Here is a 56,070-nt window from a genome sequence, read left to right on the forward strand (position 1 = left end):
GATCGACCACACCGACGTGGGCGCGGGCTGGGCGGATGAAAGTTCTGCTGCGACCGAGACGGCGACCCCGTCTATTGATCGCATCTCGATTGCCTTGCACGAGCTGAGCGCGCTGCCAAAGGCGTCGCAGCGCCTTTTGGATGACAGTGCGTTCGATGTCGAGGGATGGCTGGCTGGTCGTATCGCTGACAAATTTGCCCGCGCCGAAGCGGCGGCGTTCATCTCGGGCGATGGTGCGGACAAGCCAAATGGCATTCTGAACCATGCCAAGGTCGACAATGATGTTTGGACCTGGGGCAATCTGGGCTATGTCCCGACCGGCATTGACGGTGGTGTCGATGCGGACGCGATTGTCGATGTGGTTTATGCGCTGGGCGCGCAATACCGCGTCAATGGCACCTTCGTAATGAATTCGAAAACTGCTGGTGTGATCCGCAAGCTAAAGGACAGCGATGGCCGCTTCCTGTGGTCGGACGGTCTGGCTGCGGGTGAGCCTGCGCGCCTGATGGGCTATCCGGTTCTGATTGCCGAGGACATGCCGGATGCGGGCACCGACAGTTTCTCGATTGCCTTTGGTGACTTCCAGGCCGGCTACACTATTGCCGAGCGCCCTGATCTGCGCGTCTTGCGTGATCCGTTCAGCGCCAAGCCGCACGTTCTGTTCTATGCGACCAAGCGTGTCGGCGGCGACGTGAGCGACTTTGCCGCGATCAAGCTGGTGAAATTCGGCACCGCCTAAGCGGTGACGGATCCGGGGGGTCATTGGCCCCTCGGGCGCGGGCGCGGGCCGGGGTGAGATCCCCTGCGTTGTCTAGCTGCTCCCCTCCGTCCGAGCAACGTGGGGCGGTGCGTGCCCGTCATTTTCTTGAGTGAGGCCCCCGGAGGGGTCCGAGATTGCGGAGTGAATGGATGATGTTGATCGAAGAAACCGCCATCGCGGATGCGGCGCTGCCGGTGGATCAGTTTAAAGCGCATCTGCGGCTGGGCACAGGCTTTGCCGAAGGCAGCGTTCAGGACGATGTGCTGAAAGGCTTTCTGCGCGCAGCCGTTGCGGCGATCGAAGCGCGCACAGGCAAGGTTCTGATCGAGCGCGATTTTTCCTGGAGCCTGACCGTCTGGCGAGACCAGTCGGGTGAAGTGTTGCCGGTGGCTCCGGTCACCGAGGTCAAGAGTGTGACGCTGGCAGATGCAGACGATGCAGAGACGGTTGTCACCTCGGATAGATACCGGTTGGAAAAAGACGCGCAGCGTCCCCGGCTACGCTCCGTTGGGGCACTGATGCCGAAGATGACAAAGGGTGGTTCTGTCAGGATCGTCTTTGGCGCTGGGATGGCAATGGATTGGGGCGGGTTGCCCGCCGATCTGGGGCAGGCGGTGCTGTTGTTGGCCGCGCATTACTACGAATACCGCGATGAGACAGCGCTGGGTGCCGGGTGCATGCCGTTTGGTGTCACCAGCCTGATCCAGCGCTATCGCACAGTTCGGTTTGTTGCAGGGGTCGTGCAATGAAAGCGCCGCGGTTGAACAGAAAGCTGGAGTTGGAAGCGCCGGTGCGCGTGGCCAATGGATCAGGCGGATACACCGAAACCTGGGTACCGCTGGGCACGGTATGGGCCGAGGTGACCGCGCGCAGCGGGTCAGAGCGGCAGGTGGCTGGCGTCCCGGTATCGCGGGTCGGCTATCGCATCGTGGTCCGGGGCGCGCCCACAGGCTCCACCATGCGGCCATCGCCGGATCAGCGCTTTGCAGAGGGCGAACGTCGTTTTGTCATCCGCGCTGTCGCCGAGTGTGATCCGCGTGGCCAGTACCTGACCTGTTTCGCAGATGAGGAGGTGGCAGCATGAGCTATGGCGTTTCAGCAGCCCTGCAGGCGGCGGTGTTCAAGCAGATTTCAGAGGATACGCAGGTTAACAATTTGTCGGGTGGCGCGATCTATGACGCGGTGCCGGCCGGAGCAGTACCACAGACTTATGTGACGCTGGGACCGGAAGAGGTTCGTGATGTCTCTGACCGATCGGGTGGAGGTGCGGTGCACCGGTTCACGGTCTCGGTCGTATCCGAAGCCGCAGGGTTCGGGGCCGCCAAGACCCTGGCAGGAGCCGTGTGTGACGCGCTGGAGGGTGCCTTGCCCAGCCTTGATCGCGGGCGTCTGGTGGGCCTGTGGTTCGAGCGCGCATCAGCCCGGCGCACCGGGACCGGTGGAGCGATCCGCCAGATCGACCTGAAATTCCGCGCCCGCGTGGAAGATGACTAACCAATCAACGGAGAGAGCATATGGGTGCCCAGAACGGCAAGGACCTGTTGGTCAAAGTGGATATGAACGGCAGCGGTCTGTTTGAAACGATCGCGGGATTGCGCGCCACGCGTGTCAGCTTCAACGCGGAAAGCGTGGATGTCACCAGCCTGGAAAGTCAGGGAGGTTGGCGCGAACTTCTATCGGGTGCCGGGGTCAAATCGGCTTCCATATCCGGCTCGGGAGTGTTCAAGGACGCCGGGACTGATGAACGCGCGCGGCAATTGTTCTTTGACGGCGAAACACCGGATTTTCAGGTCATCATCCCGGATTTCGGCATTGTTGCCGGGCCGTTTCAGGTCACAGGTGTCGAATATGCGGGCTCGCACAACGGCGAGGCGACTTATGAGATGAGTTTGGCCAGCGCCGGCGCGCTGAGTTTTACGGCGCTGTAAGCCGATGGCCAATCCGTGGACAGGCGAGGTGGCTTTGACCATCGATGGAGAACGGCGGGTGCTGAAGCTGACGCTGGGTGCTTTAGCGGAATTGGAACAAGAGCTGGGTGCCGGTTCGCTGGTGGAACTCGTGCAACGGTTCGAAGGCGGAGCCTATTCCAGTGGTGACGTATTGGCACTGATCGTGGCCGGGTTGCGAGGCGGTGGCGGCGACGTCAACCGCACCGATCTGCTGAGCGCCGAAATTGAGGGTGGCCCGATGGCAGCTGCGCGTGCGGCAGCGGAGTTGTTGGCGCGGGCCTTCATGGTGCCGGATCAGGCATGAGCGGGTTCGACTGGCCCGCCTTGATGCGGGCCGCGCTTGTTGGCCTGCGTCTGACGCCGGATCAGTTCTGGCGACTGACCCCGGCCGAATTGCAACTGATGCTGGGGCAGGGCGCAGGGATCCCGGCGATGAACCGGGCTGGCCTGGATGCGTTGCTGAAGGCCTACCCGGACAAATTACAAGGAGAGCGTGATGACGGATCGTGACGGGTTTGACGACTTGCAGGAACGCGGCGATGCGCTGGGAGACTCGCTGGGTGACGCGGCATCTATGGCGGCTGCTTTTGACGGCCAGATGAAACGGATCAGCGCGGCGTTTGAGGAAACGGGCAAGGATGTCGCGACGCTGGAACGCGGCATGTCCAGCGGGTTGCGCAAAGCCTTCGATGGCGTAGTGCTAGATGGGATGAACCTGTCCGATGCGCTGGACGTTTTGAAGAACTCAATGATCCGCACGGCGTATTCGGCAGCGATCAAGCCGGTGACGGATCACTTTGGCGGGATGCTGGCCGGAACCGTTGGCGGTCTGGTGCAGGGGCTTTTGCCATTTGCCGACGGTGGCAGTTTTTCGCAAGGCCGGGTGATGCCTTTCGCCAATGGCGGCGTTGTCAGCGGCCCAACCACATTTCCCATGCGTGGCGGAACCGGGTTGATGGGGGAAGCCGGACCCGAAGCGATCATGCCTTTGGCGCGCGGGTCAGACGGTAAGCTTGGGGTGCGCACCTCGGGAGGTGGGCGTGCCGTCAATGTCGTGATGAACATCACCACCCCGGACGTTCAGGGGTTCCGTCGCAGTCAAAGCCAGATTGCGGCGCAGATGAGCCGCGCACTGGGGCGCGGCAATCGCAACAGGTAACTTGAGGGAGCAGGCCATGAATTTCCATGAGGTTAGATTTCCCGCCAGCTTGAGCTTTGGTTCGGTTGGCGGCCCCGAGCGGCGCACAGATATCGTGACACTGGCCAACGGGTTTGAAGAACGCAACACGCCCTGGGCCCATTCAAGACGACGCTATGATGCCGGGCTCGGGATGCGCTCGCTTGACGATATCGAAGCGCTGATTTCGTTCTTCGAGGCGCGGCAGGGGCAGATGTTCGGATTTCGGTGGAAGGATTGGTCTGACTTCAAGTCGGGCGCAGCAACGGCTGAGGTAGACAATGCCGATCAGGTCATTGCACGTGGCGACGGCAAGACGACCGAGTTCCAGTTGTTGAAAACTTACAACTCTGGCGGGTTCAAATACGTCCGTCCGATCCTCAAGCCAGTTCTAGGGACCGTCAAACTTGGCCTTGAGCAGGACGAAATGCGCGAAGGCGTGGATTTCGAGGTAGATCTGGCGCGGGGCCAGGTCACGTTTACGAACGCGCCACCGCAAGACGTCGAGATTACGGCAGGGTTCGAATTTGACGTGCCCGTTCGTTTTGACACCGACAAGATCCAGACCAGCGTGGCCAGCTTTCAGGCAGGCGACGTGCCCAACGTTCCGGTGGTCGAGGTGCGGGTCTGATGGGCGGTAATGCACAGGGGTTGCAGGAGCACCTGCAAAGCGGGATGACGACAACCTGTCGATGCTGGGCCATCACGCGCACGGATGGGCAGGTTTACGGCTTTACCGATCATGATATGGAGCTGCGCTTTGACGGGCTGGTCTTCAAGGCGAGCAGTGGTCTGACCGCGGCAGCGATCGAACAGGCGACAGGCCTTTCGATTGACAACTCCGAGGCGATGGGCGCGCTGTCTGATGCGGCAATCAGGGAAGAAGACATCGAAGCCGGGCGGTTTGACGGCGCTCAGGTACGGGCCTGGCTGGTGAACTGGGTGAACCCTGAACAAAGGGTATTACAGTTTCGTGGCTCGATCGGGGAAATGCGGCGCGGTGGCGGGGCGTTTCACGCTGAGTTGCGAGGGTTGACCGATCTGCTGAACCGGCCCTTGGGGCGGATTTACCAAAAGCCATGCACCGCAGTGCTGGGCGACGGCGCTTGCCGATTCAACGTGGCAACGCCCGGTTTTCAGGCAGAAGCGGAGATCGTCAGTCTGTCGTCGGGCAGTTTGCTTCAACTGAAAGGGGCGGACGCGCCGGATATGGCATGGTTCGAACGTGGTCGTTTGGATGTGATTTCCGGCACGGCCTCGGGTCTTTGGGCGTCGGTGAAACAGGATGAGCGTATTCCGGGGGGGCGCAATGTCACCTTATGGACGGGGATCAGTGGCGGGCTGACAGTCGGTGATCGTGTCCGGCTGACCGCCGGGTGCGATAAACGTATGGAGACCTGTCGAAGAAAGTTCAACAACCTCATCAATTTCCAAGGTTTTCCGGACTTACCAGGCGAGGATTGGGTGATGGCTGTTCCTAAGAAAGACAAACCGAATAAAGGGGGCAGCAGACGATGACAGTAGACCGGCAGGACATAGTTGCAGAAGCGCGCCGATGGCTAGGCACGCCGTATGTGCATCAGGCGTCCGTCAGGGGCGCGGGGGCGGATTGTTTGGGATTGCTACGCGGCATCTGGCGCGCGCTGTACGGAGCTGAGCCGGAGTCCGTGCCGAACTACAGCATGGACTGGTCAGAGCCACAGGGGGATGAACGCATGTGGGATGCGGCCCGCCGAAATTTGACATCAAAGCGGCCCTCGGAACTGGCAGTAGGCGACGTTTTGCTGTTCCGCATGCGTGATGGCGGCGTCGCCAAACATGTGGGTGTTGTCAGCGAAACCGGCGCGGTCCCTCGGTTCATTCACGCATATTCCGGGCACGGAGTTGTAGAAAACGCCCTGAGCGACCCTTGGCGTCGCCGGGTTGTCGCCTGTTTCGCATTCCCGCCGGAGGTCAAGTAAATGGCTACGATTGTACTTTCCGCAGCAGGCGCTGCCCTTGGTGGCTCGATCGGTGGCACTGTCGCGGGTCTTTCCACGGCAATCATTGGCCGGGCTGTCGGCGCGACTTTGGGGCGGGTAATCGACCAGCGGTTGATGAGTCAATCTGTGATGGGTGGCGGCAGCGAGGTTGTCGAAACCGGGCGTCTGGATCGTTTCCGCCTGACCGAAACCGGAGAGGGGGCTTCGGTCACTACCGTGTTCGGCCGTATGCGTGTTGGCGGGCAGATCATCTGGGCATCGGACTTTCTGGAAACCCGCAGCACCAGCACGACAACCCAATCCACGCGGGGTGGAAAAGGGTCTCGTCGGCCAAGCTCGGCCACAACAACCACGACCACGCATACCTACAGCTATTCGATCTCGCTGGCGATTGCCGTGGGCGCTGGGCAGATCTCCGACATCTCACGTATCTGGGCCGATGGTGAAGAGCTTGAGCGCGTCGGGCTGAATATGCGCCTGTACAAGGGCACCGACAATCAATTGCCTGACCCGTTGATCGAGGCGGTCGAGGGCACCGGACAGGTCCCTGCGTACCGGGGCACCGCATATGTGGTGATCGAGGACCTACAGCTTGCTGCATTCGGCAACCGGGTCCCGCAGTTTTCCTTTGAGGTTGTCCGACAGGAACAGCCGGGGCTGCCCGACACACTCGGTGCTGTATCCCAGATCGTGCGCGGCGTGGCGATGATCCCGGGTACGGGCGAATATTCTCTGGCCAGCAGGCAGGTGAATTATTCCAAAGGGCAGGGGCAAAGCTGGGCTGCGAACGTGCATTCGGCTTCGGGCGTTTCCGATCTGATCACCTCAACTCACGCGCTGAATGCTGAATTACCCGCCTGCGAAGCGGTGTCGCTTGTCGTGTCGTGGTTTGGCGACGATCTGCGGTGCGGTCAGTGCAAGGTGCAGCCAAAGGTCCTGCACAAAGAGTTTGATGGCGAGAACATGCCGTGGAGCGTATCAGGCGTATCCCGAGCTGCTGCACAGGTTGTTCAGATCGAAAATGATCGACCAGTATATGGGGCGACACCTGCGGATGCGTCGGTGGTCGAGGCGATCCGGCATCTGAACACATCCGGCAAGCGGGTGATGTTCTATCCCTTCATCTTGATGGACCAGTTGCGCGGCAATGGCCTGCCGGATCCGTGGTCTGATGCCACCGATCAACCGCACCTGCCTTGGCGAGGGCGGATCACGCTGAGCCAGGCACCAGGCCGCAACGGATCTCCGGATAAGACAGCCGGGGCTGACGCGCAGGTTGCGCAATTCTTTGGCCAGGCCCGCGCTGGTGACTTTGTCGTCGCCGATGGCACCGTCACCTATACCGGCCCGCAAGAATGGGGTTTGTTCCGCTTCATTTTGCACTATGCGGCGCTCTGCAAGGCAGCTGGCGGTGTGTCGTCGTTCTGCATCGCATCCGAGATGCGCGGCCTGACGCAAATCAGGGGCGCGACCGGGTTTCCTGCGGTGGCGCAGATGCAGATCCTCGCGGCTGAAGTGCGCAAAATCCTGGGGCCGGATACCAAAATCGGCTACGCGGCCGACTGGAGCGAGTATTTCGGTTACAAACCCGTCGATGCTGGCAGCGACCGGTACTTTCATCTGGATCCGCTTTGGGCCGATGACAATATCGACTTCGTTGGTATCGACAACTACATGCCCCTGTCTGACTGGCGGGACGGAGAAGATCACGCCGACGCCAAAGCGGGCGTAGATGCGATCTATGATCTGGACTACCTGCGCGGCAATGTTGAAGGTGGGGAAGGGTACGACTGGTACTACGCCTCGACCGAGGAATCCAAAGCGCAGATCCGGTCAGCGATCGAAGATCAGGCGCATGATGAGGCATGGATCTGGCGATACAAGGATATTCGCAACTGGTGGTCGCAACCGCATCACGAACGGATCGGAGGCGTGCGTCAAGCCAATCGGACCGCATGGGTGCCTCGGTCCAAGCCGATCTGGTTCACGGAACTGGGTTGTGCGGCCATCGACAAAGGCACCAATCAGCCGAACAAGTTTCTGGACCCGAAATCCTCGGAATCCAAGCTGCCGCGCTATTCCAACGGTCTGCGGGATGATTTCATTCAGGTGCAATATCTCAAGGCGATTTTGGGCTATTGGTCCGAGGCAAAAAACAACCCGGTTTCCAATACTTACGGCGGCCGCATGATTGATCTGTCCAATGCCTATCTCTGGGCTTGGGATGCGCGACCATATCCAACCTTCCCGAATCTGCAAAGCCAGTGGAGTGATGGTGAGAACTACGCGCGAGGGCATTGGTTGAACGGGCGGTCGGGGTCGCGCACGCTGGCATCGGTAGTGACCGAGATTTGTCACGGGGCTGGTGTGACCGACATCGACACGTCGCGCCTTTATGGTTTGGTGCGCGGCTATGCTATTGAACAGGTCTCGGACGCGCGATCAGCCTTGCAGCCGCTGATGCTGCGCTATGGTTTCGATGCAATCGAGAGGGATGGCGTATTGCGGTTCCAGATGCGCAATGGGCAACGCGCCATCACACTGAATCAGGAACATCTGGCGCTCAGCTCGGATATTGAGGCCGGTATCGAACATCGCCGCGAAGCTGAGGCTGAAATGACTGGCCGGGTGCGCTTGCGCTTTGTTCAATCGGATGGGGATCATGACATCATCGCGGAAGAGGCCGTTCTGCCCGACACGCGGACCCATTCGGTGTCTGTCAACGAGATGCCCCTGTCCATGACCCGTGCCGAAGGTCGTCAGACGGCGGAACGGTGGCTAAGCGAGGCGCGGGTGTCCCGCGAAACCGTGCGCTTTGCGCTGCCGCCTTCGTTGAGGCACATCGGCGCGGGGGATGTCGTCAGCCTGGGTGAGGGCGGGCAGGGTGCGCGTTTCAGGATCGATCGACTGGAGCAAGCCGAGATGCAATTGGCGGATGCCGTTCGGATCGAACCAGGAATGTACGCGCCGTCTGACCTGCCTGATGACATAGTCTCGACCAAGCCCTTCGTCGCCCCGGTTCCGGTTCTGCCGGTTTTCATGGATCTGCCGCTGATAACCGGCTCAGAGGTGCCGCATGCGCCTTTCCTGGCTGTGTCCGCCGACCCCTGGCCTGGCAGCGCCGCAGTGTATTCGGCCGTGAATGATGAGGATTATACCTTGCAAGAGGTTATCTCGGCACAGGCCGTCATCGGGTTTACTCAATCGCCTTTGCGGCGCGCCGAGGTAGGGGTTTGGGACGACGGTGCGCCGCTGCGCGTCAGGCTGGTCGATGGCTTGCTGGAATCGCGCCCGCGCGACGCTTTGTTGAATGGTGCCAATCTGGCCGCAATAGGGGACGGGACGCCCGGCAACTGGGAACTGTTCCAGTTCGCCAGCGCCGAACTTGTGGGTCAGGGGACCTACGCCCTTTCAGGGCGCCTGCGCGGGCAATTGGGGACGGACAGTGTCATGCCCGACACCTGGCCTGAAGGTTCAACTTTTGTCTTGCTGGATGAAAGAGTTTTCCAAACCGGGTTGCTGCGGTCTGAACGGCGCGTGGCGAAACATTATCGCATTGGGCCGGGAACACGTGCCTACGACGATCCTTCTTTCCTCCACCAGGTTCACGCCTTCGACGGCAACGGACTTCGGCCATATGCTCCGGTGCATGTCAAATCGGCAAAAATCGGAGCGGGTGACGAAATTTCGTGGATCCGTCGAACCCGGCTGGACGGCGATGGCTGGGATGGATTTGACGTGCCGTTGGGGGAAGAGACTGAATCCTATCTGGTGAAAATCAGGATCAACGGGTCAGCAATACGCGAACAGGTTACGTCAGAGCCGCGCTGGACATACCCATCTACGATGAAAGCCGCCGATGGCGTAACCGGCACTTACGAGGTTGATGTGGCACAGATCTCAGCCAGCTACGGGCCGGGTCCCGCCGCACGTCTTCTGGTTGGGTAAGGCACGTATGCGTCCTGTTTTGCACGGCGATGTAAGTGCCGCGGCGCGGGTGTTGCTAAACGCGCCGCCTTCCGACCGGGAACGCCTGTGCACCAGAATGATCAACGAAGCTGAACTGGCCGACATCTATGTCGGCAATACAGGCCGGCTACACCCGCTGTTTGGTAATGGCTCATTGATGACAGTGGCCCGAACCCGGCCATTAGCCAACGAGCCAAGCTTTGACGATTTGCAATATTGCCAGTGTTTTGAGATGGTTCTGCGATGCCTGGTTCAATTCCGCGTTACCCGGATGCGCAGCTGACGCACTTGCTGGCCGCTGGATCAAGGTTCAGACGACCAACCGGAATCTCTTCGCCGCAATCCTCGCAATACCCGAATTCACCATCCTTGACCCGGGTCAGGGCCACTGACAATCGGCGTGTTTCGATATCCCGATTCGCTTGCTGAGCCTTGGCCATGGCCTGATTTTGCAGGGCGCCCATCCGGCTGAGCCGCCCGACTGCCTGTTGGTCCAGTTCAACAACTGCTTGTGCCTCGGTTCCAAGCGCAGAATGTGCGGCCAATTCGTCCAATCGCGCGCGGATACGGGCTTCGAAATCCTCCAACTGGGCTTCATTCATTTTCGTTGCCCTGCAGATCACGGGTTTGCGTTTGGTGATTTTACAACTAAATGGCATTCTAGGCGCAGCAAAGGATGAAAAGCCATGTTCGAAACGCGCAGCCACGTGACCCCCGTCGACCCTGTTTGGGATCGCATCACCGCCGAAGCTCAGTCGGCAGTTGAGATTGAGCCTTTGATGGGTGGGCTGGTTCACGCCTGTATCTTGCACCACCGCAGCCTGGAACGGGCGCTGTCCTACCGGATTGCGGCCAAGCTGTGCTCGAACGAAATGTCGATGATGGTACTGCGCGAGATCGTGGACGAAGCCTATGCCGACGACCCCGCACTGCTCGAAGCTGCGCGCGCGGATTTGATGGCCGTCTACGAACGCGACCCGGCCTGCCACCGCCTGTTGCAACCAATCCTTTACTTCAAAGGGTATCAGGCGATGCAAGCCTATCGCGTGGGGCACTGGTTGTGGCGCAAGGGGCGTTACGATCTGGCGTATTTCTTTCAGATGCGCTCGTCCGAGATTTTCGGGATTGATATCCACCCCGCGGCAAAGATCGGCAAAGGTATCATGATCGACCACGCGCATTCGATCGTGATTGGTGAAACGGCGATCGTTGGCGACAACGTCTCGATGTTGCATTCGGTGACCCTTGGCGGGACCGGCAAGGAAGAAGAACAGCGCCACCCCACGATTGGCGATGGGGTGCTGATCGGGGCAGGTGCCAAAGTTCTGGGCAATATCGTAGTTGGCCACTGCAGTCGTATTGCTGCAGGCTCGGTGGTGCTGCAGGAAGTGCCTGCTTGCAAAACCGTGGCTGGAATACCGGCCAAGATCGTCGGAGAGGCCGGGTGCGATCAACCCTCGATCTCGATGGATCACATGCTGGGCAAAGACCAGTAACTCAAGTCAGTTCAAGCGGTCGTTCTTTTTGATCGACCGCTTGCGCCGCCGTTCTTCACGCCGCTTTTTTCGTTCTTCTTTCCTTTTCGCGCGTTCAGCTTCACTTTTGGCCGTCTCGGCTGGATCAGAACTGAAGGCGGAATGTTCACCCGGATAGGTATTTGGCTTCGCCGCCGCAACCGTCGGCATACCAAACACAAGTGTTGTAACCAGCAAGAAGTTTACCGAATAGGTGGAAGTCATAGGTCGCCTGTGTCCGTGATTTTCATTCAGACAAGGTGGTTGACGGTAGTCGTCGGCGCAACACGCGCGGTGATCACAAGCTCTCACATGACGGTTGTGATCTGGTTGGGTCGCGCCGGTCTGGTATCGGCGCGACCCTGATTTTCCTTAGGCCAGCATGACCATCGGGTTTTCCAGGTTGTCCACAATGGCTTGCAGCAACTGGGCGCCAAGCGCACCGTCAATGACTCGATGATCGACAGACATTGTCACCGACATAACAGTAGCTACTGTCAGTTCACCGTCATCGCCGACAACCGGTTTTTTCAGCCCGGTTCCCACTGCCAAGATGCCTGCATGCGGCGGGTTCACGATGGCGTCGAAATTGTCGATACCGAACATGCCAAGGTTCGAGACCGCGAATGTGCCGCCCTGATATTCATGCGGTGCCAGCTTGCGTTCGCGGGCACGCCCGGCAAGGTCCTTCATCTCGGTCGACAATGCGGACAGCGATTTAGTGTCGGCGTCTTGCAGAACCGGAGTAAACAATCCGCCTTCGATGGCGACTGCGACAGCCACGTCCGAGGGCTTAAGCTGCAGAACCCGATCACCGGCCCAGACGGCGTTACATTCGGGAACCTGTTGCAGCGCGTTGGCGACAGCCTTGATGATGAAGTCGTTGACGCTCAACTTTACGCCGCGGCCTTCCAACTGCTTGTTCAGCTGGCTGCGGAACTTGAGCAACGCGTCCAGCTTGATATCGCGGCGCAGGTAGAAATGCGGGATCGTCTGCTTGGCCTCGGACAGGCGGGCAGCGATGGTCTTGCGCATCCCGTCAAGCTTGATCTCTTCGTAGTCGCGACCTTCGTACATCCGGGCAACAGCATCCGCGGACGGACCGGCCGGAGCTGCGGCGGCTGCCGGTGCAGCAGCGGCGGGTGCGGATGCGGCAGCCGGAGCCGGGGCAGTTGCAGTTGCGCCTTCGACATCTGCTTTCACGATCCGCCCATGTGGGCCAGAACCAGCGATCTGCGCCAGATCCAGACCTTTCTGGGCCGCGATACGGCGGGCCAGAGGAGATGCGAAGATCCGACCGCCATCCGCCTTGGCCGGAGCAGCCGAAGCAGGGGCGGGCGCCTCGGGTGCAGCTGGCGCGGCAGCCTCGTTGCTCGCGGAAGCAGCAGGAGCAGCCGCCGGCGCAGCGGCAATGTCATCCGCGCTTTCGCCGTCTTCCAGCAGCACCGCGATCGCGGTGTTTACTTTGACCCCTTCGGTGCCTTCGGGGATCAGGATCTTGCCGATTGTGCCTTCGTCGACGGCCTCGAATTCCATCGTGGCTTTGTCGGTTTCAATCTCCGCCAGCAGGTCGCCGGACGAGACGGTATCGCCTTCCTTGACCAGCCATTTGGCAAGGGTGCCTTCCTCCATGGTCGGCGACAGGGCGGGCATCAGAATTTCCGTGGGCATCTGTCTGTCGCTCCTTACCGGTAGGTCACTTGTTTGACGGCTGCGATCACTTCTTCGGTTGTGATCAGCGCCAGTTTTTCCAGATTTGCGGCATAAGGCATCGGAACATCCTTGCCGGTGCAGTTGATGACCGGCGCGTCGAGGTAATCGAACGCCTCTTGCATCACCACGGATGAGATGTAGCCGCCGACCGAGCCTTGCGGCCAGCCTTCTTCGACGGTCACCAGACGGTTGGTCTTCATCACCGAGTTGATGATCGCGCCTGTGTCCATTGGCCGGATAGTGCGCAGGTCGATCACCTCGGCACTGATACCGTCCTCGGCCAGCTTGTCGGCGGCCTCAAGCGCATATTGCATGCCGATGCCAAAGCTAACGATGGTCACGTCCGAACCTTCGCGCCAGATACGTGCCTTGCCCAGCGGGACGGTCAGATCATCCACCTGCGGCATGTCAAAAGAACGGCCGTAAAGGATTTCGTTTTCCAAGAACACAACCGGGTTCGGATCGCGGATCGCTGATTTCAACAGTCCTTTGGCGTCAGCCGCCGAATAAGGCATTACCACTTTCAGGCCAGGCACTTGCATATACCACGCAGCGTAATCCTGGCTGTGCTGCGCACCGACGCGAGCAGCGGCACCGTTGGGGCCACGGAATACGATGGGGCAACCCATCTGACCACCGGACATGTACAGCGTCTTGGCCGCCGAGTTGATGATCTGGTCAATCGCCTGCATGGCGAAGTTGAAGGTCATGAACTCGACAATCGGTTTCAGTCCGGCCATGGCGGATCCGACAGCGATGCCGGCAAACCCGTGTTCGGTAATCGGGGTGTCGATCACGCGCTTGCTGCCGAATTCGTCCAGCATGCCCTGGCTGATTTTGTAGGCGCCCTGATACTCGGCGACTTCTTCGCCCATCAGGTAAACGTCTTCGTCACCACGCATTTCTTCGGCCATCGCGTCGCGCAAAGCTTCACGCACGGTCTGCTGGACCATTGGTGCATCCGCCGGCCAGTCCGGGGAAAGATCCACCTTGGGTGCCGCAGGTGCGGTTGCAGCGGGGGCGGGGGCTTCTGCTGCCAGGGGGGCAGCCTCAGCCACCGCCGCGCCTGCGGGCGCAGCCGCTAGGATGGCCGAGGCGTCTTCGCCTTCTTCAACCAGCACTGCGATAGGGGTGTTCACTTTAACCCCCTCGGTGCCTTCGGCGATCAGGATCTTGCCGACGATGCCTTCATCGACGGCTTCGAACTCCATCGTCGCCTTGTCGGTTTCGATCTCGGCCATAATATCGCCGCTGGATACGGTGTCGCCTTCCTTGATCAGCCACTTGGCCAATGTGCCCTCTTCCATTGTGGGCGAAAGGGCGGGCATGAGAATTTCGGTTGCCATGTCTTAATCGTCCTCTCAGGCGTAAATGTCGGTCCAGAGCTCTTCGACGGAAGGCTCGGGGCTTTCTTTCGAGAATTCGGCGGCTTGATTGACGATCTCTTTGATCTCTTTGTCGATCGCCTTCAGATCATCCTCGGTCGCGTGTTTGCCGGTCAGCAGCAGTTCGCGCACATGTTCGATCGGGTCGCTTTGTTCGCGGACTTTCTGAACCTCTTCGCGGGTGCGGTACTTGGCCGGGTCGGACATCGAGTGGCCGCGGTAGCGGTAGGTTTTGATCTCAAGAATATAGGGGCCTTTGCCCGCACGGCAGTGCGCGACAGCCTTTTCCCCAGCGGCTTTGACAGCCAGTACATCCATGCCGTTGACGATCTCACCTGGGATGCCGAACGCTTCGCCGCGGTGGTAGATATCTTTGGTCGAGGTCGAGCGCGCCTGCGCCGTACCCATGGCGTATTGGTTGTTCTCGATCACGAACACCACCGGCAGATCCCAAAGGGCGGCCATGTTGAAGGTCTCATAGACCTGGCCCTGGTTCGCAGCGCCGTCACCGAAATAGGTGAAGGTCACGCGACCATTGCCCTTGTACTTGTCCGCAAAGGCCAGTCCCGCACCCAGCGGAACCTGTGCGCCAACGATGCCGTGACCACCATAGAAATGCTTCTCTTTCGAGAACATGTGCATCGAGCCGCCCTTACCTTTGGACAGACCACCGATGCGCCCGGTCAGCTCGGCCATCACGCCGCCTGGATCCATGCCGCAGGCCAACATATGGCCGTGGTCGCGGTATGAGGTAATACGCTTGTCACCTTCTTCGGTCGCAGCCTCAAGGCCGACAACAACGGCCTCTTGGCCGATGTAGAGGTGGCAGAAACCGCCAATCAGACCCATGCCATAGAGCTGACCGGCCTTTTCCTCGAATCGGCGGATCAGCAGCATTTCACGGTAGTATTCGGTAAGTTCTTCCGCAGAAACATTTGGTTTCTTTGTGGTTTTTCGCGCAGCCATTGTGGCGATCTCCCCCTCTCGGCAAGATAGTTTAGCGTTAAACTATCTCATAAAGCATTTGTTGCTTTCTGGCGAGGGGAAATGTGACGCAGCGTCCGGCAAGGCAGAATTCAGCGCGTGATCATGCGGTTAACCCGTGGGGTGGCATCCATTGGTGGGGGGGTCAGCGAATGACGATCTCATCCGAGCGGATCATGCCCAGAACGGACCGCGCCTGCTGATCCAGAAGATCCAGATCCAGGTAATTGTCTGACAGGCGGCGCGTCAGGTTTTCCATTTCCGTGATTTCGGCGTCAAGTTTGGCCAGGTCGCGCGACAGGGCGTCCCGTTCCGCTGCAATCTCGACCCGTCGGAACAGGCCATAGTCGCCCTGCACGGCGGCGAAGGTGAAATAAACACTCAGCGTGAAAGCCACCATGAAGAATACAACTGAGCCCAAACCGGGCCGATGGGAACGGGACACTCTGTTTACCGCCGTATGAAGTCTGCCTCAAAAACGTGCCCTTTTCGGACATCTGCCTGCACTATGTCACAGGTGATTCGGCTTGTGAATCCCTCGATTCGCAATTTTTGATGATCAGCAGAAAAAATATGTTCGCCTGATGAATTTGGCTGGGAAAAAAGCGGTTATCGCCAGGCTTCCAGCGCCTGGTTGCGTTGCAGGGTTTGTTCTTCCATGCAGGCCCAATAGAACATGGGGGCCGCGCTACCGTCGCTGTCCAGCTCGGGGTCACAGGTCACGTCACGGCGTTTCAGCCAAGCGCGTTGCTCGGTCAGCAGGGCTTGGCCATCACCGCGCGCGTCCGATGCGGGTTTGATCTCTGACCAAAGGCGGTTCAGCTCTTGATCTGCAATTTCCCATTTTTCTTTGGCGCAGAAATTGGCGTCAACCTGTGTTTGGCCATCGCAATGGGATTGCGCATATGTCGTGATGGGCAGCAGAGTGGTGGCAAGGACGGCAATAGCTTTCATGGCACATCTCCCGGTTTGACAGAGAGAGTACCATGAATGCCGATTGCCAGACAGACAGGGGTTACTGATCCAGTGCCGCGACGCCGGGAAGAATTTTGCCTTCCATCCATTCCAGGAACGCGCCACCGGCAGTCGAGATGTAAGAGAAATCCTTTGCGGCACCGGACGCATTCAGCGCAGCGACCGTGTCACCACCGCCTGCGACCGACACAAGCTGTCCGGACCGTGTCAGTTCGGCCGCCTTCAAGGCCGCTGCGTTGGTCGCGGCATCAAAGGGTTCAATCTCGAACGCGCCCAGCGGACCGTTCCAGATGAGCGTTTGGCTCTTCTCAAAAATCGCGGTGATTTCAGCAACAGTCTCGGGACCGGCGTCAAGGATCATGCCGTCTGCAGGGCATTGATCGGCTGGCAGGACCTGATTGGGGGCGTGGGCCTCGAACTTTTCAGCGACGACGACATCGCGAGGTAGGACGATCTGGCAGCCGGTCGTTTCGGCCTTGGCCAGGATCTCGGCCGCCGTGTCTTTCATCGCGGTTTCCGCCAGCGATTTGCCGACATTCACGCCTTGTGCGACAAGGAAGGTGTTCGCCATGCCCCCGCCGATGATCAGGTAATCCACCTTTTCGATCAGGTTGCCCAACAGGTCCAACTTGGTCGAAACCTTGGCACCGCCGACAACCGCAGTAACCGGGCGTTTAGGCGCGCCTAGCGCGGCTTCCAACGCGCTCAGCTCTTGCTGCATCAGGCGGCCCGCGCAGGCGGGCAACAACCGGGCCAGTGCTTCAGTCGAGCTGTGTGCGCGGTGTGCGGCCGAGAAGGCATCATTACAATAGACGTCGCCCATCTTTGCCATGCCGGCCGCCAGTTCCGGGCTGTTTTTGGTTTCCGCCGCGTGAAAGCGCGTGTTTTCCAGCAATAACACTTCGCCAGCGCTGAGGTTTGCTGCCGCTGTTTCCGCCTCGATCCCCACGCAGTCATCGCCAAACCGAACCTTGGTGCCAAAGGCTGCCTCCAATGTCGGAACAAGCTGCTTCAGCGACAGGTTTTGGCGACGTTCGCCGCCCGGACGCCCGAAATGCGCCAGCAGGATGGGCTTGCCGCCAGCGGCCAAGATGTCCTTCACGGTCGGCACGATGCGCTCGATACGGGTGGCGTCGGTCACCACGCCGTCGACTACCGGCACGTTGATATCCACGCGCACCAACACGCGTTTGCCGTTCAGGTCCATGTCGTCCAGTGTTTTCCAGCCCATCGCGCAATCCTCGACAAATATGAAAGTGACTTAGGCGGTTCTTTTCCTGCATTTTGCCGTCAGGTCAATGCGTCACTTGGCATTCCCGCGCCCTGCGCATAGGTATTTGCGCAAGATAAAACGACAGGAGGGCCTAATGGCCGAGATCAAGGATCCCGAAAACACAATCATCGTCGAACTCAAAGACGGCAATGTCGTCATCGAGCTGTTGCCGGATGTAGCGCCCCAGCACAGCGCTCGCATGAAAGAACTGGCGCGCAGTGGTGAGTATGACAACGTGGCCTTTCACCGTGTGATCGATGGTTTCATGGCGCAGACCGGCGATGTTCAGCACGGCGACATGGAAGACGGGTTCAACCTGCGTATGGCGGGTACCGGCGGGTCGTCTCTGCCCAACGTTCCGGCGGAATTCTCGAAGCTGCCGCATGACCGCGGCACGCTGGGCGCAGCCCGTTCGCAGAACCCGGATTCGGCCAACTCGCAGTTCTTCATCAACTTCAAGGACAACCACTTCCTGAACGGTCAGTACACCGTTTACGGTCGCGTCATCGACGGGATGGAGCATGTGGACGCCATCGTTCGTGGCGAGCCGCCGATGAGTCCTGACCGCATGATCAGCGTCAAGGTGGCAGCCGATGTATAAACTGGCCGCTGCTTTTGCCTTGTTGGCCAGCCCGGCGCTGGCCACGGGCCTTGAGGTCGAGATCAAAGGTGAGGGGGCCAATGGCACCGTCACTATCGACCTGTTCGATGATCTGGCCCCGAAACATGTCGAGCAAATCGCTGCCCTGGCCAATGAAGGGAAATACGATGGCGTGGTGTTTCACCGCGTGATCGACGGCTTCATGGCTCAGACCGGCGATGTTGAGCATGGCCGTCTGGGCGGCGACTTGCGTCGCGCTGGCACCGGTGGATCTGACCGTGCGGACCTTCCGGCCGAGTTTTCGGATTTCGAATTCGACCGGGGTGTTGTCGGCATGGCGCGGGCGCAAAACCCCAACAGTGCCAACTCGCAATTCTTCATCATGTTCGAGCCGGGCCCGTTCCTGAACGGCCAGTACACGGTTGTTGGTCAGGTGACCGGCGGCATGGACGTGGTAGATGCGATCAAACGCGGTGAGGGACAGAATGGCGCGGTGATCGGCCAGCCGGACGTGATGAAAAAAGTCACCGTTACCGAATGATCTTTGAACCCGGCGCTTACTCCAGCGCCGGGTTTCTCGTCATTGATCGATGAAGTTTCGGATCGCTTGCGTGTAAGTATCCGGATCCTGAAATGACGCAAAGTGACTGACGTCTTTCAAAATCAATAGTTCAGCGTCCGGGATCGCCTCGGCAATCGCCTGTGAGTGTTCGGTCAGAATTGCTTCGTCATGTTCGCTCTGCACGACCAGAGTGGGCACGGTTACGGATTGCAGCCCCTCAAGCCCTCCGGGCTTTTCCGTCGCCCACATGGCTGCGACACCGCCCAGAAACGCTTCGAACCCGTCCGGAGTGGGGGACATGGCGGCATAGTCCCCGGCCATCATCCCGACGTAAGTTCCAAAGACTTCGTTGGTTTCGACTGAAGGGTCAATCCCATCCAAAGTAACGTTGCCCGCATGGGCGAAATGGCTGGCAAGACGATCCGGCGCCGTGGTCGAGATCGTGTAGCCAATGTTGGCACCGTCAGACCATCCGACCAGATTTACTTGCTCAACATTCAGATGATCCAGCAGCGCCAGATAGTCCTGCGCCAACAGTTCGTAGCTGTAGGTGCTGCCGTCATTGGTTGAACGGCCGTGCCCCCGCGTATCCGCCACAATCACGCTGTGGTCACTGGCCAGATCAGCCACTTGCGCTGCCCAGATATCGCCATGCGCCAGACCGCCATGGATTAGCAGCACGGGCGTGCCCTCTGCCGATCCATAGGTGGCGTAATACATATCTATGCCATTCACGCTGGCGGTACCACTGGACGCGGCCTTGGGCATGGCAGGCGTTTCGGGGATTGTCAGCCAAGCATCCTGTGCCAGTCCCGCTGTCGCGGTCAACGTCATCGCAGTGACCATCAGTGTTCGAAGCATGTCTACCTCCCTGGTTTCGCGTCGTCTCGTCAGGGATGATAGCTTAGGAAGAGGAAAGCGGGGGAAATAATCCCCCGCTTGGCCTTTAGTCGTCTGTTGTCATCGCCTTCCAGATCAATGCGCCGATTGCGCCACCGATCAGGGGTGCAACCCAGAACAGCCAGAGCTGCCCAAGGGCAGGCGCGTCCGCGAACAAAGCAACCCCTGTGGACCGGGCCGGGTTGACCGATGTGTTGGTCACCGGGATCGAGATCAGGTGGATCAATGTCAAACCAAGCCCGATGGCGATGGGGCCGAACCCGGCAGGAGCGCCGCTGGAAGTGGCCCCCAGGATGATGATGATGAAGAACGCAGTCATGACGATCTCGATCACCAGAGCGGACATCATTGAATAGCCCTCGGGTGATGCCTCACCATAGCCGTTCGAGGCAAACCCACCCACGCCGTCAAAGCCGGGCGCGCCGCTGACGATTAGATACAAGACAGCAGCCGCAGCAATTGCGCCGATGACCTGGGCGATCCAATAAGGGATAAGGTCCTTCGCCGGAAACCGTCCCCCGATCATCAGCCCAAGGCTGACTGCAGGATTGAAATGGCCGCCCGAGATATGCCCGACGGCATAGGCCATCGTCAGAACGGTGAGGCCGAAGGCAAAGGAAACGCCCAGCCAACCGATGCCCACATCGGCGACCCCGGCGGCCAGAACGGCGCTGCCGCAACCGCCCAGAACCAACCAGAACGTACCGAAGAACTCGGCCATGAGTTTTGATGACATGAAAAATCCTCCTGAAAACACTAATTTAAGACTAATTCGAAAATGATGTTTTGTGAAATGTTTGGATAAGGGGAAATTTCACTGGCAGTGGTCAGGAGTGAGGCGGTGGGAGCCTAAGCACGCCTAACCCCAGGCAACCGGGTCCAGTTGGAACAGTTTGGCAAGTTGGTCATAGACCTCAGGGGCCTCAGATTTCAGGTCGCGGGGCTTTTCAAAGAACACCTCGACGGAAACGGCAAAGAATTCTTCATGGCCGGTTGCGCCATAGGCGTCGATTACCGTGCGCCGCCCGCTTTCGACGGCGCGGACAAGGGTGTCATAGGCAGTCAGAAAGACACGCTCCCACTCGGCAAAGCTTTGCCCGTCGCTCAGGATCGGAACGCCGTTGGTGCCACCGGACAGATCGTCTATCTGGTGGGCAAACTCATGCAGTACGACATTCTGCCCGTCATGGTCGTTCAGTGCGCCCAGCTTGCTGTGGGTCCAAGACAGGATAACCGGTCCACGGTCCCAGCTTTCCCCGGTGCGCACGATCTCTTTCTCGCTGACGACGTATCCTTCCTGTCGGCGCTGCCGAGACTTAAAAGCGTTCGGGTAGATCAGGATCGTGGTCAGGTGATCGTACCAGAGGTCGCTGTTTACAATAAGAAGACAGGCCTGCGCGGCGATGGCCAGTTCCATCTCTTCGGTCACGTCCAGCCCGTCGCAACCGAAGAAACGAACCTGATCCAGAAACAGATTCACCTTGCCGTCCAGTTTGACACGCAGGTCTAGGGGCAGGCGGCGGATCAACGGCACTTGCTGCTCGATGAGGATGCGTTGGTGGTCTGTCAGGGGTGTGGACAATAACTGTTGGCGCGCCCGGGACTTGGACCAGTAGCGATACAGTAGGAAACCGGCAATAAGCGCCAAGGCTGTGAAAAAGAACAACATAAAGGTCACTATAAGGACGCGCCGGGCGGTTGGAACCGGAAAACCCAATCGTCCCCGTCAAATGAAAAACGCCGCGGGTTTCCCCGCGGCGTTCGAAACTTGGAAAGTGGTCCGCGTTACTGCTTGACTTCGGCCGCCGGGTTGGCACCCGCCTTGCCGCCGCGGCCCGGGTTCAGAGGGTCGTCCTGACGCTGAACCGAACCTTCGAAATGCGCGCCGCTTTCGATCGCGATGGTCTTGTGGATGATGTCGCCTTCGACACGTGCGGACGAGGTCAGGCGTACCTTCAAACCACGGACACGGCCCACGATGCGGCCGTTGATCACGACGTCATCGGCGGTGACTTCGCCTTTGATGGTGGCAGTCTCACCGATTGTCAGCAGATGCGCACGGATGTCGCCTTCGACAGTGCCTTCGACCTGGATATCGCCCGAGGTCTTCAGGTTGCCCGTGATGTGCAGGTCCGAAGACAGAACCGATGCCGGTGGCTTGGGCTTGGGCGCGGTGCTGGCCTTGTTTTCTGCCGGTGCAGGGGCCGCCGGTGTCGCCGGTGCAGCGGGTTTTGCCGCCTCGGGTGCAGTGGACGAGGGCTCGTTGATTTTGCTCTTAGAAAACATTTCTCGCAGCCTTGATGTAAGTCATTGGGTTAACAGGTTTTCCGTTCACGCGAACTTCATAGTGCAGGTGCGTGCCGGTCGACCGTCCGGTGCTACCCATATCAGCAATATGATCCCCGCGCGAGACCCTTTGACCAACCTTCACGCGTATCTTCGTGTTATGGGCATAAAGTGTCTCAATTCCGAACGCGTGCTTGATTTTTACCAGCCGTCCAAACCCGGACTGCCAGCCGGCATGGGTGACCACACCGTCGGCGGTGGCAAAAATGTCGGTGCCATGGGCACCTGCGAAATCAGCGCCGTTATGCATGCGGCGACCACCTGTCTTGGGGTCTCGACGCGTCCCGTAACCGCTCGTGAATCGCACGACGGAATTGACGGGGCTTGCAAACGGCGCTTTCTCTGCAGCAATTCGGTACAGGTTCAACTGATCCATCTGTTGCAACAGAGTATTTGCGCGGATCTCGTCGGGGGTCAGTTCCTCACCGCGCGTGCTGAAAGAAATAGGGGTTTGGGGGCCGCCCATGCCGCTATAGCCGCGGCGGACTTCTTCGATGATGCGGTCGGTGGGCATGCCGGCCTGGCGGAACATCTTGTCCAGTGGTTCGACCGAGATCACCATTGCCTCTTCCAACTGGCGGAAGATCTCGTCGCTGCGTTCCTGCATCAGCCGGATTTCCAGCTCAAGATCGTCACGCTGTTCCAGCGCGTCCTTGGCATTGGCGGCAATCTGGTCGCGTTCCTCGGCGGTACGGGACAGTGCCTCGGTCATAAAGTTCATCTGTTCAGGGTTGGCAACGGCGGCCATGTACATGTCGCCTTCGCCCGCTTCCTGTTGAAGCGTGACCAGTTCTGTACGTGCTTCTTCGCGCTGTTTCATGGTAGCGCGCAGCGTGGTCTGGATAACCTCGATCCCGGTCTCAAGCTCGCGGCGGCGGTTTTCCGACGCCAGCAGTTCCGACTGCATGGCCGAAATCTGCTCGAGCGCTGCGTTGAACCGGTCCTGAGCCGCCAAAGCCTCCTGCGCTCGGACGTCCCGTTCCGTGGACATGATGTTCAGTCGTTCCTGATAGGTCGCCTGATCACGCTTTGCCTGTTCCCGGAAGTTTCCCGACCCGATGCTGTCCATCAACAGTATCGCAGTCGCGACAGCTGTCCATCCCACGAACAAGGCGACACCAGCAACGGCTATGACCTGCGTTTCCGAGCTTAGCCGAATAAACCGCGTATCATTGTCGGATTTCAGAAAGACACGGCGTTCGGGAAAATGCCGCTCGAACAATGAATGTAATTTGATTGCCAGACGTGTTCTCACGCGTCCTACCTCTCCATCCCCAAAGATCGGGACCGGTCGTGAGTGATAGCCGTCCCTTGGGCGAAGTGCATAGAGCGAGAGGGAGCTTTGGGCAAGTTTGTTAACTTATCGACCTTGCGTTACCGGTTTTTGCCGCCGATTCTAGGCGAGAAATTGCCGATAACGTCAACTTGTGCCCGTTATTGCGCCTGTCCCGGCAATGGCAAATCCTCCGTCAGAGGCCAATAGAAATCCGGCGGCAGCCCGGCCTCGGCCCGTTTTTCTTCGTTAAACGGGGGCTTCAGGACGCCATGGAAATACTGGCGCACCAATTGGTGAAATACATCCTTGGGATCTGCGTTTTCACGCCCACACAGGAAATGGAACCATTTTGAACCATAAGCCACGTGGGCCACTTCTTCAGCATAGATGACCTCGAGCGCGGCAATTGCCTGCTCGGCTTTGGCCTTGCGGAATATGTCGATCATGCCGGGTGTCACGTCCAACCCACGCGCCTCGAGCACCATGGGGACAACCGCCAGTCGCCCCATCAAATCTTCGGCAGTGTCTTCGGCCGCGCGCCACATTCCCGCATGCGCGGGCAGAGCGCCATAGTGGCTGCCCTTGCTTTCCAGACAATCGCAGACCAATTCGAAATGCCGCGATTCTTCTTCGGCGCATTTGACCCAGTCATCGTAGAACCCGATGGGCATCGGCACGTGGCCAAACCGCGCGATGATGTCCCAGTGTAGGTCGACGGCGTTCAGCTCGATATGCGCAACTGCGTGAAGCAGGGCGATACGCCCGGCCTCGGTTCCGGGCTTGCGCTTTGGAACCTCACGCGGCGATAGCAGCTCGGGCTTTTCCGGGCGGGCAGGGTTTAGCGGCGGAGTTGCGGTTCGCACCTCAATCTCAGGCGCGTCGCCCTTGCGCGATGCGAACCAGGCGGCGGCATAGCGCTTGGACAGGGCAGTCTTTTCCCGACCATTCGCTGTTGTCAGGACTTCAGTCGCCATCTGAGTCAGTGTTTTGGACACCGCGTTGTCTCCGTTGGTTGAGATGGACGGCTCATAGACCGGATGACGACCGTGGTCGAGAGGATTACAGGCTGCGCACAGCCTCTAGCACCTCGTCCACATGGCCGGGGACTTTGACTTTGCGCCAGACCTTGGCGATCTTGCCCTCGCCATCGATCAGAAAGGTCGAGCGTTGAATTCCCATGGATTTCTTGCCGTACATGTTCTTTTCAACCCAGACGCCATAGTCCTCGCAGACCGAAGACCCTTCATCCGACAAAAGCGGAGTCGTCAGGCTGTGTTTGGCAACAAACTTGTCGTGCTTGGCAACACTATCCCGCGAGATGCCAAAAACTTGAGCCCCCGCATCACCAAAGGCCTGAAGTTGTTCCGAGAAACCGATGGATTCCTTGGTGCAGCCCGGCGTATCATCGCGGGGGTAGAAAAACAGAACGACGGCACCGCCGCGCAGGTCCGATAGGGTCACTTCGCCGCCGCCGTCGCGGGGTAATGTGAAATCAGGGGCGATGTCTGTTACGTCGGGCATTGGAAACTCCGCTAAAGGATTTTAAGTGCTGCCCGGCATAATAGGGCGACGCGAGCGGGTTGAAAGACTTGGATAAAAAATTGGCTCAGCACGAAGACGCAAGTGGCGACCGGCCCGAGACGCCTGTCCGCCGCCGGTCACGCCGTCGTATCGCCGCGCGCTGGAGCATCGGAACCTTGTTTTTAATGTGCCTGCTGGTCGGAGCGGGCTGGTTCTTTTTGATCGGAAAACAGCTGCACGCGCCGGAATGGGTCACACAGAAAGTAGAAGCGCGTCTGGAACGCAGCCTTGGCGGTCTTAAATTCACCTTTGGGGACGCCAGCTTTATCGTAAACGAAAAGTGGCGCCCGCGTATCCGATTGACGGATGTGACCATCAGCGATGCGGCGGGGCGTCAGATCGTTCAGATTTCGGATTTGCGGACACGCCTGTCGATGCGTGAATTGCTGCGCGGCAAGATCAGACCGCGGCGGATCACTATGCTGGGTGCGCAGATTGCTTTGACCCGTGGTGAGGACGGTGCGCTGTCGCTGACAGTGGGGTCGGGCAGTGCCCCGGTGCAAAAGGCCCCGACGCTGGCACAGCTTATCGAGGAATCGGATGATGTGTTCCTGTCCCCGTTTCTGTCAGGTTTGCGGGCGGTCGATCTGGAATCGTTGACGCTGGACTATCAGGATCTGCGGCTGGGGCGGGCCTGGGTGTTTGACGGCGGGCATATCTCGATCATCCGGGACGGGAATGAAATGCGGCTGGCGACCGGGTTTTCGGTTCTGACCGGGCGCGACTACGCCAGCACGATCGAGGCGAACTATACCAGCGTGCTTGGTACCCCTCAGGCGAGTTTTGGGGTTTCGATCACCGATTTACCCTCGGAAGACATTGCCACCCAAAGCGTTGCACTGGCGTGGTTGCAGGTGCTCAATGCTCCGATTTCCGGCGCGTTACGGGGCAGTGTAGATGGGCAGGCCGCGCTGGGGCCGCTTTTTGCGACGTTGAATCTGGGCGAGGGTGTCCTGCAGCCCAGACCTGAGACGCGCCCGATCGGGTTCGAATCCGCGCGCGCCTATTTCACCTATGACCCCGCGCGTCATGTTCTGGAATTCAACGAGGCCTCGGTCGTGTCCGACGTGGGGGCCGTGCAGGCCGAAGGCAAAGCCTATTTGAACGGGGTCGAAAACGGTGTTCTTGAAAGCCTGACGTCACAGCTGACCCTGAACAGTATCGATATCTACCCCGGTGGTCTGTTCCCGGAATCGCTGGAAACGGCGCGGGCGGATGTGGATTTTCAACTCAAGCTTGCGCCGTTCGAGCTGCAGCTGGGGCAGTTGACGATCACGGATGCCCTGCACGAATTGCACGCAACGGGCAGGTTGATCGGCCAGCCCGACGGTTGGGATGCCGCGTTTGATGCGCAACTGGACAAGATGGGGTCTGAGAACCTGTTGCGATACTGGCCCGAAAGACTGGCGCCGAACCCGCGGAAATGGGTGTCGGAAAACCTGTTCGAAGGTCAGTTTTCAGATGTGGAGTTTTCACTACGCTTGCATCCGGGCAGTAAGCCGGACCTCTATTTGGGCCTTGGGTTCGATGAGGCCAAGATCAGGTTTGCCAAGACCTTGCCGCTGATCCAGGACGGGCGGGGCCGGCTTAGCCTGCTGAAAGATCGCTTTACCGTCACGGCTGAAAAAGGGGTTGTCATCGCCGATCAGGGTGGCGCGGTGGATGCCTCGGGAACCTCGTTCATCATCCCGGATACAACTGCCAAGGGCGGAACGCCTGCGATTGCTCGGATCGAGGCGCGCGGCAGCGTCGAGGCCGCCTTGTCGCTGCTGGACCGACCACCACTAAGCCTGATGTCTAAAGCCAACTTGCCGGTCGATCTGGCGGCTGGTGACGTAAGCTTGTCAGGCACTTTGTCATTGCCGCTGAAAAAGGGGCTGAAGTTTCACGACACAGAATTCCACTACACCGGTGAAATCGACAATGTGCAAAGCGACAAACTTGTGCCTGACTATTCCGTCAGCGCTGATCTTTTGAACCTGTCCGGCAATCAGACCGAGGTGAAGATCGACGGCTACGGCTTATTCGGCCAAGTGCCGATGCAGGTCGCGTGGCGTCAGCCCATTGGCGGGGATGGGCCGCAACGCAGCGAACTGACGGGCCAGATCGAACTGTCGCCTTTGTTGATGAGCGAACTGAAGGTGCCGCTGCCGCCGGGCATGCTGACTGGAAAAGGCACAGCGGATATCACCGTTGGAATCGGCGCGGATGAACCCGTCACACTCTCTGCGACCTCGGACCTCGCCGGGGTCGGAATGGCAATTCCTGAACTTGGCTGGCGCAAAGGGACGGGGGCGACCGGAAAGATGACACTGGACGCCACGCTGGGTGAAAAGCCCAAAGTGGATGATCTGACGCTTGATGTCGCGGGGCTGCGCACTAAAGCCTCGATCTTCTTCCGGGACGGGGGTGCCTTTGACCGGATACGGTTCAGTTCGTTTGATCTGGGCAACTGGCTGGCGGTGCCGGCCGAACTGATCAACACCGGCGGACCTGTCCCCAATATCGTCGTTCAGGGCGGTGTCATGAATCTGGGTCGCGCAACCTTCGGCGAGGGCGGTGGCGGAGGAGGGTCAGGCCCCGGTCCAAGGATCGATGTTCTGTTGGACCGCCTGCAGGTGACCGAAGACATTGCACTGACCGGGTTCCGGGGCGCGTTTCAAACCACAGGCGGGGTGAACGGCACCTTTACGGCCAATGTTAACGGCGGCACGGCGGTCAGCGGTCAGATGAGCCCGCGCGACAGCGGTAGCGCCGTGAACATAAAGTCGAAGGACGCAGGGGCCGTCCTGCGGTCAGCTGGTGTTATCACCCAGGCGCGTGGCGGCAGTTTGGATCTGCAACTGGAACCGGTCAGCGCGCCGGGGAATTATGATGTGATCCTCAAAATACTAAACACACGCATTACCGATGCACCGGCAATGGCCGCACTGTTAGACGCGATCAGTCTTGTTGGACTTTTGGACGAGATGACCGGGCAGGGGATTTTTTTCTCGACTATCGATAGCCGCATGCGGATCACTCCGACCGAAATCAAAGTCCTCAGTGGAAGCGCCGTTGGCCCGTCCATCGGCTTGTCCTTTGACGGCACGATCGACACGGTTGCGGGCATGCTAAACCTGCGTGGCGCAATTTCTCCGATCTATCTGGTGAACGCGATCGGAAGTGTGTTTACGAAAAAAGGCGAGGGGGTCATCGGGTTCAACTACAGCCTGACCGGGCCGCTTACGAAGCCAAAAGTTTCCGTAAACCCGCTGTCTGGCCTTGCGCCACTGTTCCTACGAAATTTACTGCGCGCACCGGCCCCGACTGTATCAGATGGCCCCAATGCGCTGCCGAGAAAGCCGGATGAACCCAAAAAGACCTTTGGTTCTCCGCCCCGGGACAATTGACCCGGATGGGCTGTTGCTGATTCCGATGCGGAATTGTATGGCGCGGCTATGAAACTCAGCGATTTTGACTTCCATCTGCCCGAAGACCGGATTGCCACACGTCCCGCCAGCCCGCGCTCATCCGCGCGCCTGTTGGTGGCCGAAGGTGACGTGATCTCGGATGCGCATGTTTTTGATCTAACCGACTGGTTGCAGCCGGGTGACAGATTGGTGCTAAACGACACGCGCGTCATCCCCGCGCGCCTGAACGGGCGGCGCCATCGCGACAGTGCGCAAGGACCGGTGTCTGCTGCAATCGAGGCGACTTTGCTGGACCCGCAGGCTGATGGCACATGGGCGGCCCTGATCAAACCGCTGAAGAAAGTGAAGCTGGGTGAAGACATTCAATTCTCGGATCAACTGAGCGCCACGCTGGAGCGGGTTGAGGACGGGCAAGCCTATCTGCGGTTCAATCTGTCGGGCGATGATTTTGATGCTGCGCTGGAACAGGCCGGGGCAATGCCTCTGCCGCCCTACATCGCCGCCAAGCGGCCTGCGGATGAGCAGGACAAGACGGATTACCAGACAATCTGGGCCCGCAATTCCGGTGCAGTTGCCGCCCCGACGGCGTCGCTGCACTTTGATGAGGCGTTGATGCAGGCGCTGGGCGCGCGCGGTGTCGCAGTCACCCATGTCACGCTGCATGTGGGCGCGGGAACGTTTCTGCCGGTCAAGGTTGAGGACGTGACGACCCATAAGATGCACGCTGAGTGGGGCAGTGTCAGCACCGCCGCCGCGCAAGAGATCCGCGAGACCAAGGCCGCAGGGGGCAGGGTCATCCCGGTAGGCACAACGGCGTTACGACTGATCGAAAGCGCCAGCCGGTCGGGCCAGATCGAACCATGGGAAGGCGAAACGGACATCTTCATCTATCCCGGTTTCGAATTTCATGTGACCGACGCCTTGATGACCAATTTCCACCTGCCGAAATCCACCTTGTTGATGCTGGTGTCGGCCCTGATGGGGCAGGAGCGAATGCGGAAGGTGTACGCGCATGCGATTGAACAGAAATACCGGTTCTTCTCTTACGGGGATGCGTCGCTTTTGATCCCGTAAGGGACGTGTTGTCGGGATCGAATCTTTTCAATGTCGTAGACAAGCATGACCAAAGCCGTTTTTGATTGCAAAACGGTGTCACAGTCTTGGTCGGAATTTTTCGGAGGCCCCAATGATTCAGGTCCTTTCCAGCGCATGGGCGCTATTGCTTGGTATGGGCCTGTTGATGGTCGGAAACGGCCTTCAGGGGACAATCCTGGGTGTCCGGGGCGAGATCGAGGGGTTTTCGACCCTTCAGATGTCATTCGTCATGTCGGCCTATTTCGTTGGTTTCCTGGGTGGATCACGCCTTGCACCCGAAATGATCCGACGTGTCGGACATGTGCGGGTCTTCGCGGCACTGGCATCGTTCATTTCTGCCGTGATGATCATGTATCCGTTGATGACCGACCCGGTTATCTGGATTCTGGGCCGTGTCGTGATCGGGTTCTGTTTTTCCGGAGTGTACGTCACTGCGGAAAGCTGGCTCAACAATGCAGCCAGCAACGAGAACCGTGGGCAGGCGCTGTCTCTTTACATGATCTTCCAGATGACAGGCATCATCAGCGCACAAGGTTTGGTTCTTTTGGGCGATCCGGCCGGGTTCGATACCTTTGTAATCGCCTCCATTCTGGTTTCGGTCTCTTTTGCGCCAATTCTCTTGTCGATCTCACCGACACCTGCGTTTGACACAACCAAACCGATGACTTTGCGCGAATTGTTCGGATATTCGCCCTTGGGCTGTGTTGGCATGTTTCTTCTGGGCGGCGTTTTCTCTGCACAGTTCGGGATGGCGTCGGTATACGGTGCCCGCGCGGGTCTGACGCTGGTCGAGATTTCGACTTTTATTGCCGCATTCTATATCGGTGCTCTGGTCTTGCAGTATCCATTGGGATGGATGTCCGACCGCATGGATCGCCGTTTCCTGATCATGCTTGTTGCAGGGGTCGGCAGCTGCGCGGCAGTTGTGGGCTTGGTATTCGGTGTGACGTTTCCAATCCTGCTGGGCGCGGCCTTTGTGATCGGCGGTATGTCGAACCCTCTGTATTCACTGCTGATTGCGCACGCGAATGACTTTCTGGAACACGAAGACATGGCCGCAGCGTCAGGGGGTCTTTTGTTCATCAACGGCATGGGGGCCATTGCGGGCCCGTTGATCACCGGTTGGCTCATGGGGGATGCGGTCTTTGGTCCTCCGGGCTTTTTCCTTTTCATCGCAATACTGCTGGTCGTTATGGCGGGCTATGCGCTTTACCGTATGACCCAGCGCGCGGCGATCCCGGTCGACGAAACGGGCACCATGTCGCCGCTCTATCCAACGGCGTCTCCGGTTGTGATGGAATTGGCGCAAGAGGTGGCCATCGAGGCCGCAGAAGCCGAGCAGGAAACGCAAGATGTTGCCTAGAACACGAATTTATGTCGCAAGTGTTGCAATAATTTACTGTTACAATTCTGTAAAACACACTTAAATGAATTTAAGTCCCTTGGGGGGGAAACACGACGGAGTTAAGGGCATGGCAAGTCCTGAAGATGTATTGAGTTTTTGGTTAGATGAGGTTGGTCCCAAGGGTTGGTATCTGCAGGATGACGCATTGGATGCAGAAATCCGCGAAAGGTTCCTGACCACATGGGAGGCTGCGAGTGAAGGCAAGTTCTCTCTTTGGCTGACCTATCCCAGCGGTGCATTGGCGTACATCATCCTGATGGATCAGTTTCCACGCAACATGTTCCGAGGAAGCGCTGAGGCCTTCGCCTCAGACCGCGCGGCGTTGTCAGCAGCGAAATGTGCGGTGGACAAAGGGTGGGATATGAAGATCGACGAACCGGCCCGCCAGTTCTTTTATCTTCCATTGATGCATTCGGAAAACCTGTGTGACCAGGAACGCTGTGTGCGCCTGATGTGTCAAAACATGACCGATGGCGACGACGGCAACCTGTTGCACGCAAGGGCGCATCGCGAAGTGATCCGCAAGTTCGGTCGGTTCCCATACCGCAACGACGCTCTCTCGCGCCCAATGACCGAGCACGAGGCCGCCTATGTCGACATGGGCGGATACGGCGCGACCGTGCGCGAGTTGCAGACAGCCGGCTAGGACGCCGGCTCGCAGCCTCGGATTGCAATGATCCGGTCGGCGACAATGTCGGCCGAATTTTCAATTGCAGTGTTAATTAACTGGTCCGGGGCTTCGGTCAACTCGGCTATTCTCGCCTGCGCAGCTTGCAGGTTATTCTCTAAATCATTCAGCTTTTCCAAAGCTTCAGACAATTTTTGGGCGGTGGCACTATCGGCTGCTGTTCCGCTAAGCTGAAGGGATGACAGGTCGCTGCGCAATGCCGTCAGTTCACCGCGTATCCCTTGAACGTCTTCCTTCAGGGGCGCTACGATCTGGACCTTCTCGGCAAACTTGACGGTAATGTCGTCGACTGTAGAAGCCAGCTTCCACCCCAGAAACAGGCATAGTGCAATCAGGATAAGCGTTGCATTTAACAGTGCAAGCAACAGATCTTTAAGCGTTTTGGCCATGGTAAGCCTTTCGAATGACTTGGGTTTCACGAAGTCCGGACAGGCCCGGTGCGTATCTTCTAGCCATAGGTTCACGCGCGGTATAGGCTGAAAACAGCGCATACCGCGCCGGTTTACCCTGCGTCCGTTTTGTCGCGGGAGCAATATGTTGATGCGTTCTTAAAATTAGTTTAATGGTAAACTAATTTCTGAATCGACCTGCGCCGAGAGGGAAACATGGCAGCACAATCTTTTGATCTGATCGTAATTGGCGCCGGTCCCGGTGGCTATGTGGCCGCTATCCGTGCCGCGCAACTGGGCCTGAAAACCGCCGTGGTCGAACGCGAGCATTTGGGCGGTATCTGCCTGAACTGGGGCTGTATCCCGACCAAGGCGCTGCTGCGAACGTCCGAAGTGTTCCATCTGATGGAGCGGGCCAAGGATTTTGGCCTGAGCGCAGACAAGATTGGTTTTGATCTGGATGCGGTCGTCAAGCGTTCGCGCGGCGTTGCGGCGCAGCTGTCGGGTGGCATTGGCCATCTGTTGAAAAAGAACAAAGTGACCGTTTTCATGGGTGCGGCCACGATCCCTGCTAAAGGCAAGGTCACCGTTAAAACCGACAAGGGCACCGAGGAACTGACCGCCAAGAACATCGTTCTGGCCACCGGTGCACGGGCGCGCGAACTGCCCGGATTGGAAGCGGATGGCGATCTGGTCTGGACCTACAAGCACGCGCTCCAGCCGCCGCGGATGCCAAAAAAATTGTTGGTGATCGGGTCCGGCGCAATTGGGATCGAATTCGCCAGCTTCTATAATACCTTGGGCGCAGACACGACCGTGGTCGAGGTTATGGACCGGGTCCTGCCGGTCGAGGACGCAGAAATCAGCGCGTTGGCTAAGAAGGCCTTTACGAAACAAGGCATGACCGTCATGGAAAAGGCGATGGTCAAGCAACTGGACCGCGCCAAGGGTAAGGTCACCGCGCATATTGAGGTTAAGGGCAAGGTCGAAATGCACGACTTCGACACCGTGATCTCGGCCGTGGGGATTGTTGGGAACGTTGAAAACCTTGGGCTCGAGGCCTTGGGCGTTAAGATTGACCGCACCCATGTCGTCACGGATGAATTCTGCCGCACAGGTGTTGATGGCCTTTATGCCATCGGTGATATCGCAGGCGCGCCCTGGCTGGCGCACAAAGCCAGCCATGAAGGTGTCATGGTTGCAGAATTGATTGCCGGTAAACACGCTCATGCAGTGAAACCCGAAAGCATCGCCGGCTGCACCTACTGTCAGCCTCAGGTCGCATCGGTGGGGTACACCGAAGCCAAGGCGAAAGAGCTTGGCTATGACATCAAGGTTGGCAAGTTTCCGTTCATCGGCAACGGCAAAGCCATTGCGTTAGGTGAGCCCGAAGGCCTGATCAAAACGATTTTCGACGCCAAGACAGGTGAACTACTGGGCGCACACATGATCGGTGCGGAAGTTACCGAGTTGATTCAGGGCTACGTAGTGGGACGGCAATTGGAGACCACCGAGGAGGACCTGATGAACACTGTCTTCCCACACCCGACTCTGTCGGAAATGATGCACGAAAGCGTGTTGGATGCCTACGGGCGTGTGATTCACATGTAAGGATGGGGGCTCTGTCCCCGCCGACCGGGCCGGGCGTCTCCCCTGAGAATATTTTAGCCAGATGAAGTAAGGATCCTTCCTTCATCTGGCTTTTTAATTTCCCGGAGCGCGAGGCAGAGCCTCGCAAGTATTTTATTTATTCAATGCATCCAGAATGCGCGCCCACGAGCGAATACCCTTGTGGAAACTTTTCACGTCATATTTTTCGTTCGGTGAGTGGATGGCGTCATCGTCATTGGCATAGCCAACCAGCATCGAGTCCAATCCAAGAACCGAATTGAAATAGCCAACCACCGGGATCGAGCCGCCCATGCCGGTAAAGACAGCTTCCCGGTCCCATTCATCCGACAATGCGCCGCGCGCGGCTTCGAATTCCGGCCGGTCGAGGTTCATGACCGACGCAGGCGAACCTTCAAGGTCGTTGTCCCAGACGACTTTCGCGTCCGGCGACAGGCGATCTTCGACATGTTTACGGACCTTGTCGCGCAGGGCATCGGGGTCCATGTCGCCGACCAGCCGGCAGGTGATCTTGCAATGTGCTTCGGACGGGATCACGGTTTTTGATCCCGCGCCATTGTAGCCACCCCACAAACCGTTCACTTCCAGTGTTGGACGCGCCCACTGCTGTTCCAATGTGGAATAGCCCTTTTCACCATGGGGTTGCGAATAGCCAACCGAGTTCAGGTATTCCGCCTCATCAAAACCGCAGTTTTCCCATTGGCGCAGCTGCTCGGCGGGCACTTCGTGTACACCTTCGTAAAATCCGTCAACGGCCACGCGACCGGTTTCGTCATCGTAGAACGAGGCGACGATCTTCGACATCTCACGCAGCGGATTCAAGCCCGGGCCGCCATAGTGGCCGGAATGCAGATCGATGCGTGGGCCGATGATAGTGAACTCATCCTTGAGCATGCCGCGCAATTGCGAGGCGATGGAGGGCACGCCACGCGAGACCATCGAGGTGTCGCAAACCAGCGCAAGATCGGCTTTCAATTCGTCTTTGTTGGCTTCGAGGAACGGCACCAACGAGGGTGAGCCGGATTCTTCTTCGCCTTCGAAGAAGAACGTGATGCGGCAGGGTAGGGTGCCGTGGATCGCCTTCCATGCGCGGCAGGCCTCAACAAAGGTCATCAACTGGCCTTTGTCATCCGACGAGCCGCGGCCGCGGATGACCTGACCGTTGTCAGTATCTTCCAGCGCTGGGTCGAACGGGTCACGGTTCCAAAGCTCCAGTGGATCAACAGGTTGCACGTCGTAGTGGCCATAAAACAAAACATGCGGGCCGTCGCTGCCCTCGCCCACATGGCCAACGACCATCGGGTGGCCCGGCGTTTCGCGCTTTTCGGCCGTAATGCCGATGCTTTGCAGGTCTGTGACCAGCCAGTCGGCGGCCTGATCAACCTGCTCTTTGTAGGCTGGGTCGGTCGAAATCGATGGGATGCGCAGAAATTCCATCAAACGGTCGATGGACGTGGACAGATCGGTGTCGATCCTGCTCAGAACCGCGTCTAGTGACATGAGCCTCTCCTGAATGGCGTGAACTGGTGCGGAACCTATCAGCACCGGCGGTGCCGTCCAGTGCGTATCGACGGGATTTGGGGTATACTATCGGAAACGGGACATGTGACTTTGGAACGCCTGCGTCGTTTCCTCGCGTCTGATGGCCGTAACTTTACTTGTCCCGTGGCAAGATCAGGGATAATTGATGCAAATCAATGTCGCGACTCCGACAATGCCGCTACTCAAGGCATTCAAGGGGAAGCAAACCGCAGAGACAGAATGTATGGTCATCTGGGGGAGTAACGGGTTCGGCAACCAGCAGGTCAATGCCGGGCACAGAAGGAGAAACCGGTGGACTATACTGCTCAGCTCGATTCAGCGATTGCCAGGCTGCATGACGAAGGTCGTTACCGGACCTTTATTGATATCGAACGCCAGAACGGTCATTTCCCGCATGCTGTACGGACGCGTCCGGACGGCTCGCAGCAGAATATCACGGTGTGGTGTGGAAACGACTATCTGGGTATGGGCCAGAACCCGGTTGTTCTGAATGCTATGCATGATGCCGTTGATGCTGCCGGTGCAGGTTCCGGCGGAACGCGCAACATTTCGGGCACCACTGTCTATCACAAGCAACTTGAAGCTGAGTTGGCGGATTTGCACGGTAAAGAAGCGGCGTTGCTGTTCACCAGCGCGTACATCGCCAATGACGCGACGCTCAGCACGTTGCCCAAGCTGTTCCCGGGCCTGATCATTTATTCTGACGCGCTGAACCATGCCTCGATGATTGAAGGCGTGCGCCGCAATGGCGGCGACAAGCGAATCTTCCGTCACAACGACGTCGCGCATCTGCGCGAGCTGCTTGAGGCCGACGATCCTGCGACACCCAAACTGATCGCTTTCGAGTCGGTCTATTCGATGGACGGCGATTTCGGCCCGATCGAAGAGATCTGCGACCTGGCAGATGAATTTGGCGCGCTGACCTATATCGACGAGGTGCACGCGGTCGGCATGTACGGTCCCTGTGGTGGAGGCGTGACCGAACGTGATCGCTTGGCGCATCGCATCGACATCATCAACGGAACATTGGCCAAGGCTTATGGCGTGATGGGGGGCTATATCGCCGCCAGTGAGAAAATGTGTGACGCTGTGCGTTCTTACGCGCCGGGTTTCATCTTCACGACATCGTTGCCGCCGGCCGTTGCCGCAGGTGCTGCCGCATCTGTCGCCTATCTGAAGGGTGCGTCGGAATTGCGCGAGCAGCACCAGACTCAGGCCAAGGTGCTCAAGCTGCGACTGAAAGGGATGGGTCTGCCGCTGATTGATCACGGCAGCCACATTGTACCGGTGATCGTTGGCAATCCGGTGCACACCAAGATCCTTAGCGATAAGCTGTTGGATGACCATGGAATCTACGTCCAGCCCATCAACTTCCCGACCGTGCCGCGTGGTACGGAACGCCTGCGTTTTACCCCGTCACCGGTCCACGGACCGGGTGAAATGAACCGACTGATCCATGCGATGGACGAACTTTGGTCACATTGTGCGCTAAATCGCGCCGAACTTGCAGGATAACCTCACGCCAAAGTGTGCAATGCATTTGTCGCGTGTTAAGCTTACGCTAACAAAAGAGACGCACGAATCGTTAGGTAGGCGATTCGCCGTTGGCGTGTAACACGCGTAAGGCAGAATGGGGCAGCAGGAATGATTGGGCGCAGATCACAGCGCGATTCCGAACAAGACACGGACGTCCGGCCAAAGGGCTTTGACGACTATGAGGTGCGGCTTGGCGACAGGATGCGCGGCGAACGCGCGACGATGGGCAAGTCTCTTCTGGATGTTCAGCGCGAACTGCGGATCAAAGCCAACTACATCGCTGCCATTGAAGACGCTGATCCTGATGCGTTTGACACACCCGGCTTCATCGCCGGGTATGTGCGTTCTTATGCGCGCTATCTGGGCATGAACCCGGATGATACTTTTGCCACCTTCTGCGCCGAGAGCGGCTTCGAAGTTGCCCATGGTATGTCAGCCGAGGCTTCGGTTGTGCGCAAACCATCCGGCGGGTTGCCCGCGCGGGGTCCGATGGGGCGCGATCCGTTCATCTCGCCGAATACACCTTACATCCCAGGCAGGGAATCTCTGGTCAGCCAGATCGAACCCCGTGCCATTGGCTCGTCTCTGGTTCTGCTGGCGGTAATTGGCGGCATTGGCTACGGCGGCTGGGCCGTCTTGAACAAAATCCAGCAGGTACAAGTAAGCCCGGTTGAACAAGCCCCGGTGGTTCTGTCCGATCTCGACCCGTTGGATGCAGCCCGCGCTCCGGTAGAAGTTGCCGAAGCCGCAGATGCCACCGCACCGACCCCTGAGGCGCTGGATCGTCTTTATCGCCCACAGGCGCTGGATGTTCCGGTTCTTGTGGCACGTGACGCTCCGATTGCTACGCTGGACCCGCGTACCGTGGGTACGTTCCGTCCACCAGAGGCACCACGGATTGAAGTGGCCGAGGTGCACACAGTTGAACGCCTCGCATTGCCGCAGGTAGTCGAGCAGGTTGATACCGCGCTCAAAATTGTTGCCGTTGCACCATCTTGGATGCGTATTCGCGCCGCAGATGGGAGCGTCCTATTCGAAGGTACGCTAGGCACAGTCGAGCAGGGCAACACATTCGAGATACCTCTGACCGAAGAACCGCCGCAGCTGCGCGCAGGGGCTTCGGGGTCCGTTTATTTCTCGATGAACGGTGAGCATTTCGGGCCTGTTGGCGCGCCGGGCACAGTGACCAAAGGTGTTCTGCTGTCCAAAGACGCGGTTGCCGAACGCTATGAGGTTGCCGATCTGGAAGCCGAACAGAATAGCGCCCTCAAACAATTGGTGGCCGAACTTCAGGCGGAAGTACCTGAAACGCCTGCTGAGTGATCTGGCCATTGCGGTGGCCGGGTAGGCGGACTATTTAAAGACGCAACTCAGGCAGCTCTGGACCCGTCCTCATGTCCCCTAATCATGTCCGCCCGTGGCGAAACATTTATCGCCGCAAATCCCGCCAGATCATGGTCGGGAATGTTCCGGTCGGGGGCGACGCGCCCATTGCTGTTCAGACCATGACCAACACGCTGACAACAGACGTTGCTGGGACCGTTGCGCAGGTTCAAGCCGCCGCCGAAGCGGGCGCTGATATTGTGCGCGTGTCCGTCCCAGATGAGGCGTCATCGAAGGCGTTGAAAGAGATTGTGCGCGAAAGCCCGGTTCCCATCGTGGCCGACATCCACTTTCACTACCGTCGGGGCATCGAAGCTGCCGAAGCGGGGGCTGCATGTCTGCGCATCAATCCAGGCAATATCGGCGATGAAAAGCGTGTGAAGGAAGTCATCAACGCCGCGCGCGACCACAATTGCTCGATCCGGATCGGGGTAAACGCGGGCAGTCTGGAAAAGCACCTGCTTGAGAAATATGGCGAACCATGTCCCGAGGCGATGGTCGAAAGCGGGTTGGAGCATATTCGCATCCTGCAGGACAACGACTTTCACGAATTCAAGATCAGCGTGAAGGCCAGCGACGTCTTTCTGTCCGCAGCGGCCTATCAGGGCATTGCCGAGGCCACGGATGCGCCGATCCACTTAGGCATCACCGAGGCGGGCGGGCTGGTGTCTGGCACCATCAAATCGGCCATCGGGCTGGGTAATCTGCTGTGGATGGGTATTGGCGACACGATCCGTGTCAGCCTGTCCGCTGACCCGGTCGAAGAAGTAAAGGTGGGCTTCGAGATTCTGAAATCCCTGGGCCTGCGCCATCGCGGCGTGAACATCATCTCGTGCCCCTCCTGCGCGCGGCAGGGCTTCGACGTGATTAAAACGGTCGAGGCGCTGGAACAGCGTTTGGAACACATCAAAACGCCGATGAGCCTTTCGATCATCGGTTGCGTGGTGAACGGGCCGGGTGAGGCGTTAATGACCGATGTAGGCTTCACCGGCGGCGGGGCCGGATCCGGTATGGTTTATCTGGCAGGCAAGGCCAGCCACAAGATGTCGAATGACCAGATGATCGATCACATCGTCGAAGAGGTCGAGAAGAAGGCGGCGGAACTGGACGCCGTGGCTGAGGCGGCGGAATAGTTGATGTCACTGACCCTTGGGTCACTTCAGGCGGCGGGCATTTGTTGCGTTGCGCAGTGAATACCGCCACCAAATTCGCCTAAAATATCGACGTTCAGTGCCACAACTTCGCGCCCCGGGTAATGTCGGGACAGGGCGTCGCGCGCGATGGTGTCGGTTTCTTTGTCACCGAATTGGGCCATGATGACCGCGCCATTGCAAACATAGTAGTTTGCATAGGACGCCACGAACTCTGGATCTTTGACCCGCCTTCTGACTGGTTCCGGAATAACCTCTACTTGTAAACCTTCCGCAACCAATCGGTCATGCGTGTCCAATGCCGCAAGGTGGAAGGGGTCCTGAAAATCAGGTTCGTCTGGAAGGTTGACCAGAACACGACCCGGTCCGGTAAGGCGTGCCAGACTGTCGATATGGTAGTCGGTAATGTCTTCGCCCCAAACACCCTCGGACCAAATCATGCGGTTTGCTCCGTAGGCGGCCAAAAGTTTGGCTTCGATCTCGTTACGGGACTGGCCAGGGTTGCGATTGCCATTCACCCATGAGCTTTCATGCGCAATGAGCAGGCCGTGCCCGTCTTGCTCAACACCTCCACCTTCACCGTTCAGGCCGGACGGAAGGAGCGGCAGGCCCAGTCGTTCAGCAACGCGACCAGCGACACGAGCGTCCTGTTTGTGTGCTTGCTTCTCACCCCAGCCATTGAACTGGATTTTGCGGATCGCCATGTCACCGCCGTCTGAGATCAAAAAGATCGGTCCGGAATCCCGGCACCAAAGGTCTTCGGTTGGGACGTCCCACAATTCAACTTCCGTTGAAAGTTTTTCACGCGCTGCCGAATGCTGTTCGGCGGCAGCCAGCATCGTCACCGGTTCAAATGGCGATATCGCATTGGCAATATCGGCGATTGTTTGCTGCACCAGATCACGCAAGTGGGCATCTGGATACACATTGCGGCTTACTGGCCACTGCATGAAAGTGCGTTGGTGTCGTGTTTCTTCCGCGGGAACAAAATAGCCCAAGCCAGCTTGGGCCAAAGGTTGCTGTGTGACACTCATTAACCCAATCGCCCCGCCGGACAGCAGAACTTCCCTACGCTTCATTGTGAAAACCCCAATAGGCTCTTTGTTCATCAACCCTGTTCTGCGCGCACACCGTCCGCAATCTGCTTCATCTGATCCGCTGGCAGGAACCCACGCAGCATTTCGGTGCCCAGAACAAATGAAGGTGTTCCTGAAATCTGCATACGCTGCGCCAGCGCACGGGTCTTACCGATTTCATCCGTAACCTGTTCGCTGTCCATGGCCGCAATGATCGCATCGCTGTCCAGGCCGAGGCCATCCGAGATCCGGCGCAGGGAGACTTCGGAAGGCTCTCCACCGAATTCCATCAGCGCGTCATGGACCTGTTTGTAGGCGTCGGCGCCAGCCACATGTTTGGTTGCGACCGCAAAACGCGAAGACAGGACCGAGGCGTCGCCCAGGATCGGGAATTCCTTGATCACAAGGCGGATGTTGCCATCTTCGGCCAACAGGCTCGCGACTTCGGGCACGGCGCGGCGACAGTAGCCGCAGCGGTAATCCATGAATTCGACCAGAGTGATGTCGCCATCCGGGTTGCCACCAACCCAGCTATAGCCGTCGTTGAACAGCTCGTCCGCATTGGCGGCGACCAGTTCCTTGTCAGCGGAAGCTTCGGCCACAGCGTTACGCTGTTCAAGAATGTTGATTGCTTCGATGATCACTTCGGGGTTTTCCAGAAGGTACTCGCGCACCTGCACACCGAACTGTTCGCGTTCGGCATCGCTCATGGTGCTCAGGTCCAGGGCCTGCGCGGGGCCGGTGATCAGGGAAAGCCCCAGAAGGGCGGGTGCAGCATGTCTGAGGATCATTTCCGGTTCCTTTTCTTTTTCTTCGCTCGTTCCGAGGCAATCAACACATCCTGTGCCCGTTGCCAACCAGGTGAACCTTCGGGCAATTGCCCGACGGCGCGTTTTGCGTGAATGCCTGCATCGACCAGGCGGCCTTGCAGGGCATAGCGTTCTGCGGTCACAGCCGAGGCCATGCCGTTATTTCCGACCTTGGCATAAGCCATTCCAAGATCTTGCATCAGTCGTGCATTGCGATAGTCCCGCGCGCGCGCCTTTTCAAGCACCTTCAGGGCGTCGGTCGTGTGCCCATCTGCCAGCAAGGCGCGCCCGTACCCCGCCAGAAGCAACGGATCATTCGGAGACATCTCAACTGCCTGTCCGTAAGCTTTAATTGCGTCTGGCAACTTTCTGTTTTCCAGTAGAATTTGCCCTTTTAATTCATAAAAGAACGGATCATCGGGCCGGATTTCCAGCGCGCCGTCGATTGCGGTCCTTGCGCGGGCCAGATCGCGGTTCTGATGATGGGCGGCGGCTTCGCGCATCAGGCGGATGTCCTGTGCGCTTTCCTCTTTTAACCGGCGCAAGGTCCAGCCCGGCGAACGCAGGAAAGCCGATAGTTTGCCCTTGACCCGCGCAAACCAGTAATCGGCGTTGGGGTTGGGTAAGGCATGATCGCTGAACTCGCCCACAAACGCCTCAGCGGCGCGCAGCCGTTCGCGGCTGGTGGGGTGGGATCGCATATAGGGGTCTTGGTTGGCGGTGTTCAGCAACTCCTGACCTGCAAACTTTTGGTGAAGGGCAACCATCCCGTTGGGTGAGATCCCCGCCGCGCGGAGGTAGCTGGCCGAACTGCGGTCGGCCGATGCCTCTTCTGCGCGTGTGTGCCCCAGGAAACTGCGCAGGGCAGACGCGGATGTGCCAGCGGCGATTCCCGCTGCGGCCTCGCCACCACCTGCGGCTGCGGCGATTAGGGCCAGCGCAGTGCCCAGCTGGGCTTTGCGCTGTGCGGCGCGCATGTTTTCAACCCGTCTGGCCAGATGGCCGTTGGCGATATGGGCCGCCTCATGCGCGATCACGGCCTGCAGCATCTCGGGGCTTTCGACTGCCAGGATTAGTCCATAATTCACGTATATCGCGTTGTAATCAATGACAAAAGCGTTGAACGTTCTGTCATTGACGACCAGAATTTTCACCCGATTGGTGTTTAGCCCGGCGGCCCGCAGAATGGGAAAGGCCAGTTCGCGCAACCCGTGCTCGATATCGGGGTCGCGGATCAGGCTTTGGGCGCTGGACTGAAACGCACTGCCCATCCATGCCACTGCAATCAGCAACAGGGCCGGGATTGACGCCAGCCTGGATAAGCGTTCAAAAGCCATGGCTGCAACATGGGAGATGGGCATGAGAAACTCAACCCGATCCGGGGTCGATCCCTTCATCGTGATGGACGTGATGGAGGCCGCGCGCCGCGCTGAAGAGGCCGGGCGGCACATCATCCATATGGAGGTCGGCCAGCCGGGAACGGGCGCGCCCAAGGGGGCCGTTCAGGCCTTGGCCAAAGAAATGGACCAAGGCCCGCTGGGCTATACCGTGGCCTTGGGTCTGCCCGCGCTGCGGCAACGGATCGCAAGCCTGTACGGTGAGTGGTATAACGTCGATCTCAACCCCGACCGCGTCGTGGTTACTCCGGGGTCGTCCGGCGGGTTTCTGCTGGCTTTCACTGCCCTGTTCGACAGCGGCGCCCGCGTAGGTATCGGCGCGCCGGGCTATCCCTCTTATCGGCAAATTCTGAAAGCGTTAGGTCTGGTCCCTGTCGATCTGCCCACCGCACCCGAAAACCGGATGCAACCCGTGCCATCCGATTTCGCAGGGCTCGACCTGCAGGGCCTGATGGTTGCGTCGCCTGCGAACCCCACCGGCACGATGTTGGATCACAAAGCGATGGGCGCGCTGATAGACGCCGCGCAGGGGCAGGGCGCTTCGTTCATCAGTGATGAGATTTACCATGGGCTGGAATATGAGGCCAAAGCTGTCACCGCGCTGGAGCTGACGGATGACTGCTATGTGATCAACTCGTTTTCCAAGTATTTCTCGATGACCGGCTGGCGCGTTGGCTGGATGGTGGTTCCCGAAGATCAGGTGAGGGTGGTTGAACGGATTGCCCAGAACATGTTCATCTGTGCGCCGCACGCCAGCCAAGTGGCTGCGCTGGCGGCAATGGATTGCAATGGCGAATTGCAGGCCAATCTGGATGTCTATCGCCGCAACCGCCAATTGATGCTGGAAGGGCTGCCCAAGGCCGGTTTCACCAATATCGCGCCGCCGGATGGGGCGTTTTATGTCTACGCCGACGTTTCGGACCTGACCGACGACAGCCGGGCCTTTGCGGCCGAGGTGTTGGAAAAGGCCGGGGTAGCCGTCACGCCGGGACTGGATTTCGACCCGTTGCGCGGTCATACGACGCTGCGGTTTTCATACGCGCGCTCGACGGCGGACATCGAAGAGGGTCTGCAGCGACTGCACCGCTTTATGGCGGATCGCGGTGCGATCACGAAACAGGCCTGAGCCGTTCACAACGAGCCCCGGATGCGATAGGGTGCCAGACAAACGATCTCGGGAAAACTTGAGGCCATGAGCAGGATCATTTACGCCATTGCGCTGTTTTGGGCGCTGTCTACTGCCGCAGTCGCGCATGACTTCAGCGCGCTTGCGCGCGTGTTGCCTGATGACAGTCGCATTGTGGACGAAGGTCGCGCAGGGGTGAGGGTCGATCTGGGCCTCAGCCAAGGCGTGCCTTACCGCGTGTTCACATTGCAAGATCCCTACCGCATGGTACTTGATTTTCAAGAGGTTGACTGGACCGGGCTTGACCGCGAAACACTTCTGCAGACCGATCGTATCAGCGGTGTTCAGTTCGGAGCATATGTTCCCGGCTGGTCTCGGATGGTTCTGGAGCTTGGCGCGCCTTTGGCCGTCGACCGCGCCGAGATGAAAATTGATGAAACGGCTGGAGGGGCGCAATTGTCGCTGCTTCTGCAAGGAACCGAATTCGATTCATTCGCTGCCGGTGCAGGGGCACCCCGTCAACAAGGTTGGGATCTGCCTGAACCCGCAGTAACCCCTGCCCAGCCGCGCCGCGGCGGGGCAGGCGCGTTGCGGGTCATGCTTGACCCCGGTCATGGCGGCATCGACCCGGGGGCCGAGGTCGACGGGTTGGACGAAAAGACCCTGATGCTGACCTTCGCGCGCGAACTTCGCGAGCATTTGTTGCGGACCGGAGGGTTCGAAGTGGTGATGACGCGGGTTGATGACCAATTCGTCTCGCTCGAACGGCGCATCGCGCTGGCGCATAGAGCCGGTGCCGATGTGTTTATCTCACTGCATGCAGATATCCTGTCTGAAGGGCGGGCGCATGGTGCCGCAGTATATACTTTGTCAGAAGAAGCATCAGATGTGGCCAGTGACAAGCTGGCGGAACGTCATGACCGCGGTGATCTGATCTCGGGGATTGATTTGAGCGGTGCGGATGACCAAGTGGCCGATATCCTGCTGGATATCGCGCGGCAGGAAACCAAGCCTCGAACTGATGCGTTGGCCCGTGCGCTGGCTGATGGCATGACACAGCAGGGCGGCCCGATGAACAGTAGGCCGATCCGCACGGCCTCCTTCTCGGTTCTCAAGGCAGCGGACATTCCTTCGGTTTTGGTCGAGCTTGGATTTCTCTCCAGCCCTCGGGACCTGCAGAATATCAGGAACCCGAAATGGCGCGTTGGAATGGCGCAGGGCATTGTCGATGGTCTGCAGAAGTGGCGGCAAGATGACCTGATCAAAAGATCCCTGATTGGTCAGTGACCCTGCGACGTAAACCGGCTATTATTGGCCATCGTGTTTTGACCCTGCGCCGGGCCATCACTATATAGGCGTCACCGCGAGTAAAAGGCAGTAACGTGATCCGTTTCATTCTTTCGATTTTCGGGGCGATCTTCAGCCTCGTGACATTGGGTATCTTCATGGCCGCGCTGGTCGTCGGCGCGATCTTCTGGATGTATGGGCGCGACCTGCCCAGCCATGAATCGTTGGCGCAGTACAAACCGCCCACGATCAGCCGAATCTATTCGGGCGAAGGCCAGTTGATCGACGAGTTCGCGCAGGAACGCCGTTTGTTCACGCCGTCCGAAGAGATTCCAGATCTGGTGAAGCAGGCGTTTATCTCGGCTGAGGACAAGAATTTCTACACCCACCAAGGTTACGATCCGCGCGGTATCATTGCCGCCGGTGTCGAGGCGGTGAAGTCCAAGGGCGAAACCGTTCGCGGTGCATCGACCATTACACAACAGGTGATGAAGAATTTCCTGCTGTCCGGCGACCGCCGCGCCGAGCGGAAAATCAAGGAAATCATCCTCGCCACCCGGCTTGAGGATACGCTGGACAAGGAACAGATCCTCGAACTTTACATGAACGAGATCTTTCTGGGTCAGAACTCCTATGGCGTGACCGCTGCTGCGCAGACCTATTTCAACAAGACTTTGCAGGGGCTGGAGCCGCACGAGGCCGCAACTTTGGCCGCCATGCCCAAGGCACCGTCGGATTATCACCCGGTTCGGCAAAAGGACCGCCTGCTGGCGCGCCGCAACTACGTTTTGCGCGAGATGAACCAGAATGGGTATATCGATCAGGCGACCTATGAGGTCGAAGTCGAAATGCCCCTCCGATCGGTCCAGAACGGAGATTTCGAAAGCTTCCGTACGGCGTTGCCGCCGCGTGACTATTTCACCGACGAGATCCGCCGCCAACTGAGCGAGGATTTCGGCGAGGGCGAATTCTTTACTGGGGGTTTCGCGGTTCGCGCTTCGGTTGACGAGGAAATGCAGCTTGAGGCAGCCAAGGCCTTGCGCACCGCATTGCAGAAATACGACCGTTCACGTGGGAAGTGGCGTGGTACGGGCGAGGTGATCCCAGAAGAAAAACTGGCGGATGAGGCGCAATGGCGCGAAGCCTTGGCCATCATGGAAATTCCTCGCGACGTAGTGCTGCCGACCCAGTGGTATCCGGCCGTTGTACTGAATGTGGGTGAACAGCAATTGACCGTAGGGATCGAGGACGGTCCGGCAGACGGCATCGTCCCGCGTGCTGACATCAAATGGATGCAAGGTGATTTTGCGGCAAACTTCAAGCGCGGTGACGTCATTCTGGTCATGGCTGGAGAGGAAGGCCAGTGGTCCGCCCGTCAGGTGCCGGAAGTGCAGGGCGGCTTTGTTGCGATGGACGTGAACTCGGGCCGTGTTCTGGCGATGCAGGGCGGGTTCTCGTATCAGGATTCGGTGTTCAACCGCGCCACACAGGCGCAGCGCCAGCCGGGTTCCAGCTTCAAACCCTTCGTCTATGCCGCCGCGCTGGACAGTGGCTATAGCCCTGCAACCATCGTTGTGGATGCCCCGATTGAGGTGAACACCCCCCAAGGTCTGTGGCGACCCAAGAACTCGTCGAACAAATTCTACGGCCCAACGCCGCTGCGCACGGGGATCGAACAGTCACGGAACCTGATGACCATTCGCCTGGCGCAAGAGGTGACCATGCCTGTTGTCGCGGGCTACGCGGAACGGTTTGGTGTCTATGACCGTATGGGCGCGTTCCTGGCGAACTCGCTGGGGTCGGAAGAAACCACGCTGTACAAGATGGTCGCCGCGTACGCGATGTTCGCAAATGGCGGTGAGCGGGTGGAGCCCACTCTGGTTGACCGTATTCAGGATCGGTTCGGCAAGACGATCTATCGCCATGATGACCGTCAGTGCTTGGATTGTAACTCGGCCTGGCTTGAGCCGGACGAGTCGCCCACTATCGAGACCAATCGCTCTCAGGTCATGGATGCGATCACCGCCTATCAGTTGACGTCGATGATGAAAGGTGTGGTGGATCGCGGGACCGCGTCCAGTGTCGTCAATCTGCCGGTGCCGACTGCAGGTAAAACAGGTACGACGAATGAATCCAAGGATGCGTGGTTCATCGGCTTCACCTCGAACATCGTTGCTGGTTGCTATATCGGTTATGACCGCCCGCGTCCGATGGGGCGGGGGGCCTATGGGGGTACGTTGTGCGGGCCAGTGTTCCAGAGCTTCATGGAGAAAGCCGTCGAGAAATACGGCGGTGGTCCGTTTGATGTGCCCGAAGGCGGCCACTTCATCAAGATCGACCGCTTTAGTGGCGCGCGCCTGCCTGCCGATGCTTCCGGTGACTATGTCGTGGCCGAATATTTCCGCGATGGCGTCGACGGCTTTATCGACCGTGTCTACGACGGTGGCTTTGCGATGGGCTCCGACCTGCCTCTGTTCGAAGAGGCCAGCTCGGGCCGTCAGGTTACCACGTCGACCGGCAACACAATCACTGTTGGCCCCAACGCCAGCCAGGGTGATCTGCAGGGCGGCGGTCTTTACTGATCCGCTGCCTGCAGGAGAAGGTTCAACAGGTCTTCTTCCGGGTCATGTGTGACGGTGCCATCTGCGCGCCAGAAGATCGACAGAGCACATTTTGCGGCAGCCCATTGGGCAAGTAGTCCTTTTTTTACCCGCATGGCGGTCGCGTATAGCGCCAGGCCAGTTTCAATCTGTTCAGGTCGGCGAACCCACTCTGGCATGCCTTTGGGGTGGCGCAGTGCATTGGCCAGCTCGAATGCCGGGTCGCCGATGTACCCCTTGGCGTCAAAGACCCGAGGCCCGGCAGGTGTTGCGATTACGTTGTCATGATGCAGGTCCCCGTGCAGCGGAACAACCATATCCTGCGTGTCCAGAAGCCGACGGCCAATGCGGATCGCTTGCATCATGTCGTGCCGTAGCCGGATCGGGCAATCGTCCGAGAATTGACAGTCGAAAACTGGCGCGAAGACTTCCTGAAGCGGTTTCAGCCCGGTCGCGTTGATGGTCGGCCTTCGGTGCAGTCGGTCCGCTGCCGTCGCCAGACCGCGTACCGCATCATCCGGGCGGCCAGACCGCGCGATGTCCCCAAGCGATGGCCCTTCAAGCCATTCCGTCAAAACGGCGTTGGGCGCCTCGGCCATTATGTGCACAGCCCCCCGGTCACGCCACAGGTGCATCAGGTGCGGACCAGCTGTTTCATTGCCACGGTTTGGGCGGCGATAGATCTTGAGGGCGGCAAGCGTGTTGTCCAAAGTTCGGACCTTCCACACTTGTGCATGCCCGGTATTTGCGACGGGCTGTGCGTCTTCCAAATCCCATCTGGTCAGAAACTCGTTCAACGCGTTTTGCATTCCGTCTCGCCTGTCTTGTGGTGGCCCGCGCCTCTTGCTATCACGCAGGCCTGATTGAGCAAGTTGGGACAAGACCATGCGCGCCGAAACCCAGAACACCGTGGCGGAAATCGAAAAGTCGCTGGAGCTGCTGGCGCAGCGTATGGACTATGAGACCGCCCCTCATCGTCTTGAGGAATTCAACGCGCGCGTCGAGGATCCTAACCTATGGGACAACCCCGAGAACGCGCAGAAACTGATGCGCGAGCGTCAGATGTTGGTCGATGCCATTGAGACCTACGAATCCATCAAGACCGATCTAAGCGACAATATCGAGCTGATCGAACTTGGCGAGATGGAAGAGGATGAAGAGGTCGTCACCGACGCCGAAGACGCCATTCAGAAATTGGGGGCGAAGGCCGCCAAGAAAGAGCTTGAGGCGTTGCTAGATGGCGAAGCCGACGGCAATGACACGTTCCTTGAAATCAACTCGGGCGCCGGTGGCACCGAAAGCTGTGACTGGGCCTCGATGCTGGCGCGCATGTATGTCCGTTGGGCCGAGAAGAAGGGCTACACGGTCGAGCTGCAGTCCGAGACTGCGGGCGAAGAGGCGGGCATCAAATCCGCCGCCTACAAGATTTCGGGTCACAACGCCTATGGCTGGCTGAAATCCGAAAGCGGCGTGCATCGTCTGGTGCGCATTTCGCCATTTGACTCGGCGGCCAAGCGGCACACATCCTTCAGTTCGGTCTGGGTCTATCCGGTGGTCGACGACAATATCGAGATTGAGGTGAACCCGTCCGAAATTCGTATCGACACATATCGGTCTTCGGGCGCGGGTGGTCAGCACGTGAACACCACGGACTCGGCGGTTCGGATTACGCACATTCCAACCGGGATCGTCGTGACCAGTTCTGAGAAGTCGCAACACCAGAACCGAGATATTGCTATGAAGGCCCTGAAATCGCGCCTGTATCAGCAGGAATTGGACCGCCGCAACGCGGACATTAACGCGGCACATGAGGCCAAGGGTGATGCGGGCTGGGGCAACCAGATCCGGTCTTATGTTTTGCAGCCCTATCAGATGGTCAAGGATCTGCGTACCAACCATGAGACATCGGACACCAAAGGTGTACTGGATGGTGATCTGGATGGGTTCATGGCTGCCACCCTTGCGATGGATGTGGCGGGCAAGAGCCGCTCCGAGGCACAGGGCGACGGCTGAGACGCCGCAAGGGGGCCTGCCCCCGTCTCCGCAGGCGGTGACTCCGCCGGGATATTTTTGGCCAGATGAAGCGGATCCGTGCGCTGCGGTGTGCATGGTAAAAGATATATGTAAAACACGGGTTTAAATGGGGTTGCTGCCTCGCTAGGCTGATCGCGACTTGGTAACACTGAATGCGATGGATCCCGGATGGATTTAAGTCAGACAACCGCAACTGCCTTGTTGGCGGCGCTTTCGGCCCGGCGTCTCTTAGCCGCTGATCTGATGCGTGAAACCTTGGATCGCATTGCGGCGGTCAACCCGCCGCTGAATGCGATTGTTGCGCTGCGTGATGAAGAGGCGCTGATGGCCGAGGCGCGTGCGCTGGATGCGGGGTCAGTGACGGGCCCGTTGCATGGGTTGCCAATTGCGGTCAAAGATCTGGTGAATGTCGCCGGGGTGGTGTCGTCGCAGGGATCACCGCTGTATCGCGATCATGTACCCGAACAGGACGATCTGATAGCCGCACGAATGCGGGCGGCCGGCGCAATCCTGATCGGTAAAACAAATACGCCAGAGTTCGGTTTGGGCTCGCACACGTTCAATCCCGTTTATGGTGCCACGCGTAACCCGTATGATCACTCTAAGACATGCGGTGGATCATCGGGTGGGGCAGCGGTTGCGCTGGCCACCGGGATGGTGGCGCTGGCGGATGGCTCTGACATGATGGGCAGTCTGCGCAATCCCGCGGCCTGGAACAATGTCTATGGGTTTCGCCCAAGTTGGGGACGTGTGCCGCCTGAACCGGTGGGCGACATATTCCTTCACCAACTGTCCACGCTTGGCCCAATGGCACGAGCCCCGGAAGATCTGGGTGTGTTGTTGGACGTGATTTCAGGGCCGGACCCGCGGCATCCTGCAACCCCGCACAATGCTGCAGTGTCTCCTGTTCAGGCGGCCGATCTGGCCGGTATGCGGATTGGCTGGCTGGGCGACTGGGGTGGGGCGTTCCCGTTTGAGGATGGTATTTTGGACCTGTGCCGGGATGCGCTGTCCGTTTTCGTACAGCAGGGGGCGCAGGTTGAAGCTGTTGCGCCGCCCTTTGATGCCGAACGCATATTCGAAAGCTGGTCGACCTTACGATCCTGGAGCGTGGCGGCAAGTCTCGCCCCGCAGTCTGAACAGCGGGCGCAGTTGAAGGACACGGCGCAATGGGAGCTTGACCAGGGGCAAGCCTTGACGGCGATGCAGGTGCATCAGGCAAGTGTTGTACGATCGGATTGGTTCCGGCGCGCGGCTGAACTGTTCGAAGGATTTGATGCGTTGATCCTGCCGTCTACTCAAGTCTGGCCGTTTGAACTTGAGCTCCCGTATCCCACCGAGATTGCCGGTAAAAGCATGGATACCTATCACCGCTGGATGCAGGTCATGATTCCAGTCAGCTTGATTGGCTTGCCGTGTATGTCGGTGCCGGTAGGGTTTGGGGCAGGCGGGTTACCGATGGGCATGCAAGTCTTTGGCCCGCGCGGCGCGGATACGGATATATTGTCAATCGGAGCCGCGTATCACGACGCGACCGGGTGGCCACAAAACCGACCGGCTTGAGGAGAGCGCCGGAAACAGGAGGAGAAACAGAGCATGGAAAAACCCTTTGGGGTTCCGGATATGGGACCTGTGGATGCCGGAATGCTGCGCGAGGCGTTGCGCCATGCCTGGGCTGATTTTCGTCGGGCACCTGTTTTTGGCCTGTTGTTCGGTGGGTTCTATGTGTTGGCTGGCTTGGCCATGGCGTGGGTCACGGTGCAGACGCAGACGTCATTCTGGCTGGTGCTGGCCACCATAGGGTTCCCATTGCTCGGCCCTTTTGCGGCAGTAGGGTTGTATGAGGTGTCACACCGGTTGGAACAGGGTGAACCTTTGGATTTCAAAGAGGTTTTCGGCGTTGTCCTCCAGCAGAGCCGTCGTCAATTGCCATCCATCTGCGCGATTATCGTGGTGATTTTCCTGTTCTGGTTTTTCTTGGGTCATATGATCTTTGCGTTGTTCATGGGGCTGTCGACCATGACCAACGTCTCCAGTTCGCTAGAGGTCTTTATGACACCCAATGGCCTGACTATGCTGGCCGTCGGCAGCATCGTGGGGGCCATTTTCGCCCTTATTCTATACATGATCACCGTCCTTTCGATCCCGATGTTGCTGGATAGAGAACTGGACTTCGTGACTGCGATGATCGCCAGTTTCAGCTATGTTCGGTCGAACCCGAAGATCATGCTGGGGTGGGGTGTGTTCGTGGCTGTCGTGACATTTTTGGCCATGATCCCGTGGTTTTTGGGATTATTGATCGTCTTGCCTTTGCTGGGGCATGCCAGTTGGCACCTGTATCGTCTGATCACTCTGGCAGGAGCCGGGAAAGACGCTTGAAGAGCCTATGCAGCGCTTTGCTTGAGCCGTTTGGCAGCGCGCGCCGCAGGAAGGGCGGCCTTTGCCTGATTGCCCAAATAGTTCAGCGAAATCCGGCGCATTGTGGTCGCCTGAGCGTTGGTCTTGGACAGGCAAATTGCAATGCCACGCCATCGCTCGGAGTTTTCTTCAGCGCCGCGCGTTACAAGGTAGATACGGCTGTTTTGGGCTGCGCGGCTGGACATAAGGATAAAAATCTGCCGTCCGGCGCAAGCCGCGATGCCTTGTACTTCACGTCTGGTGGTGTCGGCCGGTATCCCCTCATTTTCGGGCTCATAGCTGCGCACCAGCGTGCATTGCGGCAAACGGCGCGTGTGGATCAGCCGGTGTCTGGTCATGGGAGATCCGTCCAGTCCCGTTTCCGTCGCATAATAAAAGCCCGCCGGCAGCAGGTTTTCGGTCAGCGTTGAGGGGCCGGATCCCAGGAATTCAGTCAGGGCCGAAGCAGCCGGATGTTCCGGTGGCGTTTCAATTTCCTCCAGAGGCCGCAACAGGATACGGGCGTCGACCTCGAAAAACCGGCACATGCGATCCAGAACATCGGGGCGGGGAAAGCTCTCACCGGCCAGATATCTGTTGAATTGGGTCCTGTTGATGCCCAGCTGGCGGCACAGCTCGGACACGGACGAATATTGCCGCGACAATTGTCGCAGATTGTCGCCGAACATCCGGCGCAATTCATCAGGACTGCGGATACTCATGGTCATTTCTGTCCCAGGTTCCAGAGTGTCATTTCAAAAAGTGCGACGCACCCGACCTTTTTGGCCGTGCATGCATTCACAATCGTACTGGTGACCCCAGCTGGCGCATCCCAACACCACGCTACGCCCCCGAAGTTAACGTTGGGGCAGGCAAACGCAATAGGCTTTACGTCAATTTGTATGATCTTTTTGGGTAACCATGCTCATAAGCAACATACAGCAGTATTGTTTGAGCATGTCCTGGGACTGCGCCTCGCCCCGGTATCAAAAGGGGGGGCGAGGCGAAAAAGTCAGTCGCCGCGCAGCAGGGCGGCCACGCCGGTGCGTGCAATCTCGACAAGGCCCAGCGGGCGCATCAGATCTGCAAAGGCGTCGATTTTGTCAGGGGCACCGGTGAGCTCGAAGATGAACGAATTCAACGTGCTATCGACAACGCTGGCGCGAAAGATATCGGCCAGACGCAGCGCCTCGACCCGCTTGTCGCCCGCGCCGACAACCTTGATGATCGCCAGTTCCCTCTCGACCGATGGGCCTTCGACAGTCAGGTCGTGAACATCGTGCACCGGAACGATACGGCCCAATTGGGCTTTGATCTGTTCGATCACCTGAGGGGTGCCGGTGGTGACGATGGTGATGCGGCTTAGGTGGCCAGTGTGATCCACCTCGGCGACGGTCAGACTTTCGATGTTGTAACCCCGGCCCGAGAACAACCCGATCACGCGAGCTAGCACACCCGGTTCGTTTTCGACCAAGACAGCAATCGTATGGCGTTCCTGCACGTCCGAAAACGTGGGGCGTAGGTTATAGGCGGAATGGCGCGTTGCACCTTTTTTGATATGTAGGGCAGACATTTATGTCCCTTTCATAATCCTGTGATGGTCGGGTGCCGGTGCACCCGACAAAATCTGTCGAATTGTGTCAGACCAGAACCGAACCTTTGGAATCGATTACGCCCTGTGTCTCGGCCTCGCCCAACAGCATTTCGTTATGTGCCTTGCCCGACGGGATCATGGGGAAGCAGTTCTCGTGCTTTTCCACCAGACAGTCAAAGATCACCGGACCGTCATAGTTGATCATCTCCATGATGGCGTCATCCAGATCGGCCGGATCGGAACACAGGATGCCCTTGGCCCCGAAGGCCTCGGCGAGTTTGACGAAATCGGGCAGGGCCTCGGACCAGGAATGTGAGTACCGCTCGCCATGCAGCAGTTCCTGCCACTGACGGACCATGCCAAGGCGTTCATTGTTCAGAATGAACTGTTTTACTGGCAGACGGTACTGCGCTGCGGTGCCCATTTCCTGCATGTTCATCAGCCACGAGGCCTCGCCCGCGACGTTGATGACCAGCGCGTCAGGGTGCGCCATCTGCACACCGATGGAGGCCGGGAAGCCATAGCCCATCGTGCCCAATCCGCCCGACGTCATCCAGCGGTTCGGATCTTCGAAGCCCAGATACTGCGCGGCCCACATCTGGTGCTGACCGACCTCGGTGGTGATGTAACGGTCGTGCTTTTTGGTCAGATCTTCCAGCCGTTCAAGCGCGTATTGCGGTTTGATCGTCTTTTCGCTGTTGGTGTAGGCCAGACAATTGACCTTGCGCCATTCGGTGATCTGATCCTGCCACTTGGCAACCGACGCCTCATCTGTCTTGCGGCCACGCGCTTTCCAAACCTTCAGGATGTCCTCCAGCACATGTGCAACATCACCAACAATCGGGATGTCCACGCGGATCACCTTGTTGATCGAGGAAGGGTCGATGTCGATATGGGCCTTTTTCGAGTTGGGCGAGAACGCGTCAATCCGCCCGGTGATCCGGTCATCGAACCGCGCACCGATGTTAATCATCAGGTCGCAGTCATGCATCGCCAGATTGGCCTCATACAGACCATGCATGCCCAGCATGCCCAGCCAGTTTTTGCCCGACGCCGGGTATGCGCCAAGGCCCATCAGGGTCGAGGTGATCGGGAAGCCGGTTGCATCGACCAGTTCGCGCAGCAACTGGCTGGCCGCTGTGCCGGAATTAATGACGCCGCCGCCGGTGTAAAAGACGGGCTTCTTGGCGGTCTCAATTGCGGCGACCAGTTCGGTGATCTCCTCCAAATCGCCCTTCACTATCGGTTGGTAGTGCGAGGTCGAGGGCTTTGGAGCGCTATAGTCACCGGTTGCGAACTGAACGTCCTTGGGGATATCGACAAGAACCGGACCAGGGCGACCCGAGGTGGCGACATGGAATGCCTCGTGCATCGTGTCGGACAGCGAGTCCGTGTCCTTGACCAGCCAGTTATGCTTGGTGCAGGGGCGGGTGATGCCGACGGTGTCCGCTTCCTGGAACGCGTCCGAGCCAATCATGAACGTCGGAACCTGTCCGGTCAAAACCACAATCGGGACCGAATCCAGCAGCGCATCCGTCAGGCCGGTCACGGCGTTTGTCGCGCCGGGGCCAGAGGTCACAAGGGCAACGCCGGGCTTGCCGGTCGAGCGAGCATAACCTTCGGCTGCGTGAACTGCGCCTTGTTCATGCCGCACCAGAATGTGACGAATATCGTTTTGCAGAAAAATCTCATCATAAATCGGTAGCACAGCACCGCCGGGGTATCCGAATACCGTGTCCACGCCCTGATCCTTGAGGGCCTGAACTACCATCTTTGCGCCGGTCATCTCACGTGTCATCTGCTTTGCTCCGTTCGCGACATGTGTCTTGCGTTTGACAAAAAAAAGCCCCCGAGATTTTCGGAGGCGCATGGGTTCGATTATGGTTTACCGTTACCGGCCCATGCGCGTGGTTCCTACGATTACGACTAGCGTTCTCATCGCCAGAGGCTCCTTCTTTGCGTGCAGGGACATTATGAGCCGGGGCAAGGGGCGTCAACAGGCTTTTGCACCAATTTTCTAACTCTGAGGGTGAATTTTGCGACATTTTATTGCGCAGATTGACGCATGCAGGGAATATTCAGGAAAAATACCCCCTTTCACCTCCAAATTTCTGCCTTGAGGGTAGTCAAAAAGCGGCATCGCTATGTCCGAAACAAGCATGATGAGTAGTTTTGACTGCGGCACGCTGAGAGTGACCGAACAAGGAAGGGAGGCGGAGGATGATCCATGATCTCGTTGATCTGGGGCGGTATCCGATCGATTGCCCGGACTCGCGCGCACATGAACGACTGATCGGTGATCTCCGCCGCGAGTTGGATCAGGACGGCTGCGCCGTTTTACCCGGTTTTATCCACCCCGAAGGTTTGGCGCAGCTATTGAAAGAGGCGGATGCCGTGGCCGACCGGGCGCACCGCTCTTTCAACCGCACCAACGCTTATTTCTCAAAGGACGATCCCCGGTTGGAACTGAATCACCCAATACGCAGATTCTATGACCGGTCGAACGCCTTCGTTCCGGCAGACAACTTTCCCAAATCGGGTCCACTGCGCCGAATCTATGAGTTCGAGGGCT

Annotated in this window: 55 protein-coding genes (2 of these 55 running past the window's edge); 31 read left to right on the plus strand and 24 right to left on the minus strand. The window is 58.6% G+C overall.

All coding sequences use genetic code 11. The annotated features are described in order from the left end of the window. From AC2FFP_RS09900 to AC2FFP_RS09960, 13 genes are all read left to right on the plus strand, one after another. Positions 1-739, plus strand: partial view of a phage major capsid protein gene (locus AC2FFP_RS09900; protein ID WP_282169346.1) — the 3' portion only. Its footprint begins 440 nt before the window's first position; 739 of the gene's 1,179 nt are visible here — the last part of the coding sequence; its start codon lies off the left edge, out of view; its stop codon occupies positions 737-739. A gap of 170 nt (positions 740-909) precedes the next feature. Continuing rightward, positions 910-1,509, plus strand: coding sequence for a head-tail connector protein (locus AC2FFP_RS09905; RefSeq protein WP_496844169.1), 600 nt, complete (start codon positions 910-912; stop codon positions 1,507-1,509). After that, the gene (locus AC2FFP_RS09910; RefSeq protein WP_496880985.1) at positions 1,506-1,844 is read left to right on the plus strand and encodes a phage head closure protein; all 339 of its coding nucleotides are present in this window, start codon (positions 1,506-1,508) and stop codon (positions 1,842-1,844) included. The genes AC2FFP_RS09905 and AC2FFP_RS09910 overlap by 4 nt, the downstream gene beginning before the upstream one ends. Further along, positions 1,841-2,254, plus strand: coding sequence for a DUF3168 domain-containing protein (locus tag AC2FFP_RS09915; protein ID WP_496766979.1), 414 nt, complete (start codon positions 1,841-1,843; stop codon positions 2,252-2,254). Before AC2FFP_RS09910 ends, AC2FFP_RS09915 begins: the two co-directional genes overlap by 4 nt. Before the next feature lie 20 nt (positions 2,255-2,274). After that, positions 2,275-2,688, plus strand: a complete 414-nt coding sequence (locus tag AC2FFP_RS09920) for a phage major tail protein, TP901-1 family (RefSeq protein ID WP_496696792.1) — start codon at positions 2,275-2,277, stop codon at positions 2,686-2,688. Positions 2,689-2,692: 4 nt separating this feature from the next. Then, positions 2,693-3,013, plus strand: a complete 321-nt coding sequence (locus tag AC2FFP_RS09925) for a gene transfer agent family protein (protein ID WP_496723416.1) — start codon at positions 2,693-2,695, stop codon at positions 3,011-3,013. Then, positions 3,010-3,219, plus strand: a complete 210-nt coding sequence (locus AC2FFP_RS09930) for a rcc01693 family protein (protein ID WP_496844171.1) — start codon at positions 3,010-3,012, stop codon at positions 3,217-3,219. Before AC2FFP_RS09925 ends, AC2FFP_RS09930 begins: the two co-directional genes overlap by 4 nt. After that, positions 3,206-3,868 (plus strand): RcGTA-type gene transfer agent tail tape measure protein, encoded by a 663-nt coding sequence (locus AC2FFP_RS09935; protein WP_496722543.1) that lies wholly within the window; start codon positions 3,206-3,208, stop codon positions 3,866-3,868. Before AC2FFP_RS09930 ends, AC2FFP_RS09935 begins: the two co-directional genes overlap by 14 nt. A gap of 16 nt (positions 3,869-3,884) precedes the next feature. Then, entirely contained in the window at positions 3,885-4,517 is a 633-nt protein-coding gene (locus tag AC2FFP_RS09940) for a phage distal tail protein, Rcc01695 family (RefSeq protein ID WP_496766981.1), read from the plus strand. Beyond that, the gene (locus AC2FFP_RS09945; protein ID WP_496766982.1) at positions 4,517-5,404 is read left to right on the plus strand and encodes a phage/gene transfer agent baseplate hub protein; all 888 of its coding nucleotides are present in this window, start codon (positions 4,517-4,519) and stop codon (positions 5,402-5,404) included. The genes AC2FFP_RS09940 and AC2FFP_RS09945 overlap by 1 nt, the downstream gene beginning before the upstream one ends. Continuing rightward, positions 5,401-5,847, plus strand: a complete 447-nt coding sequence (locus AC2FFP_RS09950) for an NlpC/P60 family protein (protein ID WP_496766983.1) — start codon at positions 5,401-5,403, stop codon at positions 5,845-5,847. The genes AC2FFP_RS09945 and AC2FFP_RS09950 overlap by 4 nt, the downstream gene beginning before the upstream one ends. Continuing rightward, a complete protein-coding gene (locus tag AC2FFP_RS09955) occupies positions 5,848-9,816 on the plus strand; it encodes a baseplate multidomain protein megatron (protein ID WP_496880986.1) in 3,969 nt (1,322 codons plus the stop codon). A 7-nt stretch (positions 9,817-9,823) separates the two neighbouring features. After that, the gene (locus AC2FFP_RS09960; RefSeq protein ID WP_496766985.1) at positions 9,824-10,120 is read left to right on the plus strand and encodes a DUF7742 family protein; all 297 of its coding nucleotides are present in this window, start codon (positions 9,824-9,826) and stop codon (positions 10,118-10,120) included. Here AC2FFP_RS09960 and AC2FFP_RS09965 read toward each other — a convergent pair. Continuing rightward, complete coding sequence (locus tag AC2FFP_RS09965; RefSeq protein WP_496880987.1) at positions 10,101-10,439, minus strand: TraR/DksA family transcriptional regulator; 339 nt, start codon at positions 10,437-10,439, stop codon at positions 10,101-10,103. The two genes, AC2FFP_RS09960 and AC2FFP_RS09965, sit on opposite strands and share 20 nt — an antisense overlap. A gap of 84 nt (positions 10,440-10,523) precedes the next feature. Here AC2FFP_RS09965 and cysE point away from each other — a divergent pair, with 84 nt between their 5' ends. Continuing rightward, complete coding sequence (gene cysE / locus AC2FFP_RS09970; protein WP_058277511.1) at positions 10,524-11,333, plus strand: serine O-acetyltransferase; 810 nt, start codon at positions 10,524-10,526, stop codon at positions 11,331-11,333. 6 nt (positions 11,334-11,339) lie between these two features. On the opposite strand, the gene AC2FFP_RS09975 is transcribed toward cysE, so the two are convergent. The 7 genes from AC2FFP_RS09975 to AC2FFP_RS10005 all read right to left on the minus strand — a co-directional run bounded on the left by AC2FFP_RS09975 (position 11,340) and on the right by AC2FFP_RS10005 (position 17,639). Beyond that, positions 11,340-11,576 (minus strand): hypothetical protein, encoded by a 237-nt coding sequence (locus tag AC2FFP_RS09975; RefSeq protein ID WP_496766987.1) that lies wholly within the window; start codon positions 11,574-11,576, stop codon positions 11,340-11,342. A 147-nt stretch (positions 11,577-11,723) separates the two neighbouring features. After that, a complete protein-coding gene (locus AC2FFP_RS09980) occupies positions 11,724-13,022 on the minus strand; it encodes a pyruvate dehydrogenase complex dihydrolipoamide acetyltransferase (protein WP_496766988.1) in 1,299 nt (432 codons plus the stop codon). A gap of 14 nt (positions 13,023-13,036) precedes the next feature. After that, the gene (locus AC2FFP_RS09985) at positions 13,037-14,410 is read right to left on the minus strand and encodes a pyruvate dehydrogenase complex E1 component subunit beta (protein WP_496766989.1); all 1,374 of its coding nucleotides are present in this window, start codon (positions 14,408-14,410) and stop codon (positions 13,037-13,039) included. A gap of 15 nt (positions 14,411-14,425) precedes the next feature. Next, the gene (gene pdhA, locus AC2FFP_RS09990) at positions 14,426-15,415 is read right to left on the minus strand and encodes a pyruvate dehydrogenase (acetyl-transferring) E1 component subunit alpha (protein WP_058273998.1); all 990 of its coding nucleotides are present in this window, start codon (positions 15,413-15,415) and stop codon (positions 14,426-14,428) included. Between the two features lie 163 nt (positions 15,416-15,578). Continuing rightward, complete coding sequence (locus tag AC2FFP_RS09995; protein WP_496766990.1) at positions 15,579-15,878, minus strand: FtsB family cell division protein; 300 nt, start codon at positions 15,876-15,878, stop codon at positions 15,579-15,581. Between the two features lie 164 nt (positions 15,879-16,042). Beyond that, complete coding sequence (locus tag AC2FFP_RS10000; protein WP_496766991.1) at positions 16,043-16,387, minus strand: lysozyme inhibitor LprI family protein; 345 nt, start codon at positions 16,385-16,387, stop codon at positions 16,043-16,045. Between the two features lie 61 nt (positions 16,388-16,448). Then, the gene (locus AC2FFP_RS10005; protein WP_496766992.1) at positions 16,449-17,639 is read right to left on the minus strand and encodes a phosphoglycerate kinase; all 1,191 of its coding nucleotides are present in this window, start codon (positions 17,637-17,639) and stop codon (positions 16,449-16,451) included. 136 nt (positions 17,640-17,775) lie between these two features. Here AC2FFP_RS10005 and AC2FFP_RS10010 point away from each other — a divergent pair, with 136 nt between their 5' ends. Beyond that, positions 17,776-18,282, plus strand: a complete 507-nt coding sequence (locus AC2FFP_RS10010; RefSeq protein WP_496723389.1) for a peptidylprolyl isomerase — start codon at positions 17,776-17,778, stop codon at positions 18,280-18,282. Next, the gene (locus tag AC2FFP_RS10015; RefSeq protein ID WP_496766993.1) at positions 18,275-18,823 is read left to right on the plus strand and encodes a peptidylprolyl isomerase; all 549 of its coding nucleotides are present in this window, start codon (positions 18,275-18,277) and stop codon (positions 18,821-18,823) included. Before AC2FFP_RS10010 ends, AC2FFP_RS10015 begins: the two co-directional genes overlap by 8 nt. 39 nt (positions 18,824-18,862) lie before the next feature. Here the strand turns inward: AC2FFP_RS10015 and AC2FFP_RS10020 are convergent, their stop codons facing one another. From AC2FFP_RS10020 to AC2FFP_RS10050, 7 genes are all read right to left on the minus strand, one after another. Continuing rightward, positions 18,863-19,705 (minus strand): alpha/beta fold hydrolase, encoded by an 843-nt coding sequence (locus AC2FFP_RS10020; protein WP_496723387.1) that lies wholly within the window; start codon positions 19,703-19,705, stop codon positions 18,863-18,865. An 85-nt stretch (positions 19,706-19,790) separates the two neighbouring features. Further along, positions 19,791-20,480, minus strand: coding sequence for an aquaporin Z (gene aqpZ, locus AC2FFP_RS10025; RefSeq protein ID WP_496723385.1), 690 nt, complete (start codon positions 20,478-20,480; stop codon positions 19,791-19,793). Positions 20,481-20,603: 123 nt separating this feature from the next. Further along, positions 20,604-21,413: a M90 family metallopeptidase gene (locus AC2FFP_RS10030; RefSeq protein ID WP_496766994.1), complete on the minus strand. Its 810-nt coding sequence runs from the start codon at positions 21,411-21,413 to the stop codon at positions 20,604-20,606. Between the two features lie 116 nt (positions 21,414-21,529). Further along, positions 21,530-22,030, minus strand: coding sequence for a bactofilin family protein (locus AC2FFP_RS10035; protein WP_496723381.1), 501 nt, complete (start codon positions 22,028-22,030; stop codon positions 21,530-21,532). After that, positions 22,020-23,345, minus strand: coding sequence for a DUF5930 domain-containing protein (locus AC2FFP_RS10040; protein WP_496880988.1), 1,326 nt, complete (start codon positions 23,343-23,345; stop codon positions 22,020-22,022). The genes AC2FFP_RS10035 and AC2FFP_RS10040 overlap by 11 nt, the downstream gene beginning before the upstream one ends. 179 nt (positions 23,346-23,524) lie before the next feature. After that, positions 23,525-24,340, minus strand: coding sequence for a ferritin-like domain-containing protein (locus AC2FFP_RS10045; protein WP_496881011.1), 816 nt, complete (start codon positions 24,338-24,340; stop codon positions 23,525-23,527). Between the two features lie 85 nt (positions 24,341-24,425). Further along, positions 24,426-24,887 carry a peroxiredoxin gene (locus tag AC2FFP_RS10050; RefSeq protein WP_496766997.1) on the minus strand — a complete coding sequence of 154 codons (462 nt, stop codon included), beginning with the start codon at positions 24,885-24,887 and terminating at the stop codon, positions 24,426-24,428. A gap of 68 nt (positions 24,888-24,955) precedes the next feature. On the opposite strand from AC2FFP_RS10050, the gene AC2FFP_RS10055 reads away from it, so the two are divergent. From AC2FFP_RS10055 to AC2FFP_RS10070, 4 genes are all read left to right on the plus strand, one after another. Continuing rightward, a complete protein-coding gene (locus tag AC2FFP_RS10055) occupies positions 24,956-28,339 on the plus strand; it encodes a YhdP family protein (RefSeq protein WP_496844179.1) in 3,384 nt (1,127 codons plus the stop codon). A 48-nt stretch (positions 28,340-28,387) separates the two neighbouring features. Beyond that, on the plus strand, positions 28,388-29,434 hold the full coding sequence (gene queA / locus AC2FFP_RS10060; protein ID WP_496880989.1) for a tRNA preQ1(34) S-adenosylmethionine ribosyltransferase-isomerase QueA: 1,047 nt from the start codon (positions 28,388-28,390) through the stop codon (positions 29,432-29,434). A 112-nt stretch (positions 29,435-29,546) separates the two neighbouring features. Continuing rightward, complete coding sequence (locus AC2FFP_RS10065; protein ID WP_058273985.1) at positions 29,547-30,818, plus strand: MFS transporter; 1,272 nt, start codon at positions 29,547-29,549, stop codon at positions 30,816-30,818. Between the two features lie 109 nt (positions 30,819-30,927). Then, positions 30,928-31,506, plus strand: coding sequence for a DUF924 family protein (locus tag AC2FFP_RS10070; RefSeq protein ID WP_108860380.1), 579 nt, complete (start codon positions 30,928-30,930; stop codon positions 31,504-31,506). Here AC2FFP_RS10070 and AC2FFP_RS10075 read toward each other — a convergent pair. Then, on the minus strand, positions 31,503-31,937 hold the full coding sequence (locus tag AC2FFP_RS10075) for a hypothetical protein (protein ID WP_496880990.1): 435 nt from the start codon (positions 31,935-31,937) through the stop codon (positions 31,503-31,505). The genes AC2FFP_RS10070 and AC2FFP_RS10075 overlap by 4 nt on opposite strands. Before the next feature lie 216 nt (positions 31,938-32,153). Here AC2FFP_RS10075 and lpdA point away from each other — a divergent pair, with 216 nt between their 5' ends. Further along, entirely contained in the window at positions 32,154-33,548 is a 1,395-nt protein-coding gene (gene lpdA / locus AC2FFP_RS10080; protein ID WP_496767002.1) for a dihydrolipoyl dehydrogenase, read from the plus strand. Between the two features lie 132 nt (positions 33,549-33,680). On the opposite strand, the gene AC2FFP_RS10085 is transcribed toward lpdA, so the two are convergent. Continuing rightward, complete coding sequence (locus AC2FFP_RS10085) at positions 33,681-35,066, minus strand: dipeptidase (RefSeq protein ID WP_496767003.1); 1,386 nt, start codon at positions 35,064-35,066, stop codon at positions 33,681-33,683. Between the two features lie 333 nt (positions 35,067-35,399). Between AC2FFP_RS10085 and hemA the strand changes: the two genes are divergently transcribed. The 3 genes from hemA (at position 35,400) to ispG (ending at position 39,160) form a co-directional block, all read left to right on the plus strand. Further along, complete coding sequence (gene hemA / locus AC2FFP_RS10090) at positions 35,400-36,623, plus strand: 5-aminolevulinate synthase (protein WP_496767004.1); 1,224 nt, start codon at positions 35,400-35,402, stop codon at positions 36,621-36,623. A gap of 129 nt (positions 36,624-36,752) precedes the next feature. Then, a complete protein-coding gene (locus AC2FFP_RS10095; RefSeq protein WP_496723329.1) occupies positions 36,753-37,967 on the plus strand; it encodes a helix-turn-helix domain-containing protein in 1,215 nt (404 codons plus the stop codon). Positions 37,968-38,038: 71 nt separating this feature from the next. Further along, entirely contained in the window at positions 38,039-39,160 is a 1,122-nt protein-coding gene (ispG, locus tag AC2FFP_RS10100) for a flavodoxin-dependent (E)-4-hydroxy-3-methylbut-2-enyl-diphosphate synthase (RefSeq protein WP_496844180.1), read from the plus strand. A 26-nt stretch (positions 39,161-39,186) separates the two neighbouring features. On the opposite strand, the gene AC2FFP_RS10105 is transcribed toward ispG, so the two are convergent. From AC2FFP_RS10105 to AC2FFP_RS10115, 3 genes are read right to left on the minus strand one after another with little or no spacing between them, the layout of a single operon-like run. Further along, positions 39,187-40,257 (minus strand): agmatine deiminase family protein, encoded by a 1,071-nt coding sequence (locus AC2FFP_RS10105; protein ID WP_496880991.1) that lies wholly within the window; start codon positions 40,255-40,257, stop codon positions 39,187-39,189. Positions 40,258-40,286: 29 nt separating this feature from the next. Then, positions 40,287-41,045 carry a DsbA family protein gene (locus tag AC2FFP_RS10110; protein WP_496880992.1) on the minus strand — a complete coding sequence of 253 codons (759 nt, stop codon included), beginning with the start codon at positions 41,043-41,045 and terminating at the stop codon, positions 40,287-40,289. Further along, on the minus strand, positions 41,042-42,424 hold the full coding sequence (locus tag AC2FFP_RS10115) for a M48 family metalloprotease (RefSeq protein ID WP_496880993.1): 1,383 nt from the start codon (positions 42,422-42,424) through the stop codon (positions 41,042-41,044). Before AC2FFP_RS10115 ends, AC2FFP_RS10110 begins: the two co-directional genes overlap by 4 nt. Between AC2FFP_RS10115 and AC2FFP_RS10120 the strand changes: the two genes are divergently transcribed. From AC2FFP_RS10120 to AC2FFP_RS10130, 3 genes are all read left to right on the plus strand, one after another. Continuing rightward, on the plus strand, positions 42,423-43,586 hold the full coding sequence (locus tag AC2FFP_RS10120) for a pyridoxal phosphate-dependent aminotransferase (RefSeq protein WP_496880994.1): 1,164 nt from the start codon (positions 42,423-42,425) through the stop codon (positions 43,584-43,586). The two genes, AC2FFP_RS10115 and AC2FFP_RS10120, sit on opposite strands and share 2 nt — an antisense overlap. A 66-nt stretch (positions 43,587-43,652) precedes the next feature. After that, positions 43,653-44,873, plus strand: a complete 1,221-nt coding sequence (locus AC2FFP_RS10125; protein ID WP_496844183.1) for an N-acetylmuramoyl-L-alanine amidase — start codon at positions 43,653-43,655, stop codon at positions 44,871-44,873. 95 nt (positions 44,874-44,968) lie between these two features. Further along, a complete protein-coding gene (locus AC2FFP_RS10130; RefSeq protein ID WP_496767010.1) occupies positions 44,969-47,455 on the plus strand; it encodes a penicillin-binding protein 1A in 2,487 nt (828 codons plus the stop codon). Here AC2FFP_RS10130 and AC2FFP_RS10135 read toward each other — a convergent pair. Further along, the gene (locus tag AC2FFP_RS10135; RefSeq protein ID WP_496767011.1) at positions 47,449-48,282 is read right to left on the minus strand and encodes an aminoglycoside phosphotransferase family protein; all 834 of its coding nucleotides are present in this window, start codon (positions 48,280-48,282) and stop codon (positions 47,449-47,451) included. The genes AC2FFP_RS10130 and AC2FFP_RS10135 overlap by 7 nt on opposite strands. Positions 48,283-48,358: 76 nt before the next feature. Between AC2FFP_RS10135 and prfB the strand changes: the two genes are divergently transcribed. The 3 genes from prfB (at position 48,359) to AC2FFP_RS10150 (ending at position 51,886) form a co-directional block, all read left to right on the plus strand. Beyond that, positions 48,359-49,486, plus strand: a complete 1,128-nt coding sequence (prfB, locus tag AC2FFP_RS10140) for a peptide chain release factor 2 (RefSeq protein WP_058277539.1) — start codon at positions 48,359-48,361, stop codon at positions 49,484-49,486. A 189-nt stretch (positions 49,487-49,675) separates the two neighbouring features. Next, positions 49,676-51,070 (plus strand): amidase, encoded by a 1,395-nt coding sequence (locus AC2FFP_RS10145; protein ID WP_496779261.1) that lies wholly within the window; start codon positions 49,676-49,678, stop codon positions 51,068-51,070. A gap of 33 nt (positions 51,071-51,103) precedes the next feature. After that, complete coding sequence (locus AC2FFP_RS10150; RefSeq protein WP_496779259.1) at positions 51,104-51,886, plus strand: DUF2189 domain-containing protein; 783 nt, start codon at positions 51,104-51,106, stop codon at positions 51,884-51,886. A 5-nt stretch (positions 51,887-51,891) separates the two neighbouring features. On the opposite strand, the gene AC2FFP_RS10155 is transcribed toward AC2FFP_RS10150, so the two are convergent. The 3 genes from AC2FFP_RS10155 to AC2FFP_RS10165 form a co-directional block, all read right to left on the minus strand. Continuing rightward, positions 51,892-52,626 carry a helix-turn-helix domain-containing protein gene (locus tag AC2FFP_RS10155; RefSeq protein ID WP_496723309.1) on the minus strand — a complete coding sequence of 245 codons (735 nt, stop codon included), beginning with the start codon at positions 52,624-52,626 and terminating at the stop codon, positions 51,892-51,894. 290 nt (positions 52,627-52,916) lie between these two features. Next, positions 52,917-53,477: an acetolactate synthase small subunit gene (gene ilvN, locus AC2FFP_RS10160; RefSeq protein WP_496767016.1), complete on the minus strand. Its 561-nt coding sequence runs from the start codon at positions 53,475-53,477 to the stop codon at positions 52,917-52,919. A 67-nt stretch (positions 53,478-53,544) separates the two neighbouring features. Next, on the minus strand, positions 53,545-55,296 hold the full coding sequence (locus AC2FFP_RS10165; RefSeq protein WP_496779257.1) for an acetolactate synthase 3 large subunit: 1,752 nt from the start codon (positions 55,294-55,296) through the stop codon (positions 53,545-53,547). A 422-nt stretch (positions 55,297-55,718) separates the two neighbouring features. On the opposite strand from AC2FFP_RS10165, the gene AC2FFP_RS10170 reads away from it, so the two are divergent. Next, positions 55,719-56,070, plus strand: partial view of a HalD/BesD family halogenase gene (locus AC2FFP_RS10170; RefSeq protein ID WP_496880995.1) — the 5' portion only. The gene runs 494 nt beyond the window's last position; only the first 352 of its 846 coding nucleotides appear in the window; its start codon is at positions 55,719-55,721; its stop codon lies off the right edge, out of view.

The sequence above is a fragment of the Ruegeria sp. YTSC004 genome (assembly GCF_059609805.1).

What these genes read in the sequence shown, in the direction of transcription:
- AC2FFP_RS09905 (WP_496844169.1), top strand. Translation starts at nt 910, where the DNA reads ATGATGTTGATCGAAGAAACCGCCATCGCGGATGCGGCGCTGCCGGTG.
- AC2FFP_RS09910 (WP_496880985.1), top strand. Translation starts at nt 1,506, where the DNA reads ATGAAAGCGCCGCGGTTGAACAGAAAGCTGGAGTTGGAAGCGCCGGTG.
- AC2FFP_RS09915 (WP_496766979.1), top strand. Translation starts at nt 1,841, where the DNA reads ATGAGCTATGGCGTTTCAGCAGCCCTGCAGGCGGCGGTGTTCAAGCAG.
- AC2FFP_RS09920 (WP_496696792.1), top strand. Translation starts at nt 2,275, where the DNA reads ATGGGTGCCCAGAACGGCAAGGACCTGTTGGTCAAAGTGGATATGAAC.
- AC2FFP_RS09925 (WP_496723416.1), top strand. Translation starts at nt 2,693, where the DNA reads ATGGCCAATCCGTGGACAGGCGAGGTGGCTTTGACCATCGATGGAGAA.
- AC2FFP_RS09930 (WP_496844171.1), top strand. Translation starts at nt 3,010, where the DNA reads ATGAGCGGGTTCGACTGGCCCGCCTTGATGCGGGCCGCGCTTGTTGGC.
- AC2FFP_RS09935 (WP_496722543.1), top strand. Translation starts at nt 3,206, where the DNA reads ATGACGGATCGTGACGGGTTTGACGACTTGCAGGAACGCGGCGATGCG.
- AC2FFP_RS09940 (WP_496766981.1), top strand. Translation starts at nt 3,885, where the DNA reads ATGAATTTCCATGAGGTTAGATTTCCCGCCAGCTTGAGCTTTGGTTCG.
- AC2FFP_RS09945 (WP_496766982.1), top strand. Translation starts at nt 4,517, where the DNA reads ATGGGCGGTAATGCACAGGGGTTGCAGGAGCACCTGCAAAGCGGGATG.
- AC2FFP_RS09950 (WP_496766983.1), top strand. Translation starts at nt 5,401, where the DNA reads ATGACAGTAGACCGGCAGGACATAGTTGCAGAAGCGCGCCGATGGCTA.
- AC2FFP_RS09955 (WP_496880986.1), top strand. Translation starts at nt 5,848, where the DNA reads ATGGCTACGATTGTACTTTCCGCAGCAGGCGCTGCCCTTGGTGGCTCG.
- AC2FFP_RS09960 (WP_496766985.1), top strand. Translation starts at nt 9,824, where the DNA reads ATGCGTCCTGTTTTGCACGGCGATGTAAGTGCCGCGGCGCGGGTGTTG.
- AC2FFP_RS09965 (WP_496880987.1), bottom strand. Translation starts at nt 10,439, where the DNA reads ATGAATGAAGCCCAGTTGGAGGATTTCGAAGCCCGTATCCGCGCGCGA.
- cysE (WP_058277511.1), top strand. Translation starts at nt 10,524, where the DNA reads ATGTTCGAAACGCGCAGCCACGTGACCCCCGTCGACCCTGTTTGGGAT.
- AC2FFP_RS09975 (WP_496766987.1), bottom strand. Translation starts at nt 11,576, where the DNA reads ATGACTTCCACCTATTCGGTAAACTTCTTGCTGGTTACAACACTTGTG.
- AC2FFP_RS09980 (WP_496766988.1), bottom strand. Translation starts at nt 13,022, where the DNA reads ATGCCCACGGAAATTCTGATGCCCGCCCTGTCGCCGACCATGGAGGAA.
- AC2FFP_RS09985 (WP_496766989.1), bottom strand. Translation starts at nt 14,410, where the DNA reads ATGGCAACCGAAATTCTCATGCCCGCCCTTTCGCCCACAATGGAAGAG.
- pdhA (WP_058273998.1), bottom strand. Translation starts at nt 15,415, where the DNA reads ATGGCTGCGCGAAAAACCACAAAGAAACCAAATGTTTCTGCGGAAGAA.
- AC2FFP_RS10000 (WP_496766991.1), bottom strand. Translation starts at nt 16,387, where the DNA reads ATGAAAGCTATTGCCGTCCTTGCCACCACTCTGCTGCCCATCACGACA.
- AC2FFP_RS10005 (WP_496766992.1), bottom strand. Translation starts at nt 17,639, where the DNA reads ATGGGCTGGAAAACACTGGACGACATGGACCTGAACGGCAAACGCGTG.
- AC2FFP_RS10010 (WP_496723389.1), top strand. Translation starts at nt 17,776, where the DNA reads ATGGCCGAGATCAAGGATCCCGAAAACACAATCATCGTCGAACTCAAA.
- AC2FFP_RS10015 (WP_496766993.1), top strand. Translation starts at nt 18,275, where the DNA reads ATGTATAAACTGGCCGCTGCTTTTGCCTTGTTGGCCAGCCCGGCGCTG.
- AC2FFP_RS10020 (WP_496723387.1), bottom strand. Translation starts at nt 19,705, where the DNA reads ATGCTTCGAACACTGATGGTCACTGCGATGACGTTGACCGCGACAGCG.
- aqpZ (WP_496723385.1), bottom strand. Translation starts at nt 20,480, where the DNA reads ATGTCATCAAAACTCATGGCCGAGTTCTTCGGTACGTTCTGGTTGGTT.
- AC2FFP_RS10030 (WP_496766994.1), bottom strand. Translation starts at nt 21,413, where the DNA reads ATGTTGTTCTTTTTCACAGCCTTGGCGCTTATTGCCGGTTTCCTACTG.
- AC2FFP_RS10035 (WP_496723381.1), bottom strand. Translation starts at nt 22,030, where the DNA reads ATGTTTTCTAAGAGCAAAATCAACGAGCCCTCGTCCACTGCACCCGAG.
- AC2FFP_RS10045 (WP_496881011.1), bottom strand. Translation starts at nt 24,340, where the DNA reads ATGGCGACTGAAGTCCTGACAACAGCGAATGGTCGGGAAAAGACTGCC.
- AC2FFP_RS10050 (WP_496766997.1), bottom strand. Translation starts at nt 24,887, where the DNA reads ATGCCCGACGTAACAGACATCGCCCCTGATTTCACATTACCCCGCGAC.
- queA (WP_496880989.1), top strand. Translation starts at nt 28,388, where the DNA reads ATGAAACTCAGCGATTTTGACTTCCATCTGCCCGAAGACCGGATTGCC.
- AC2FFP_RS10065 (WP_058273985.1), top strand. Translation starts at nt 29,547, where the DNA reads ATGATTCAGGTCCTTTCCAGCGCATGGGCGCTATTGCTTGGTATGGGC.
- AC2FFP_RS10070 (WP_108860380.1), top strand. Translation starts at nt 30,928, where the DNA reads ATGGCAAGTCCTGAAGATGTATTGAGTTTTTGGTTAGATGAGGTTGGT.
- AC2FFP_RS10075 (WP_496880990.1), bottom strand. Translation starts at nt 31,937, where the DNA reads ATGGCCAAAACGCTTAAAGATCTGTTGCTTGCACTGTTAAATGCAACG.
- lpdA (WP_496767002.1), top strand. Translation starts at nt 32,154, where the DNA reads ATGGCAGCACAATCTTTTGATCTGATCGTAATTGGCGCCGGTCCCGGT.
- AC2FFP_RS10085 (WP_496767003.1), bottom strand. Translation starts at nt 35,066, where the DNA reads ATGTCACTAGACGCGGTTCTGAGCAGGATCGACACCGATCTGTCCACG.
- AC2FFP_RS10095 (WP_496723329.1), top strand. Translation starts at nt 36,753, where the DNA reads ATGATTGGGCGCAGATCACAGCGCGATTCCGAACAAGACACGGACGTC.
- ispG (WP_496844180.1), top strand. Translation starts at nt 38,039, where the DNA reads ATGTCCCCTAATCATGTCCGCCCGTGGCGAAACATTTATCGCCGCAAA.
- AC2FFP_RS10105 (WP_496880991.1), bottom strand. Translation starts at nt 40,257, where the DNA reads ATGAAGCGTAGGGAAGTTCTGCTGTCCGGCGGGGCGATTGGGTTAATG.
- AC2FFP_RS10110 (WP_496880992.1), bottom strand. Translation starts at nt 41,045, where the DNA reads ATGATCCTCAGACATGCTGCACCCGCCCTTCTGGGGCTTTCCCTGATC.
- AC2FFP_RS10120 (WP_496880994.1), top strand. Translation starts at nt 42,423, where the DNA reads ATGAGAAACTCAACCCGATCCGGGGTCGATCCCTTCATCGTGATGGAC.
- AC2FFP_RS10115 (WP_496880993.1), bottom strand. Translation starts at nt 42,424, where the DNA reads ATGCCCATCTCCCATGTTGCAGCCATGGCTTTTGAACGCTTATCCAGG.
- AC2FFP_RS10125 (WP_496844183.1), top strand. Translation starts at nt 43,653, where the DNA reads ATGAGCAGGATCATTTACGCCATTGCGCTGTTTTGGGCGCTGTCTACT.
- AC2FFP_RS10135 (WP_496767011.1), bottom strand. Translation starts at nt 48,282, where the DNA reads ATGCAAAACGCGTTGAACGAGTTTCTGACCAGATGGGATTTGGAAGAC.
- prfB (WP_058277539.1), top strand. Translation starts at nt 48,359, where the DNA reads ATGCGCGCCGAAACCCAGAACACCGTGGCGGAAATCGAAAAGTCGCTG.
- AC2FFP_RS10145 (WP_496779261.1), top strand. Translation starts at nt 49,676, where the DNA reads ATGGATTTAAGTCAGACAACCGCAACTGCCTTGTTGGCGGCGCTTTCG.
- AC2FFP_RS10150 (WP_496779259.1), top strand. Translation starts at nt 51,104, where the DNA reads ATGGAAAAACCCTTTGGGGTTCCGGATATGGGACCTGTGGATGCCGGA.
- AC2FFP_RS10155 (WP_496723309.1), bottom strand. Translation starts at nt 52,626, where the DNA reads ATGAGTATCCGCAGTCCTGATGAATTGCGCCGGATGTTCGGCGACAAT.
- ilvN (WP_496767016.1), bottom strand. Translation starts at nt 53,477, where the DNA reads ATGTCTGCCCTACATATCAAAAAAGGTGCAACGCGCCATTCCGCCTAT.
- AC2FFP_RS10165 (WP_496779257.1), bottom strand. Translation starts at nt 55,296, where the DNA reads ATGACACGTGAGATGACCGGCGCAAAGATGGTAGTTCAGGCCCTCAAG.